We start from the raw sequence: 56,289 nt of genomic DNA, 5'->3' as shown, positions 1-56,289 counted from the left end.
GCTGACCTATCTCGGCCTGATCATGGCCATGCTGGTGACGCTGGCGCGCCTGCATCGCCGGCAGACCGCCGAGGCCGAGGCCAAGCTGGAGGCGCAGGCGGATGGCGTGGGCGCGGCCACACCGGTGCGCCGCAGCAGCTGGCTGGTATTGGCACGCGTGGCGGGCAACGTCGCGGTAGTAGCGGCCATCATCGCCACCCTGCTGGGCTACCTGAACTTCGCCAAGTTCGTGAACCAGCAGCTGATCGGCGGCAGCATCGTGGTGCTGGCGGCGACCCTGCTGTTCAAATTCGTCGATGACCTGAGCACGTGGATGCTCAACGCCGACAGCAAAGTGGGCCAGACCATCCTGCTCAGTACCGGCCTGAGCGTGTCGCGGCTGGAGCAGGCCGGCGTGCTGCTCTCTGCAGCCCTGCGCACCATCGTCGTGCTGATCACATTGCTGGCGCTGGTGGCACCGTTTGGCAACATCGGCGCGGTGGTGGAACGCTTCTCTTCGCTGCTCACCACGGGCATTCCGTTGGGTGGAACCACCCTGAAGCCGATGCAGATTGTGCTGGCGGTTGTGGTGCTGCTGGCCGGCCTGGCGATCACCCAGCTGGTGCAGCGCTGGCTGACCGATACCTACCTGCCCAAGACCGAACTGGACCTGGGGGCGCGCAACTCGGTCAGTACCGTCGCCCGCTACGTCGGCATCATCCTCGCCGTGATCTGGGCGTTGACGGCGATGGGGCTGGAGCTGACCAAGCTGGCGCTGCTCGTCAGTGCGTTGTCAGTGGGTATTGGTTTCGGCTTGCAGGTGATCACACAGAACTTCGTCTCCGGCCTGATCCTGCTGGCCGAGCGTCCGGTGAAGATCGGCGACTGGGTGAAGCTGGGCGACCAAGAGGGCGACATCCGCCGCATCAGCCTGCGCTCGACCGAGATCCAGGTGGGCGACAAGTCCACCCTGATCGTGCCCAACTCCGAGCTGGTCACCAAGACCGTGCGCAACATGACGATGGGCAACAACCAGGGCCGCATCCAGATCCAGTTCGCGGTGCCGCCCAGCACCGATGTCGGCAGCCTGCGTCAGGCGCTGCTGGATGCGTACACCGCGCACACCAACGTGCTGAAGCAGCCGGCCCCGACGGTCTACATCGACAGCATTGCCGGTGGCCAGATCACCATCAACAGCTTCGCGTACGTGGCCAGCCCGCGGCAGGTGTATGCGACCCGCAGCGATCTGTACTTCAGCCTGCTGCACATCCTGGCCGAGCGGAACATCCCGCTGTCGACCCCGACCGACATCCACATCACCCGCGATCCGCAGGAGTAGGGGTTTCTTTGCAGGGCTGCGCCCTGCACCCGCTACGAGCCGGAGCGAAGGCAACAGCAACAGCGTGCATTCCGTGGGATGGCGGGGCGATGTCGGAGTGCGGGGGCGCCGTAAATCCGTCCATGGAGGCTTGGCAGCCGCATCCATGCGGCTGACACCCCGCACTCCGACACCGCCCCACCTCTGACAGATTCCTGCGGCTGTCGGTAGGTGTCGACCTTGGTCGACACGTCTGTCGGATATCGAAATCAATCTGGGGTCAGATCCGTTTTCCTCCGGAAAACGGATCTGACCCCATCGGCATGTCCAACAGACCGCAGCTAACTGTCGAAGGCGGGGTGGGTCCGGTTGCGGGGGCGTGAGCCGCATGGGTCGGGCGCATGCGCCCGACGGGTTGGGCAGGACGCCCAACCCCGGTCTTGCCGTGTGCGCAGGACAGCGCACACGAGCAAGCGGCGACCGAGCTTACATGGGTGAGGGCGCTTTGCTTGCGAAGCATTGCTTCGCAAGCGCCCGAACGCGCAGCCGCCAGCGGCTGGGCCGGGCCCCGGAGGGGGACTTGCAGCGTCCCCCGCAACCGGATCCACCTCGCCATCCCACGGAATGCACGCTGTTGCTGTTGCTCCTGAGGTTGCCGGCCAGCGGCCGGCACTACCACGGGTGCAGGGCGCAGCCCTGCAAAGAACCCTATCCTCGTGGTCGGCTGCGCGAGGGCACCAGTGCGAATGTGTCCACCGCCAGCTTCTCGGCGTGGTTCAACCACGCGCGGATCTCCAGATCATCCACTTCGTGGTCCAGCCCGAACGACACGTTGATCTTGCCGTTGGCATCGGGCTGCACCCACTGTTGCGCCAGCACCACCTTGCGCTGCGAGGACACCGCCTCGATCCAGAAGCCGCGATCCGGGCGCGTGCTCGCCACCAACTGCAGCATGTACTGGCCGGCGCGGGTACGGCGGCCCTTCTGGGTGATCATGTGTGCCTGACGCACGCTCGGGCGCGGGCCCCGGAAGGCGTCCAGCGGTGCATCCACCGCGATGCCGCCGCGCAGGTCATTGTCGCGGTAGAGCTTGATGCCGTTGTCGCGGTTGACCAGCAGGGCGCACCAGTCGCCGTCGGCCGAGCCGTCCTCGAACGCGGTGCAGCGGTCGACGTAGGCCAAGGTGTTGTCCGGATTCGCGTCGTCGAACTGGCGCGAGGTGTTTTCCAGGTACACCGACTTCAGGCCCCAGTCCTTGTCGTACTCCAGCAGCACCGGCGGCTGCACGTGCTGCAGGCCGACCACTACCTGGTCATCGCCATCGATCTTCAGTTCGCGGGTCGGTTCGCCCAGCCACAGTGAACGCGCGAAGGCCAGATACTGCGGATAGTCACGGCCACCATCGCGCTGGGTGGCCACGCTGGCGCTGGGTGCGCGCTGGGCATCGATCAGCGAACGGCCGAAGCCCATCGTCTTCAGGTTCGGGTCCAGCAGGCTGAGCAGGGTCGCACCCGAATCCAGCGTGGTGCCGGCGTCGGCGCTGAGCTGCTGCGGGGCAATACCATCACCCAGGAACAGCAGCAGGTTCTCGCGCTTCTGCCGGGTCAGGATATGGGTCAGATCGTTGGGCATCGCCAGGTGGTCGGAAGCGATGACGATCAGCGTGTCCTTGCCGTACGGGCTGGCCTGGATGCGTTCGACCAGCTGCGAGATCAGGCGGTCGCTGCACTTGAGCGCGTTGAGCATGTTGATGTTGCCGTACTGGTTCTGGTAGCGCTCGCCCTTGCACGACACCGGCAGGTGGCCCGCCGGATGGTGGGTATCCATGGTCAGCGTGGTCAGCATGAACGGTGAGCCGGCGCGCGAGAGCTGTTCAAAGCGCTGGTAGGCGGTGTCCAGCAGCACGTCGTCGTGCACGCCCCAGGCCGAGTAGTGGATGCGACCGATCTTCTTCTGCTGCTTGAACCACGCCAGGTCGTGCACTTCGTCGAAGCCGTGGCTGGCCAGGAACTGGCCCTTGCCGGCGAACTGGCCGTTGGCGCCACCCAGGTAATGGTTGGTGTAGCCCTGCTGCTTCAGGTAATCGCCCAGGCACACGGCCTTGGGCAGGAAGCTGCCCATGCGGTCCATGCTGTTCTCATCGCCCTGCGAGGTGGTCAGCGGCACGCCGCACATCGACGACACCAGGCCGGCGATGGTCCAGCCGCTGCCCTCGGCCGAGGCCAGGTTGCGCACGTCCAGTGACTCGGACGCCAGGCGGTTGAGGTTGGGCATCAGGCCGGGAAACACGGCCTCGTCCAGGTAGGTACGTTCCAGGCTCTCGCCGTAGATCCAGACGATGTTGCGCGGGCGCTGCAGCGGCTGCGTCGGCACCTGGTACTCGGGGGCGATGCGGGCGAAGTCGACCGGACGCAGCTGCTGGTACAGGCGTTGGCCGTCGCGGGCCAGCGGACTGATCATGATCGTGGCCACCCACACGGCCGCGAAACCGGCGAACAATGCGCCACCATGGCCGGGCCGGCGCCAGCGCTTCACCCGCGTGGCGAACAGCGGCAGCAGCGAGACCAGCGCCAGCACGATGAAGCCGGCGATATAGCCCTTGAAGTCGGAGACACCGGCGCCTTCCATGTCGGCGCCGAGGTGGTACAGGGTGGCGGCATTGAGCCCATCACCGGACAGCTTGTCGATCAGCCACCACGCGCTGAGCATGAGCAGCAGCAGCGAGAACGCACCAGCCTTCCACCACACCCACTTGTCGGACGCGAGGAACAACCAGCACAGCAGCAACAACGACAGCAGCAGTATCCAGAGCATAGGCAGCTTCGGCAGTGACGGGGTGGTGGTGATGGACGTCGTACCGACGCGTGTCCATCCGACCGACGCTGCCACAAGCACATGCATATGACAGGCCGATGACCCGATAGTGCATGCACGAACCTGACTGAAATGTTTGTTGAAATAACACGCGCGCAATTGCGCTCAGAAGGTAAAACGAGCGTGAAGGGCTTCGTTGGATTACATTAAAAACCGCATGAATACGGCGGTTTTCGCTGATGCGCTAGCGATGACCACGTTCTTCGCGCGCCCGCGCACGACGGTCGAACAGCAATGCACTGGTCACGATGCCAAGGCCGAGCACCACGCCGATGAACAGCAGAATCAGCGCAATGAGCGGGTAGCCGAACAGGTGCCAGCCGGTGTCGATCTTCATCATCATCGCCGCAGCCATGATCAATGCGGCACTGATGATGCCAGCAGCCACGCGGTTGGCGATCTTCTGCAGGTTCTCCATCAACCGCGATTCTTCCAGGCCGGTCACCTTCATCTGCAGGCGGTTCTCGGCCAGCAGCGCCATGATGTCCGACAGCTTGCGTGGCCCATCGCGCAGCAGCTGCTGCAGCTCCATCGCCTCGCTGGCGAGGTTGGCGGCAGACAGCGATTTCTTCAGGCGCGCACGCATCACGTGCTGCAGCTGGCGCTCAACGATGCGGCGGGTTTCCAGCTCGGGTGCCAGCAGCCGGCACACGGTTTCCAGATTGAGCAGCGCCTTGCCCAGCAGGCTCAGTTCCGGCGGCGTGCGCAGGCCGCAGGCGGTGGCGATGCGCACCATGTCCAGCACCACGCGGCCTTCGGAGAAGCTGCCACTGGCGGCGTAGGCGCGATCAGCTGGCCGGTCTCGCGCAGGTAGCGTTCTTCGTCGAACGCCTCCAGCCGCGTGCTGATGCTGATCAGGTCGTCGGCCACTTCTTCGCCGCGGCCATCGACCGCGGCGAACAGGATCTTCAGCAGGCGCTCGCGCAGGCGCGGCGGCATGTGCGCGACCATGCCCAGGTCGAAGATCGCCAGCCGGCCATCGGGCATCACCCGCAGGTTGCCGGGATGAGGGTCGGCGTGGATCTCGCCATGCACGAAGATCTGGTCCAGGTAGCCGCGGATCAGTGCCGCCGCCAGCGGGTCCATCGACTGCTCGGTGCGGCGCACATCGGGAATCGCATCCACGCGCACGCCGGTGGCCAGTTCCATGGTCAGCACGCGCTGGCTGCTGTAATCCCACAGCGGCTGTGGAATCCACAGGCGCCGGAATGGCTTCAGGTGCCGGCCGAAACGGGCCAGGTTCTCGGCCTCGGCGTGGTAGTCCAGCTCCTGCATCAGGGTCTTGGCGAACTCGTTGAGCCAGTCGCGCAGGCGCACGCGACGGCCCACCTGGGTCAGGTGGTCGGCGGCCAGCGCGAAGCTGCGCAGTGCCTCCAGGTCCGAGCGCAGTTGTGCAGCCACTTCAGGTTTCTGCACCTTCACCGCCACCTGGCGGCCATCGTGCAGCACCGCGCGATGCACCTGCGCGATCGAGGCACAGCCCAATGGCTCGGGATCGAACGCGGCGAACAGCTTGTTCACCGGCGCGCCCAGCTCCTGTTCGACGATGGCATGGATGCGCTCGACCGGAATCTCGGCCACCTTTTCCTGCATGCGCTCCAGCGCCGTGGCGAACTCCACCGGCACCATGTCCGGGCGGGTGGACAGCATCTGGCCCAGCTTGACGAAGGTCGGCCCCAAGGCCTCCAGGTCGCTGACGAACTGTTCCGGGTTGCCATCGGCGGGGACGTCGGCCTGGTTGCTGGCGGCATCCAGGTTCATGCCCGAGAACACGCCCGAATGGCGGTAGCGCATCAGCAGGCGCAGGATCTGGCTGCGCCGGTTCATGCCTTTGACCAGCGGGGGATTGCCATTGGCGGTGGGCGGATTGCTCAAGCGGAACTCCCATGCGACGAATACAGGTAGTGCCGGCCGCTGGCCGGCAATGTCCGGATTCCGCAGTGTCGCCGGGGGGCGGTAGGCATGCGGTGAACCCGATCTCTTCCGCAGCCCACGCCGGATCGGTCAGAATCCGCCCATTCCCTCTTTTGGATCCGCCATGGCCGGTGCCAGCCTGTTCGCCCTGCTCGACGATATCGCCTCCCTGCTGGACGACGTCTCGGTCCTGACCAAGGTTGCGGCGAAGAAGACCGCCGGTGTGCTCGGCGACGACCTGGCGCTGAACGCGCAGCAGGTCACCGGGGTCAACGCCAACCGCGAACTGCCGGTGGTGTGGGCGGTGGCCAAGGGCTCGCTGGTCAACAAGGTGATCCTGGTACCGGCGGCGCTGGCGATCAGTGCACTGGAGGCGTGGCTGCACAGCCGTGGCTGGAACGTGCCGCTGATCGTGCCATTGATGATGATCGGCGGTGCCTTCCTCTGCTTCGAGGGCGTGGAGAAGCTGGCGCATCGCTTCCTGCATTCGGCTGACGACGATGCCGAGCATCAGGCCGAGCGGCGCAAGGCGCTGGCCGATACCCAGGTGGACATGGTGGCGTGGGAGAAGGACAAGGTAAAAGGCGCGATCCGTACCGACTTCATCCTCTCGGCCGAGATCATCGTGCTGACCCTGGGCGTGGTCGCCACCGCACCGTTCACCAACCAGATCCTGACGCTGAGCGTGGTTGCGCTGGCCATGACCGTGTTCGTCTACGGACTGGTGGCGGGCATCGTCAAGCTCGATGACGTTGGGCTGTACCTGTCGCGCAAGGGCGGTGCCATCGCCGCCTTCGGTCGCGGCCTGGTGGCGTCGGCACCGTGGCTGATGAAGTTCCTGTCGGTGGCCGGCACCATCGCCATGTTCCTGGTGGGTGGCGGCATCCTGGTGCACAACGTGCCGGCGCTGCACCACGCGGTGCAGGCGCTGGGCGGCGAAGGGCAGTGGGGCTGGCTGATCAGCGCTGCGGCCAACATGGTGGTGGGCATCATCGCCGGCGCCATCGTGCTGGCGGCGGTGACCGGGTTCCAGAAGCTGCGCGGGAAGTAGGCGCCGGCCCATTGCCCGGTAGAGGCCGACCTCGGTCGGCGCATTGTTTCCGCGTGTGCCAACCAAGGTTGGCACCTACCGAAGCGCTGTCCTTGGCGTTGGTAGAGGCCGACCTTGGTCGGCGCTTTGTTTCCGCGTGTGCCAACCAAGGTTGGCACCTACCAAAGCGCTGTCCCTTGCGTTGGTAGAGGCCGACCTTGGTCGGCGCTTTGCCCCGGCGTGTGCCAACCAAGGTTGGCACCTACCAAAGCGCTGTCCTTTGCGTTGGTAGAGGCCGACCTTGGTCGGCGCTTTGTTCCGGCGTGTGCCAACCAAGGTTGGCACCTACCAAAGCGCTGTCCCTTGCGTTGGTAGAGGCCGACCTTGGTCGGCGCTTTGTTCCGGCGTGAGCCAACCAAGGTTGGCACCTACCGAAGCGATGTCCTTGGCGTTGGTAGAGGCCGACCTTGGTCGGCGCATTGTTCCGGCGTGAGCCAACCAAGGTTGGCACCTACCGAAGCGCTGTCCTTGGCGTTGGTAGAGGCCGACTTTGGTCGGCGCTTTGTTCCGGCGTGTGCCAACCAAGGTTGGCACCTACCAAAGCGCTGTCCCTTGCGTTGGTAGAGGCCGACCTTGGTCGGCGCTTTGTTTCTGCTCGTGCCAACCAAGGTTGGCACCTACTGAAGCGGTTTGCGGTGGGCCGGACGATCAACCCGCCTGCACCCGGTTCTTGCCCTGCCGCTTGGCCGCATACAGCGCGTCATCGGCGCGCCGCAGCAGGGTCTCGGTATCGTCGCCGGGCTGCCATTGCGCCAGCCCGGCACTGAAATGCACCGGCACGCGCTGGTCCTGCACGGTCAGCACGCGGTGCGCCAGTGAACGCTGCAGGCGTTGCACGGTGGCCATGCTGTCGGCACCCTGGGTCTCCGGCAGCACCAGCACGAACTCGTCGCCACCCAGCCGCGCGATGCCATCGGTGGCGCGCAGCAGCAGCTTGCACACGGACACCAGGTGCTGCAGCAGCGCATCGCCACCGGCATGGCCATGTGCATCGTTGGTCTGGTGGAAATCATCCAGGTCGATCACCGCCACGCCCAGCGGCGAGTTGTTGCGCGCAGCACGCGCCAGTTCACGCTGCAGCAGTTCGTCCAGGCCGCGGCGGTTCAGCGCCTGGGTCAGCGGATCGATACGCGCCAGGTCACCGGCGGCACGCAGTTCCTGCTCCAGCTCGGCAATGCGCTGTTCGGCGCGTTCCACTTCCTGCCGCGCATTGGCCAGGTGATCGAGCGCCTGCGCGGCCTGCTGCTGCACCTTGCCGGTGTCGCGCATCACGTCCTGCAGCAACTGGTTGAGGTCGGCGATGCTACGCGCCTCGCGCAGCTGCAGTGCGTAGCTGCCGATGCGGTCGTGGTATTCGCCGGTGCTGGTGGCCATGCCATCCATGCGCTCGATGAACTCGCCCATCAACCCGCGCATCGCCGCCTTCGAATCGTCGATGCCCTGGCGCAGCAGCCCCTGCTTGTAGATCACTTCGCGCAGTTCGGCGCGGGTGCGCTCGACCGCCTCAGCTTCCAACGGCCCGTCCAGCAGCTGGCGTACTGCGGCGATCTGGCCCTGCAGCCAGCTGCGGTCATCCAGCAGCTCGCTCACGTTCTCCAGCAGCAGCGCGAACAGCTCAAGCAGCAGCGCCTGCTGCTCCTGCCAGCTCTCGGCACGCACGCCGACCTGGTGGCCGAGCTCGCGCACGCCCTGTTCGATCGGTTCCAGCGCCGTGCCCGGTTGCCACTGGCGCAGCTGCATGGCCAGCGTCTGCGCCTGCTCGCGCAGGTCCGGATCGTGCTGCAGCAGGGCCACCACCGCGCCGCCCAGCAGCAGGCGCAGCTGCTCGGACAGGCGTAGGCTTTCCGGCTGTCCGTCCGGCGAATGCTGTTCGATGGTGCGGATGTACTTGTCGATCAGCTGCCGCATCGCGCGCCCGTAGCGCGGCCAATCGGCACTGGCCTGCGCCGACTGCAGGCGGTCGCCCATGTCACCCAGTTCGCCGGGCAGGGTGGCCATGCCGTTGGCGAAGGCGGCCAGCAGCGGTTCCGGCGCGTCGGCGCCGGCGAACAGCTGCTGCAGTGCCACGCCACCACCGCCCTGCAGCACCACGCGGTCGCCCAGCCCATCGTCCACCACCGCGCGCACGCGTGCCGGCGGCCCAAGGGCGGTACCGGGGGCAGGGCGGTGGTCGGGCTGGTCCGTCATGGAGCAAATCCTGGGGCTGGTAGGGACTGGTTCCAGCATATCGGCGCGGCCGCCGACGGCTTGAACGGCTAGGATGGGCGACAGGATGCCGCAGTGGAGGTGGTGATGCGCGTGATGTTGCTGGGGGCGACCGGGCTGGTCGGTGGGCTGACCCTGTCCAGGCTGCTGGACGACCCGCGCTGCATCGCCGTGATCGCGCCGACCCGCCGCCCGTTGACTGTGGCCCACGCCAAGCTGGAGAACCCGGTGCTGGCCTTCAATGCGCTGCCTGCCGCCGCCGAGTGGGCGCGCGTGGACGCGGTCATCTGCGCGCTGGGCAGCACCATTGCCCAGGCCGGCAGCCGCGAGGCTTTCCACCGCATCGATCATGACTACCCGCTGGCGTTCGCCCGGCTGGCGCAGGCGCAAGGTGCGCAGACCTATGTGCTGAATTCCGCAGCCGGTGCCAACCCACAGTCGTCGATCTTCTACAGCCGGGTGAAGGGTGAGCTGGAGCGTGACCTGCGCGCTGGGCTTCAACTCGTTGACCCTGGTCCGCCCCGGGCTGATCGGCGGCGAGCGCACCGAGGTGCGACGTGGCGAGCGCCTGGCCCTGACGGTGCTCGGCGCGCTGGGGCCGGTGTTGCCACGGGCGTGGCGGATCAACCCGGCCAGCGAAATCGCCAAGGCACTGGTCGAGGCTGCGCTGGCCCCGCAACCGGGTGAGCATGTGGTGGCATCGAGCGCGCTGGTCGGCTGATGTCGCGTGCGCTGCGCCTGACCCAGCTTCAACAGCTGCTGCGCCGCCATCGACGCCCGGTGTCCGGGCAGGTGCTGGCCGAAGCGCTCGGCATCAGCTTGCGCACGCTGTACCGCGATATCGAGACGCTACGCGAACAGGGGGCTGACCTGCGGGGTGAGGCTGGCGTCGGCCACCAGCTGGCACCGAGCGATACCCTGCCGCCGATGACCCTGCCACCCGCGGAGATCGATGCATTGGTGCTGGGCCTGCGCTGGGTTGCGGCGCGCACCGAGCCAGCGTTGGCCGAGGCCGCACGTGACGCTTTGGCGCGTATCGCGCATGTGCTGCCTGCCGCGCGCCGCGAAGCGCTGCGTGACAGTGGCCTACGCGTGGGCCCTTCGCGCGCTGCGGCCAAGGTGCCGGCGGCACGCCTGCAGGCCGTGCGTGAGGCTGTGGGGTCACAGCGGCGCCTGAAGTTCGGCTACGAGGACGCGCAGGGCCAGCGCAGCGAGCGCATTGTCTGGCCGTTCGCGCTGGGCTACTTCGATGAAGTGCCGATGCTGGCGGCGTGGTGCGAAGGACGCGAGGACTTCCGCCATTTCCGGCTGGACCGCATCCGCCAGATGCGCGTGCTGGAGGATCGCTACCTCGTGCCGCGCGCCAGCCTGCTGCGGCGCTGGCAGAAGGCACAGGGCATCGCACCGGACTGGCTGGACCGTTCGTAGGGTCGAGCTTGCTCGACCGCTTCCGTGCATCGCTTCCGGCTCCTGGGGACGGCGGCCTTCGCTCTTCGCTCCTGGTAGAGGTCGAGCTTGCTCGACCGCCTTTGATCTTCGCGAACAGCAGTCGAGCAAGGCCGACATCTACCAGGGCGGGGGCAACAGCAGTCGAGCAAGCTCGACATCTACCAGGGCAAGGGCAACAGCAGTCGAGCAAGCTCGACATCTACCAGGGCAGAGGCAACAGCAGTCGAGCAAGCTCGACCTCTACCAGGGCAAGGGCAACAGCGGTCGAGCACGCTCGACGCTACTGACAGAATCTGTCAGCAGGGCCGTACCACCATGATTGCTCCCAACAACGGAGCTTCCCCATGTTCACGCCCAGCACCCTGCTGCAGTACGTGCGCGACGTCGCCACCAGCGCCACGTTCTACAGCGGCATTCTCGGCAAGCCACCGGTCGAGCAGTCGCCCGGTTTCGCCCTGTTCCTGCTCGGCGATGGCGCCGCACTGGGCCTGTGGCAACGCGATGACGTGCAGCCACCGGTATCCGCACAGGCCGGTGCCGCCGAACTGGCGATGGTGGTCGCCAACCCGGAGGCCGTGCAGCAGATGCACGATGCGTGGCACGCACTCGGCGTGCAGATCCTGCAGGCGCCGGTGACCTTGGAATTCGGCCACACTTTTGTCGGGGCAGACCCGGATGGCCACCGTCTGCGTGTGTACAGCCGTGCCGAAGGCATGGTCGCACGCGATTGATCGTCCGCATTGTGTAGATCCACGCCATGCGTGGATGCGGACACAAAAAAACGCCGGGCAGTGCCCGGCGTTTCTCCACTTCATGTGCCAACCAAGGTTGGCACCCACCAGTCAGTTTCACGTGCCAACCAAGGTTGGCACCCGCCGATAAGGTGGCCGATCAGCTGGCCAGCGCCAGGTCGTCCATCATTGCGCGCAGGAAGCGGGCGGCTTCGCCACCGGTGGCCGCGCGGTGGTCGAAGGTGACCGACAACGGGATCACCTTGTGCGCTTCCACGCCGCCCATCACCGGGGTCATCTGGTGGCGGGCACGGCCGGCACCGACGATGGCCACGCACGGCGGCACCACGACCGGGGTCGCGTAGCGGCCGGCGAACATGCCGAAATTGGACAACGAGATGGTGTAGCCGCTCAGTTCCGAGGCGGCGATCGAACGCGATTCGACCTGCTCGCGCAGGCGGTTGACGCCTTCGCGGATGCCGCGTGCATCGAGCATGTCGGCGTTGCGCAGGGCCGGTACGAACAGGCCGTCGTCGGTGTCCACGGCGATGCCGATGTCCACCTGCGCGTGCAGGGTGCGGGTCAGCGCTTCACCGTCGAACCAGGCGTTCATCGCCGGCACCTTCTGTGCGGCGACCACGATCGAACGCACCAGGCGCGCGGTGACGTCGTTGCCCGGCAGCCAGGCGTGGATGTCGGCGTCGTCGTTCAGCGTGGTCGGCACGACCTTGCTGTGCGCATCGGCCATCACGCGCGCCATGTTGCGGCGAACGCCCTTCAGCGGTTCCGGCTGACCCTTGGCGACCACGCCCGGCGGCTGGGTGCGCATCGGCTTGCCGGCGGCGGACAGCGGGGTGCGGGCTTCGCTCTGCACCGGGGCAGACACCTGCGCCGGGGCCGGCGCGGCATAGGCGGCAGCAGCGGCCGGGGCCGGAGCGGCGCCGATCTTGGCGGTGCCGTTGGCGGCGGCCTGCTTGACGTCGGCCATGGTCACCGCGCCATCGGTGCCGGTAGCGGCCACGCGGCTCAGATCGACGCCCAGCTTGCGCGCCATCGCACGCACGGCCGGCACGGCCTTGACGCCACCGACGGCGAGCGCCTGCTCGGCGTGCACGGCGTTGGAACTCTGCATCGCGCCGACCACGGTGCCGGCGTCATCACGCTCGGCGGCGGCGGGCTTGGCGGCTTCGGTGGCCACCGGTGCGGCAGCGGCCGGCAGCGGCGGCGGGGTCGGTGCCGCGGCCGGTGCTGCATGGCCGTGGCTGTGGCCGGTGTCCTGGCCATCGGCGCGCTGCGGCAGGTTCGGGTCCAGTTCGAAGCTGGCCAGCACCGAGCCGGTCGGGATGATGTCGCCGGCTGCGCCGGACAGCTTCAGCACCTTGCCGGAGAACGGCGACGGCACTTCGACGACGGCCTTGGCGGTCTCCATCGAGACCAGCGGCTCGTCCAGCTTGATCACATCGCCTTCCTTGACGAACCACTCGACGATGGTCGCGTCCGGCAGGCCTTCGCCCAGGTCGGGCAGGTTGAAGTTCTTGGTCTGGCTCATTTGCAGTTCTCTTCCAGCAGTTCCAGTTCGCGGGCCGGCAGCCAACCCGTCGCGCCATTGGCGCGCTCGGACCACCACCACCCGCCGTGTTCGTGATGAAGCTTCACCATCTCGCCGCTTTCCACATCCAGCTCGCGGGCGTCGTAGTCGCACAGCGCTTCGGCGCGACCCTCGTCCAGCAGCTGCAACCAGGCGATGGGCGCCCATCCAGCGCGCCCATCGTTGGTGCGTACCCAGGCAAACGCCGGCCATTCCTCGTCACGGACACCTACTTCGACGATCTGGCCGGTGTGGAACCGGAGCGGGTTGGGATACTGGCTGCGGTAAGCCCCCAGAAGGCGGGCCCGCATGTCAGCCGGCCGCCACCGCGCGCTTGGCCGCAGCCACGATCCGCTCAACGCTCGGCAGGTACTTCATTTCCAGGCGGAACAGCGGAATGTGGGTGTCGTAGCCAGTGACGCGCTCGATCGGGGCCAGCAGGTCGTAGATTGATTCCTCGGCCAGGCGCGCGGCGATCTCGGCGCCGAAGCCCGCGGTCTTCGGCGCCTCCTGCACGATCACGCAGCGGCCGGTCTTGGCCACCGATTCGGCGATGGTGGCGAAGTCCAGCGGGCGCAGCGTGGCCACGTCGATGACTTCGGCACTGATGCCTTCGCCGGCCAGCTTGTCGGCCGCTTCCAGCGCTTCCTTCACCTGCGCGCCCCAGGTCACCAGGGTCACGTCGGTGCCGTCGCGCAGCACGAAGCAGACGTCCAGCGGCAAGGCTTCGCCGTCGTTGACGACCACTTCCTTGTACTGGCGGTAGATGCGCTTGGGCTCCATGTAGATCACCGGATCCGGCTCGCGGATCGCGGCCAGCAGCAGGCCGTAGGCGCGCTGCGGCGACGACGGCAGCACCACGCGCAGGCCCGGCACGTTGGTGAAGATCGCCTCGTTGGCTTCGCTGTGATGTTCCGGCGCGCGGATGCCACCGCCCCACGGCACGCGCAGCACCATCGGGCAGTGCAGGCGGCCACGCGTGCGGTAACGCAGGCGGGCGGCGTGGCAGACGATATGGTCGACCATCGGGTACATGAAACCGTCGAACTGGGCCTCGGCCACGGGCTTCATGCCCTGTGCCGCCAGACCGATGGTCAGGCCGGCGATGGTGGTTTCATCCAGCGGGGTGTCGAGGATGCGTTCGGAGCCGAAGCGCTGCTGCAGGCCGGCGGTGGCGCGGAACACGCCGCCGTTGACGCCCACATCCTCGCCCAGCACCAGCACCGACGGGTCGTGCTCCAGCTCCCAGGCCAGTGCCTGGGTGATGGCTTCGATCAGGGTGATGGGGGTGGTGGTCATGCTCTCTTCTCCGCGCGCGACGGCGGCGCTGTCGGCGGCGTTGGTGTGCGCGCCGGGCGCGCCGTTCTTGATCTCATCCATGGCGCTTCTCCAGGGCGATCGCCTGGGCACGCTGGGTCAGCAGGTCCGGCGGCGGATCGGCATACAGGAAGTCGAACATCGCCTCGACCGGCTGCACCGGCGTGTTGAGGTACAGGTTCACTTCCTCGTCCACGCGCGTGCCGCACTCGGCGACCCAGGCGGTTTCCTCTTCTTCGCTCCACACACCGGCGTTGATCAGGTACTTGCGCAGGCGCAGCATCGGCTCGCGCTGCCAGGCATCCTTCACTTCGGCGTCGTCACGGTAGCGGCGGCGCGTCATCGGCGGTGGTGTGGTCGGACAGGCGGTAGGTCATCAGTTCCAGCACGGTGCCGCCGTCGCCGGCCAGCGCACGTTCGCGCGCCTGCTCCATGGCCGCCAGCACCGCGATCAGGTCGTTGCCGTCCACCTGCAGGCAGTGCAGGCCGCCGGCCAGGCCCTTCTGCGCCAGCGTTTCGGCACCGGTCTGGGCCGAACGCGGAACCGAGATGGCCCAACCGTTGTTGACGATGCACAGGATCAGCGGGAGCTTGTAGGCGCCGGCCGAATTCAGTGCTGCGTAGAAGTCGGTCTTGGAGCTGCCGCCGTCGCCGCACACGGCCACCGCGATCTGCGGTTCCTTGTTGAGCTTGAACTTCAGCGCCGCCCCTGCGGCATGCAGGCACTGGGTGGAGATCGGCACGCAGAACGGGAAGTCCTTGGCCGCGTTGCCGCCGTAATCGTTGCCGCGTTCGTCGCCGCCCCAGTACATCAGCACGTCGTGCGGGCGCACGCCACGCATGAACATCGCGCCATACTCGCGGTACGAAGGCGCGAACACGTCGTCCTTCTGCATCGCAGCGCCGATACCCACGTGCGCGGCTTCGTGGCCCAGGCAGGCGGCATAGGTGCCGAGCTTGCCGGTGCGCTGCAGCGCGATGGATTTGCTGTCGAACGTACGTACGAACAGCATCTGCTTGAACAGCGGTACCAGGACCTTGGGGTCGCGCAGCGACGCGGGCAGGTCATCGCGGACGAGCTTGCCGTCCGTATCCAGGTACTGCAGGTATTCGATCTTGAATTCAGCGGCAACCGTCATTGCGTACTGCACCTTCGACAGAGAAGTTACAAATGATATGAATGGCCATGTTAAGGAACGCGTACGGAATAGCCTTCCTGCGCCGCAACACGGCAATTCCCCGTTTTACCCCTGCCGGCGGGTGGGGGGCCAATAACAACAACGTATTCAGTCGTTGCTGCAAAGCATCAGAATACGCCTCTGGCTGACCGCCAGTACAACGGCGCGGACGGTTCCACGCGCAGCCCCGGCATCAGCCGATGCTCCACGACCAACCGCACGCCCCGGTATGGACCCGGCGGCTGCCAGCGCGGCGGCAACGCGCTACCCTTGCCGCCCCCGATCTGGTCCCGCCCATGTCCGTCGACAACAACCAACGCGATCTCGAAGCCGGCATCCACACCGACCTGCAGGGACGCCTGACCTATGGCGGCTACCTGCGGCTGGACCAGCTGCTCAGCGCGCAGCAGCCGCTGTCCAACCCGCCGCACCACGACGAGATGCTCTTCATCATCCAGCACCAGACCTCGGAGCTGTGGCTGAAGCTGCTGGGCCATGAGCTGCGTGCCGCAATCGGCTTCCTGCAGCGCGATGAAGTCTGGCAGTGCCGCAAGGTGCTGGCGCGCAGCAAGCAGGTGCTGCGCCAGCTGACCGAGCAGTGGTCGGTGCTGGAAACGCTGACCCCGTCCGAGTACATGGGCTTCCGCGACGTGCTGGGCCCGTCGTCGGGCTTCCAGTCGCTGCAGTACCGCTACATCGAGTTCCTGCTGGGCAACAAGAATGCGCAGATGCTGCAGGTGTTCGAGCACGACCCGGCCGGGCAGGCGCAGCTGCGCACCGTGCTGGAAGCGCCCAGCCTGTACGAGGAATTCCTGAAATACCTGGCCCGCTTCGGCCACGCCGTCCCGGCGGTGTACGAGGCCCACGACTGGACCCAGCCGCATGTGGCCGACGACGCACTGCAGCCGGTGTTCGAGCGCATCTACCAGGACACCGACCGCTACTGGCGCGAGTATTCGCTGTGCGAGGACCTGGTCGACCTGGAGACCGCGTTCCAGCTGTGGCGATTCCGACACATGCGCACGGTGATGCGCGTGATCGGCTTCAAGCGCGGCACCGGCGGCTCGTCCGGCGTCGGCTTCCTGGCCAAGGCGCTGGAGCTGACCTTCTTCCCTGAACTGTTCCAGGTGCGGACCAGCCTGCAGGCCGGGCCCCCGGCAGAACAGGGCTGATCCGTATTCAGCTTGGATCCCGGCCGGCGGCTGGATCGTTTCAGATGCAAGTTCAGGGAGCAGGCTGGCACCTGCCTCAAACGGCGTGTATTTGACGTGAACGCCAGAAGTCGGTGATCCTCGCGCGTTGCTCCAACTGCACAGCGGACGTGCTCGTCATCCACCGAACCAGGAAATCCGCATGAGCGTAAACGCCACTGCGAACACCCCAGAGCCGGCGCTGCCGGACTTCAAGACCACGCTGGGCCACCCGCGCCCGTTGTGGATGCTGTTCATGACCGAGTTCTGGGAGCGCTTTGCGTTCTACGGCATCCGCTGGGCCTTGGTGCTGTACATCGTCGCCCAGTTCTACAACGGCAGCGCTGCCGGTGAAGGCGACGCCAGCCGCATCTACGGCGCCTACCTGGCCCTGGTGTATGCCGCAGCGATCTTCGGTGGCTACGTGGCCGACCGGGTACTGGGTTACCAGCGATCGATCCTGACCGGCGCGATCATCATGGCCGCCGGCCTGTTCATGATCTCTCTGCCGCAGGAGCACATCTTCAAGCTCGGCCTGGCCACGATCATCGTCGGCAACGGCCTGTTCAAGCCCAACATCTCGACCATGGTCGGCAAGCTGTACGGCCTGAAGGATGAGCGCCGCGACTCGGGCTTCACCATCTTCTACATGGGCATCAACATCGGCGCGATGATCGCCCCGGTGCTGACCGAGTACCTGGCCCGCAAGGTCTTCGGTACCGACGCGATGCCGTCCTACAAGGTCGTGTTCATCGCCTCGGGCGTGGGCATGCTGATCTCGCTGGTGTGGTTCTACATCGGTCGCGCCGGCCTGAAGGGCATCGGTGCACCGCCGGCCGGCGCTGAAGGCTTCGGCCGCATCATCATGGTGCTGGCCGGTGCCGTGGTCGCCATCCCGGTCGCCTACTTCCTGCTGGCCACCGGCGCCACCGCACTGGCCTGGATCCTGGGCGCGATGTTCACCGCGCTGGCCATCCTGCTGCTGGTCGAGGGCATCCGCGAGGGCAAGGTGCAGCGCGACCGCGTGATCGCGATGCTGATCATCTTCGCCTTCAATGTGATGTTCTGGATGTTCTTCGAGCAGGCCGGCAGCTCGTTCACCTTCCTGGCTGAGAACATCGTCAACCGCCAGTTCGGTGACTGGACCTTCCCGACCGCGTGGTTCCAGTCGGTCAACTCGGTGGCCATCATCACCCTGGCACCGATCATCGCCTGGATCTGGGTGGCCATGGGCCGCGCCAATCCGTCCATCCCGCGCAAGTTCGGCCTGGGCCTGCTGTTCAACGGCGCCGCGTTCGCGCTGTTGATGTTCGCCCTGTCGCAGATGGTCGTGGACGGCAAGATCCCGTTCTGGACCCTGTTCATGGTCTACGTCATCCAGTCGGTGGGTGAGCTGTGCCTGTCGCCGATCGGCCTGTCGATGGTGACCAAGCTGGCCCCGGTGCGCCTGGTCGGCTTCGGCATGGGTGGCTGGTTCCTGTCCACCGGCATCGGCAACAACCTGTCGGGCATCTTCGCCGGCGTGGTCAGTGGTGAAGGCGGCATGACGGTCGAGTCGGCCCTGAAGGGGTATACCTTCGGGTTCTGGGCCCTGATCGGCTCCGGCGTGGTGCTGTTCCTGATCGCCCCGCTGATCAACAAGCTGATGCACGGCGTCAAATGATGATGAGAGGGTAGAAGGCATGCGTAGCAAGCTCGGTACTGCGGTAGTGGTGGTCTGTGCGGCGCTGATCGGCGCCTGTTCCCAACCGCAACCGCCTGCCACCGCCGAGCCCACGCAGCCCCTGGATACCCGACCCACCGAGCCACCGGTCGCTGACCCCAGCGAACCGGTGGCCTCGGGCAACACCCCGGTGGCGGCAGACATCGCCGCCATCGCCGGCCTCGGCGCTCAGTTCGACCCGGCCCGCAACCCCGCCGATGATCTGGCCACCGCCAAGGTGGAAGCCCAGCGGGGCAAGAAGCGCATCCTGCTGGAGGTCGGCAACGCCGCCTGCGAGCGCTGCCGCGCGCTGGACGAGGTGGTGGAAGGCAACGGCGACCTGCGTCGCTTCCGCGATGCCCACTATGTGTGGGTGAAGGTCAACGCCAGCGACGAGCAGCCCAACACCGCCTTCTTCGCCCAGTTCCCGATGATGGAACGCGACTACCCGTACCTGCTGGTACTCGATGCCGATGGCGGACTGCTGGTGTCGCAGGCGACCGGCGAGCTGCGCAAGGGCGAAGCCTTCCAGCCGGCACGGGTGAGCGCGTTCCTGAAACAATGGGCACCTGACAAACCGGAATAGGGGTAGTGCCGGCCGCTGGCCGGCAGGGGTGGTGGTGGTGGGTGCCGACCGCTGACCGCCAACCCCGGTGGATGCCGACCGCTGACGGCCATCTCCGGTGGGTGCCGACCGTTGGTCGGCACAGAAGTGCATCCACGCATGGCGTGGATCTACTGTGGTTGCGGTCACATTCCCGGAATCGGCATCTCAATATCGCAACGCGCTCGCCGTTACCGGCAAGGACCTCAGTCGACATCCCGTCGATGCAACCTTCCGGAACGCCCATGCACAGCGACCACGCCGAACGACTGCCCGAACCTGCCAGCGACCTGGCCGAGGCTGGGGCAGGCGAGGGCGTGACCCTGCCGCCGCAGGATGCGTTGCTGGATGACGCCGGTACCGGCGAGGACACCGTTGAACTGGCACCGCCGCGTCACCGCCTGCCGCAGATCGCGCTGCCCGACAACGTGGTGCTGAAGGGGGCGGTGCAGAAACTGGTCGAGCAGAAGTCACGGCTCGATGCATTGGCCGCCGACGGCCAGCTGGCCGGGCTGCTGCCGCCGGAATGGCAGGGCCATGGCGTGCGTGCGATCGAACTGTCCACGTTCATCCAGGGCGTGCTGCCGTTCCTGCAGCCGGGCGAACGCGGCGAAACCGCGCCCGCGCGCCTGCCGGTGCGCCATGTGCTGGGGGACGACAGCCGCTGGGGCCTGGAGGATGTCGCCGAACCGAAGTCGCTGGCCTGGTACCTGGCCAGCGACGAACGCGCCACCGCTGGCAGCAAGGACGTGGCCGAGGCCTATCTGGTGGGTGCGCTGGGACTGGCGTGGATGCAGGAAGGGCGCAGCCGCCCCGGCTTCCTGCGCGCGATGGGGCAGGACAGCCTGGCCGCGCGGGTGACCATGCTCGGCTACCCGCCGGCCAACGAACTGGCGCTGTACAGCGTCACCGCGCATGGGCAGCAACAGATCTGGTGCGTGCATGGCCGCCGTCGCATGCGCCCGCTGGTGGCGCCGTGGCTGAGCGTGCCGGTGCTGACCGCGTATGGCGTGCCGGCGCCGGTCGCGTGGCCGTCCAGTTTCCCGCCGGTGGAGGCCGTGGCCGAGCTGCTGGCGACCGCACGGCAGGGGCGCGCTGCCGGAAGTGGACCTGGCCAAGGCGGTGGCGAAGATCGCCGAGGACGCTGCCTCTGAAGCCTGGCAACCGGTCAGCCTGCTGCAGCTCAATACCTGGTCACCGCGTTGGCATTTCTTCCTGGGCACCTTCGTCGGCCTGCCGTCGCTGCTGCTCGTGGCGGCGGCGCTGGCGCTGCCGGGGGCGGTCGAAGCAGCCACGGTTGCGGCTTCCCTCGGCTTCGCCGGTGGTGCCATCGCGGCGCTCGCGGTGCCGTGGATCCATGCACGGCGCAAGCATCTGAGCTGAAGCATGAGCGCCATCCACGCGCGGCGTGGATCTACGGGGGGCCGGGCGCCGCGGTCTGCAGCTGCTGCCGCGCCCGCTCCATGGCAGTCTGCAATCTTTGCTTGAGGACCTCACGGGAGGGCAGCGTGGTCAGGTACTCCGCAACATGGATGCCTGAGCGGTCCAGCTCCAGCAATTCAATCTGGCCCGCCTTCTTCCCTGTGCAGAGGATGATGCCCAACGGCGCCTGCTCGCCGTCCTCACGTTCGTAGCGGTCCAGCCAGCGCAGGTAGAGTTCCATCTGCCCTTTATAGGCGGGCTTGAACTCGCCGATCTTCAGCTCGATGGCGATCAGCCTGCGCAGACGCCGGTTGTAGAACAGCAGGTCCAGGTGGAAGTCATCGCCGTCGATCTGGATGCGCTTCTGGCGGGCGACGAAACTGAAGCCCGTGCCAAGTTCGAGCAGGAAGCTCTGCATCTCGCGAAGGATCGCGCTTTCAAGGTCCTGCTCGTCCCAGCTGTCCTTCAGGCCAAGAAAGTCCAGTACGTAGGGATCACGCAGTAGCAGCCCTGGAGACAGCTGCTGGTTGCCACGCAGTGCCGCCAACTCATCGGCGATGGTCTGCTCGGGTTGACTGGAAAGCGCCGTGCGCTCGTACAACATCGAATCGATGCGCTGGCGCAGCATGCGCACACTCCAGCCCTCGGTGGCGGCCATCTGCGCATAGAAGTCACGCTTGAGCGGATCCGCCAGGGGGATCAGTGCGATGAAGTGGGTCCAGCTCAATTGTCGTATCAGCGATACGACAATCTGCTCGTCCGCAAATGCGGTGGAGAACTGCACCATCCGGCGCAGGCTCTTTTCACCGAAGGATGTGCCGAACTCGGCAGACAGCGCCTTGGCGATCCGGGTGAAGAGAACCTCGCCGTAACGCGCACGCTGCCCCGCCATCTGGTCAACATGGATGCGACGACCGATTCGCCAGTACAGCAGCGTCAACTCGGCGTTGATGGACCTGTGCATCCTGCTGCGCGCTGCGCAGATCAGCTCTCTGAGATCGGCCAGCAATTCCTGGCCATGCGGCGACGTTGAACGCGAGTCATCCATGAGGGAGCCCGTTCGATGTGGATGGCCGGGCTGATACCCGTTGAACGTTTACCGTCCGGCCGCACACGTGAGCAGTCCAATAGGAGAATTCACTGGATCAGCCCGTTTCGATACACCAGCCTGGCGGAAACGGGCCGTATCGGGCCAATGCGGAAATGCTGCTGGGCGAGGGCGACACTTCAGGACGGGATCTGCGGAAGGTGAATGCGTCCGATGGCATCGTTCGCGGTCGGTCCGCAGTCCGCCAAGAAGCGGGTCCCGTCAGATCAAAGGGGGCGGACGACAATCGCCCAGCCACTGTTCCGCTACCGGCCGGGGTCGGCACCCGCGACTTGGGGCCCAAAACGACTTAATCCCCTCCGTCCCCTTTTTCTTTCAGACGCCTTCGCCCATCCGTTCCAGGCCTTCGCCGGCCAGGCGCAGGATCAGCTTCTCCAGCACCTGCTCTTCCTCTTCGCTCAGCACCGACATCAGCTTGCGGGTGATTTCGATCACCATCGGCGCGATGGTCTCGTAGACCTCGAAGCCGGCCGCCGACAGCGCCAGCACCGAGCGGCGGCGGTCGTCGCCGTGGGTCTCGCGCTTGATGAAGCCACGCTCCAGCAGGCGGGCCACGGCGCGGCTGACCGCCACCTTGTCCATTGCCGTGCGGTCGGAGACCTCGCTGGCCGAGGAGCCCGGGTACAGCGCCAGGATGGTGATCACCCGCCACTCGGGGATCGCCAGACCGTAACGATCGCCGTATAGCTTGGCGATATTGCCGCTGACCCGGTTGGACAGCACGCTCAGCCGGTACGGCAGGAACTGTTCCAGGTCGAGCAGGACGTGCGAGGAACGCAGGCGGGTCGAAACGGGATCGGCGGGGCTCATGTTGCGGTGCACCTTGCTGGTGGTTTCAAGTGTAACTATAAGGGGTAGGTCCAGACCCTGCATTCTCGCCGGGTCCCTACCTGCCCGCACCTGGTTTGTACCGATGCGGTACCGATTCGGAGCCACGCCATGAATACCGCAGTCCCGACCGCCTCGCACCCCAACCCCGGCATGCAGGTCACCACCTTCGAGAACCCGATGGGCATCGACGGCTTCGAGTTCGTCGAATTCGCCGCCCCGGCCGGCCGTGGCCAGGAGCTGCACGAGTACTTCCGGAAGATGGGCTTCAGCGCGGTGCTCAAGCACAAGCAGCGTCCGATTACCGTCTATCGCCAGGGCGACGTCAACTTCCTGGTCAATGAAGACCCGGATTCGTTCGCCTCGGACTTCGCCGAAAAGCACGGCCCGTGCGCCTGCGGCTTCGCCATCCGCTTCAAGAAGCCGGGCCAGGAGGTCTACCAGACCGCGCTGGGCAACGGCGCCGAAGCCATCGCCTTCAAGCCGGACAGCAAGGCGGTCAGCGCGCCGGTCATCAAGGGCATCGGCGACTGCATGCTGTACCTGGTCGATCGCTACGGCAGCGCCGGCAGCATCTATGACGGCGACTACGAGCCGATCGCCGGTGCCGACCTGCACCCGGTGGGCTTCGGCCTGACCTTCATCGACCACCTGACCCACAACCTGTACTTCGGCAACATGCAGCAGTGGTCGGACTACTACGAGCGCCTGTTCAACTTCCGCGAGATCCGCTACTTCGACATCAAGGGCCTGAAGACCGGCCTGGTGTCCAAGGCGATGACCGCGCCGGATGGCATCGTGCGCATCCCGCTGAACGAATCGTCCGACCCGAAGAGCCAGATCAACGAGTACCTGGACGCGTACAAGGGCGAGGGCATCCAGCACATCGCCTGCTTCACCGAGAACATCTACGAGACCGTCGAAGCGATGCGCGCGCAGGGCGTGGACTTCCTCGATACGCCGGAGACCTACTTCGACGTGATCGACCAGCGCGTGCCGAACCACGGTGAAGACGTGCCGCGCCTGGCGAAGAACAAGATCCTGATCGATGCCGATCCGGAAACCCACCAGCGCAAGCTGCTGCAGATCTTCACCCAGAACTGCATCGGCCCGATCTTCTTCGAGATCATCCAGCGCAAGGGCAACGAAGGTTTCGGCGAAGGCAACTTCACCGCACTGTTCGAGAGCATCGAGCGCGACCAGATCCGCCGCGGCGTGCTGTAAGGTCAGCAGGCAATGTCGGCGTCCCGCCGGCAGTGCCTGTCCGAATGGTCGTGCCGGCCGCTGGCCGGCAATCTCTGGAGTTCCCATGTCCCCCGCCATCACCGCCCGCGGCTACCAGTCCGGCTTCGGCAACGAATTCGCCACCGAGGCCGTCGCCGGCGCGCTGCCGGTCGGGCAGAACTCGCCACAGAAGGTGGCCCACGGCCTGTACGCCGAACAGTTGACCGGCACCGCCTTCACCGCGCCGCGTGGCAGCAACCGCCGCAGCTGGCTGTACCGGATCCGCCCGGCGGTGACCCATGGCGAGTTCACCCCGTTCGCGCAGTCGCAGCTGCAGTGTGATTTCGGCGCACAGCCGGCTTCACCGAACCAGCTGCGCTGGAGCCCGCTGCCGCTGCCGGAGCTGCCGACCGATTTTGTCGAAGGCCTGTACACGATGGGTGGCAACGGCTCGCCCGATGCGCATGCCGGCGTGGGCATCCACCTATACGCTGCCAACCGCGACATGGTCGGCCGCTACTTCTACGATGCCGATGGCGAGCTGCTGATCGTGCCGCAGCTGGGCGGCCTGCGCCTGCTGACCGAGCTGGGCGTGATCGAGATCGAGCCGCAGCAGATCGCGGTGATCCCGCGCGGCGTGCGCTTCCGCGTTGAACTGCCCGATGGCCCGAGCCGTGGCTACATCTGCGAGAACTACGGTGCGCTGCTGAAGCTGCCCGACCTCGGCCCGATCGGATCCAACGGCCTGGCCAATCCGCGCGACTTCGAAACCCCGCACGCGGCGTTCGAGGATGTGGATGGCGATTTCGAGCTGATCGCGAAGTTCGAGGGTCGCCTTTGGCGTGCATCGATCGATCATTCGCCGCTGGACGTGGTGGCCTGGCACGGCAACTACGCGCCGTACCGCTACGATCTGCGTCGCTTCAACACCATCGGTTCGATCAGCTACGACCACCCGGATCCGTCGATCTTCCTGTTGCTGCATTCGCCCAGCGACACCCCGGGCACCAGCAACATGGACTTTGCGATCTTCCCGCCGCGCTGGCTGGTGGCGCAGAACACGTTCCGCCCGCCGTGGTTCCACCGCAACATCGCCAGCGAGTTCATGGGTCTGGTGCATGGCGCCTACGACGCCAAGGCCGAAGGCTTCGTCCCGGGTGGCGCCTCGCTGCACAACTGCATGAGCGGCCACGGTCCGGATGCACCGACCTTCGACAAGGCCTCCAGTGCCGATCTGTCCAAGGCCGATGTGATCAAGGACACGATGGCCTTCATGTTCGAGACCCGCGCAGTGATCCGCCCGACCGCACAGGCGCTGGCCGCTGGCCACCGCCAGGGCGATTACCAGCAGTGCTGGAACGGCCTGCGCAATAACTTCCGGTCGTCCCGCTAGCTTGGTGGGTGCCGACCTTGGTCGGCACGGATCCTGATCGCATCCACGCCATGCGTGGATGTTCTCCGCCGGAACCTGCGCTTACGCCACCTCCGCGAACGCGTCGCAATGCTCCAGCGGCAGCGCTTCCAACAGGCGCTGGCGTACGCGCTGGCAATAGCCGTCCGAGGTCAGCCCGGGCAGCATCTGCATCGCCGACTGCAGCCGCTGCAGCACCTCGTCTTCCGCACGCGCCTGCTGCAGGTCGCGGAACAGTGCAGCCGCCTGCGGGTGGCGCTGCATCTCCAGGATGCCCAGCACATAGATGCGCGCGGCCACCAGCGAGCGGCGGCGTTCGACCGCGGGTGCAGCAAGTGCTGCAGGTGCGGCTGCCGGCGGTGTGGGCACCGGCGCTACCGCGGTTGCGGGCGACGGTGCTGGGACGCCAGTGCTCAGGTACCCCGCCTGCACAAGCTGGATGACCATCGCAGGTGCGTCCTGGCCGAGCAGGCCGGTCAGGTCGGCAATGGTGCGCTGGCCGTCGCAAAGGATCAGCAGCCGGCGCTGGCGCATGTCCAGCGGCGCGCGGTGGGCCTGCAGCGCGGTTCGGGCGAGATCGGTCTTGCGCGGTTGCATGGAAGGGACGGCCAGATCGGTGCTCGCCGAGCCTGAACGAAGGCGATGAAACCGCGATGACAATGCAGCGCCTGCACACAGGATGGGCTAGCGTGCAGCCACCTTCGTGCCAGGGAACCGCACCGATGAAGCACCTTCCGCTTGCTGGTCTGTTGCTCCTTTCGCTCACCGCCTGCGGCGGCCAGGACAAACAGGGGGCGGCCGGCAGCGGCAGCGATACCCCGGCCGAAACCGCCTCGGCGACGGGGCCCGCGCAGTCGACGGATCCTGATCTGGCAGCCCGTCCAGCCAATGACCGCCGCGAGGACAGTCCCGCGCACCTGGAGGGCTTCGCCGGCGCGAAGCTGGGCGCCGGCATCGCTGAGGTCCGCAGTGGCTTCGGCGCGCCGTTGCAGGGGCTGGGCACCGATGCCAGTGGCAAACCGCTGCCGGCCGACGACAGCAACGATGGCTGCTATTTCCTGCGACCGCAGAATGCCGAAGACCCGCGCCTGATGATCGAGGGCCGCAAGCTGGTGCGCTACGACGTGCGCAGCGCCGACATCATCGCACCGGGCGGCGGCAAGGTCGGCATGACCCTGGGCGAGTTGCAGGTGCTGTACCCCGAGCGCGGCGACGTCGGCCCCGACAAGTACGACGAGAAGGCCCAGCACCTGCGCGTGCGTCCGGCGCAGGAGGGTGGGGCGGTGATCGACTTCGCGCTCGGTGCGGACGGTCGGGTCGGCGCGTGGCGGGTCGGGCAGACCCCGCAGGTCGATTATGTGGAAGGCTGTGGCTGATCCTTGATCTACGGCCCAGCCATGCGCGCGGGGCCAGCGTAGAATCGCGCCACGACCGCTGGGGGAGTGCTCGATGATCGCCATTGCCATTGCCTGGTTCCTGCTCGGCCTGCTGCTGCTGGCGCTGGGCGGGGACTCCATCGTCAAGGCCGTGTCCGGCCTGGCGCAACGCTTCGGGGCCAGTCCGTTCACGGCTGGCCTGTTGCTGCTCGGCGTGACCACTTCGCTGCCGGAACTGGCGGTCAACGCGCGCGCTGGCGGTCGGTCAGCCGGAGCTGGCGCTGGGCAACGCGGTGGGCAGCAGCATCGTCAACCTGGGCCTGACCCTGGCCGTGGCGGCCATGGCTGCGCCACTGCTGCTGCGCGCGCCTGCAGACGGTGCTGTGGTGGTCGCTGCTGGTGGCCGGCGTGCTGCTGATCCTGTTCGGGCTGGATGGTGGCCTGGCACGCTGGGAGGGCGGCGTACTGCTGGCCGGCTTCATCGTGGTGCAGGTGCTGCTGCTGCGCCGTGGTCGCAGCGAGAGTGCGGAGGTGCAGGCAGCCATCGCCGAGTCCGCACTGAGCCGCACCAGCCTGCCGTTGAATGTACTGCGGGTGCTCATCGCCGCGCTGGCCCTGTACTGGGGCGCACGCCTGGTGGTCGGTGCGGCAGCGGACTTCGGTACTGCACTGGGTTGGACGCCGCTGCTGGTCGGTCTGCTGCCGGTCGCGATCGGTACCGCGCTGCCGGAGGTGGCAACCGCGATTGCTGCCGCACGCCGTGGTCATGGCGACATGGTGCTGGGCCACGTGCTGGGTTCCAGCGTGGTCAACCTGTTGCTGGTGATTGGTGCGATGGCCGTACTGCAGCCGCTGGCGCTGCCGGCCTCGTTCGTGCGCCTGGAACTGCCGGCGCTGCTGGCCTTCGCACTGGTGCTGTACCCCATGCTGCGCGGCGACCTGAAGATCAGCCGCGGCGAAGGCGCGATCCTGCTGGTCGCGTTCGCGGGCTGGTTCGTGCTGGAGCTGCTGCTGGTGGGTGCCCCGGCGTTGTAAATCCACGCCACGCGTGGATGCGGTTGGTTCCGTGCCGACCAAGGTCGGCACCTACCGGTCACCTCGCCGATGATGGGGTAGCTGCCAACCTCGGTTGGCACTCGGGGAAACAGAGCGCCGACCAAGGTCGGCCTCTACCCGGCATTGTGGTCGGTAGATCCACGCCATGCGTGGATGCGGTTGGTTCCGTGCTGACCAACGGTCGGCACCCACCGGTCCACCCACCGATGATGCGGTAGCTGCCAACCTTGATTGGCACTCGGGGAGCAAAGCGCCGACCAAGGTCGGCCTCTACCGGGCATTGTGGTCGGTAGATCCACGCCACGCGTGGATGCGGTTGGTTCTGTGCCGACCATCGGTCGGCACCCACCACCGGTCACCCGGTGGGTGCCAACCTTGGTTGGCACTCGGGGAACAAAGCGCCGACCAAGGTCGGCCTCTACCGGGCATTGCGGTCGGTAGATCCACGCCATGCGTGGATGCGGTTGGTTCTGTGCCGACCATCGGTCGGCACCCACCACCGGTCACCCGGTGGGTGCCAACCTTGGTTGGCACTCGGGGAACAAAGCGCCGACCAAGGTCGGCCTCTACCGGGCATTGTGGTCGGTAGATCCACGCCACGCGTGGATGCGGTTGGTTCCGTGCCGACCAACGGTCGGCACCCACCACCAATCACCCGGTAGCTGCCAACCTTGGTTGGCACTCGCAGCAACAAAGCGCCGACCAAGGTCGGCCTCTACCGGATTCACCGGTTCTGCGTGGTTTCTTCTTCCCGCACCGGTTCCGGCGGCGGCAGCTGCTCTTCAGCAGCCGGTTCGTTGCCCGGCAGGCTGGGGCGGGTTTCCATCAGCAGCGACAGCGCGGCCTTGGCCATCATGTGCGCGCTGATCGGTGCGGTGATGAACAGGAACACGGTGATCAGCAGCTCGCGCGGCTGCGGGTCCTGGCCGAGGAAGATGTGGTAGCACACCGAGCACACCAGCACGCAGCCCACGCCCAGCGTGCTGGCCTTGGTCGGTGCGTGCAGGCGCTTGAAGAAGGTCGACAGCTTCACCAGGCCCAGTGCGCCGACCAGGATGAAGAAGCAGCCGAACAGCAGCAGGATCGACAGGCCGATCTGGATCGCGGTGATCATTCGACGATGTCCCGGCGCAGCACGAACTTGCTCAGCACCACGGTGCTGCCGAAGCCGAGCATGGCGATGATCAGCGCCGCCTCGAAGTAGATCGGCGAATTGAGGTACATGCCGAACAGCATCAGCTCGGCGATCGCGGTCACCGACAGGGTGTCCAGCGCAAGGATGCGGTCGGGCACGGTCGGCCCGCGCAGCAGGCGCCAGGTGGCCAGCAGCATGGCCAGGCCGACCACGTGCATGCACACCACCAGGGTGGTCTGGATGACTTCAAAACCGGTCATGGGAAGATCTCCATCAACGGCGCCTCGTAACGGCGCTTGATCGTATCGATCAGGTCCTGTGGGTCCTCCAGGTGCAGCACGTGCACCAGCAGGAACTTGCGGTCGTCACTGAGCGCGGCCGAGACCGTGCCCGGGGTCAGCGTGATCATGCTGGTCAGCGCGGCGATGCCGTGGATGTTGGCGATGTCCAGCGGCAGCCAGATGAAGCCCGGATGGATGTTCTTCTCCGGGCCCAGCACCTGCACGGCAACGCGGATGTTGGACATCAGGATGTCCCACAGGGTCACGCACAGCAGCCTGGGCAGTGGCCGCAGGGTACCGATGCGGGCGAACTCGCGGTCCAGGCGCGCGGCGAACAGCGGCACCACCACGCCCAGCACCAGCCCCAGCACGAACTGGCCGAGGGTGAAGCTGTCGGACATCAGCAGCCAGAACGCCACCACCATGATGCTGAGCATCGGCGAGGGAATGATGCGGCGGAACAGGGAACGCTGGGCGGTCATGGCTGGCGGATCTCCGGCGTGGTCGCGCGCAACTGCTGCACGTACTCGCTGGGGTGCAGCAGCTGTGCGGCGGTGGCGTCGGTGTAGCGCATCAGCGGTGCAGCGGCCAGGGTCATGCCGATGCCGTAGGCCAGCAGGATGCAGGCCGCGTACAGCTCGACCCGGCGCAGGCGTGCCTTGCGCGGCTTCGGTGCATCGGCCTCGACCGGCGGCACGCGCCAGAACAGGCGGATGCCACCGCGGGTCAGGCCCATGATCACCAGCAGGCTGCTGACAAGAACGGCAGTCCAGACCGGGCCGGTGTACTGCGCCGGCATGCCGGCCAGCAGCGCGGCCTTGGCCAGGAAGCCGGACAGCGGCGGCAGGCCAGCCACCGACACCGCGCCGATCAGGAACAGCACCGCCGGCGTTTCCTTGCCCGGCATCGGCGCGACCACTTCCTTGCGGTCGCTGGCGCCACCGCGGCGGCGGCGGATCAGGTCGGCAATCAGGAACAGTGCGGCGGCGACGAAGCTGCTGTGTGGCAGGTAGTACAGGCCGGCCGACAGCACCTGCGGCGTGCCTACCGAGAAGGCGATGAACAGCGTGGCTGCCGAGACGATCACCAGGTACGAGATCAGCACGCGCAGGCGGGTCGCGGCCAGCGCACCGAGGCCGCCCAGCACCAGCGTTGCCACGCCGGCCCACAGCAGCCAGTCGCGGCCATAGCCGGCCATCGCACCGGCATCGTCGCCGAACCACAGCATCTGGATGCGCAGCACCGAGTACAGGCCGACCTTGGTCATGATCGCGAACAGGGCGGCCACGGCGGCCGGTGCGCGCGAATAGGCTTCCGGCAGCCACAGGTACAGCGGCATCAGTGCAGCCTTGGCGCAGAACACCAGCAGTAACAGGCCCATCGTGGCCTTTACCAGGGTCAGCTGCGCCGGCGGCACCTCGGCAATGCGCTGCGACAGCTCGGCCATGTTCAGCGAGCCCAGCGAGGCGTACAGCAGGCCCAGTGCGATCAGGAACAGGGTCGAGGCGGTGACGTTGAACACTACGTAGTGCAGGCCGATGCGCATGCGCAGGCCGCGGCCGCCACTGAGCAGCAGGCCGTAGGAGGCGATCAGCATCACCTCGAAGAACACGAACAGGTTGAAGATGTCGCCGGTCAGGAATGCGCCATTCAGGCCGACCAGCTGGAACTGGAACAGTGCATGGAAGTGCGGTGCGCGACGGTCCCAGCCCGAGCAGGCATGCAGCAGGCAGGGAATGGCCAGCAGCAGGGTGGTCAGCAGCATCCACGCCGACAGCCGGTCGGCGACCAGCGCGATGCCCAGCCGCGACGGCCAGTCGCCGAGCAGGTAGACGTTGATCTCACCACTGGCGGTGGCGGCAAACAGCAGGCCCACCGCCAGCACCAGCGCCGACAGCGCAGTCCAGGCCACCGCGCGCTGCACCTTGGGGCCATAGCGGCGGTGTTCGACGAACAGCGACAGTGCAGCACCCAGCAGCGGAATCAGGATGGGCAGGATCACCAGGTGATTCATGCGCGGTCCTCGCCCTGGCGCGGCAGCACGCGCTCATCCTGCAGGTCGTCATCCGGCTCGTGGGCGTCCACATGATCGCTGTGGTTGTCGCTGCGGCTGCGCATGGCCAGCACGATGCTGACCGCGGTCATCGCGAAGGCGATCACGATCGCGGTCAGCACCAGCGCCTGTGGCAGCGGATCGGTGTAGTTGCCGAGGTGACTGTCCACGCCTTCCTGCAGCACCGGTGCCTTGCCCAGCACCACGCGGCCACCGGCGAAGATCAGCAGGTTGGTGGCGTAGGACAGGAAGGTCATGCCGAGGATCACATCGAAGCTGCGCGCACGCAGCAGCAGGTAGATGCCGATGGCGGTCAGTACGCCGATCGCGGTAGCCAGGGCCAGTTCCATCAGTGCATCTCCCCGGTGCGTGCCGAACGGCGTTGCAGGTCGATCTCACCCTTGCGGGCAGTGCGGGTACGCGACGGCTTGATCGTGCCCATCATCGACAGCATCAGCATGGCGCCACCGAACACCACCAGATAGACGCCGATGTCGAAGCCGATCGCGCTGGCCAGCGGCACGTCGCCGATCAGCGGCAGGTGCAGGTCGAGGTGGCCGCTGGTCAGGAACGGCACGCCGAACAGCATCGACGCGCTGCCGCTGAGCAGGGCGATCAACAGGCCCATGCCGATGCAGCGGATGTAGTCGAAGCCGAAGCGCGACTCCACCGACGCGGTGCCCTGGATCACGTACTGGATCAGCAGCGGCACCGCCAGCACCAGGCCGGCGATGAAGCCACCGCCCGGCGCGTTGTGGCCGCGCAGGAACAGGAAGATCGATACGGTAAGCGTCAGCGGGAACATGATCTGCGCCAGGTCGGCCGGCACCGGCAGCTTGATCGGCGGGCCGGGCATGATCTGCTCCGGCGCCATCCGCGTGCGCCGCAGCAGCGCGTGCACCACCAGCGCGGCGATGCCGAACACGGTGATCTCGCCGAAGGTATCGAAGCCGCGGAAGTCGACCAGGATCACGTTGACCACGTTCTGGCCATAGGCCTCGGGCAGGGCACGGGCGAGCAGCTCGCCGGCCATGGTGTTCGGCGGCAGGGTCATGGCGGAATAAGCCAGCGCGCCCAGGCCGGCGCCGGCGATGATCGCGATCACCGCATCGCGGCGCTTGCGCCAGCGCGGCCGCTCCGGCCCGGACTGCGCGGGCAGGTAGTTCATGCCCAGCAGCATCAGCACCAGGGTCACCATCTCCACCAGCAGCTGGGTCAGCGCCAGGTCCGGTGCGGACAGGAACACGAAGGTCAGCGCCACCATCAGGCCGACGCCGCCGACCAGCAGCACCGCCAGCAGGCGCTGCTTGTAGACACGGAGGGTGGCAACGGCGCAGGCCATCATCACCAGCCACAGCACCCAGCCCAGCAGCGGGATCGGCTGCGGCGCGGTCCAGTTCGGCGAGGCCGGGTTGGCCACGAACGGCGCGGCGGCGACCACGATCGCCACCAGCACCAGGCCCAGCAGCATGCGCTGCAGGCTGCCATTGGCGATGCCGTTGGTCAGGCGCATGGCCAGCGCGGAAACCGCATCCAGCTGCGCATGGAATACGTTGCGACCGGTGCTGACGTTGGTTACGCCGTGCAGGTTGATCAGCTTGCGCAGCCCGAAGTACAGCACCACGCCCCCGACCACGCCGATAGCGCTCATCGCCAGCGGCAGGTTGAAGCCGTGCCATACCGCCAGGCTGTACTCGGGCATCGCCGGGCCGAGGATCGACGCCGCGGCGGCATGCAGCACCGGTGCCACGGTCAGTGCCGGAGCCACGCCCACCGCGATGCAGATCACCACCAGCAACTCCACCGGCACCTTCATCCAGCGCGGCGGCTCATGCGGCACGCGGTCGAGGTCGTGCGGGCCGGGGCCGAAGAAGGTGTCGTGCACGAAGCGCAGGCTGTAGGCCACGCCGAACACACCGGCCAGCAGCGCCGCGACCGATACGGCCGTTCGCATGATGCCCGGCCCGCCTGCGGTAATCGCCTCGGCGAACAGCATTTCCTTGGACAGGAAGCCGTTGAGCAACGGAATGCCGGCCATTGCCAGCGAGGCGATGATCGCCAGCGCGCTGGTGAACGGCATCAGTCTGCGCAGCCCGCCCAGCTTGCGCATGTCACGGGTGCCGGTCTCGTGGTCGATGATGCCGGCGGCCATGAACAGCGAGGCCTTGAAGGTGGCGTGGTTGAGGATGTGGAACACGCCGGCCACCACCGCCATCGGCGTGGACAGGCCGAACAGCAGGGTGATCAGGCCCAGATGGGAAATGGTCGAGTACGCCAGCAGGCCTTTCAGGTCGTGCTGGAAGATCGCGTTCCAGGCGCCGATCAGCAGGGTCAGCGCGCCGATGCCGCTGACCGTGTAGAAGAACAGGTCGCTGCCGGCCAGTGCCGGGTGCAGCCGTGCCAGCAGGAACACACCGGCCTTCACCATGGTGGCCGAGTGCAGGTAGGCAGAGACCGGGGTCGGCGCCGCCATCGCGTGCGGCAGCCAGAAGTGGAACGGGAACTGCGCGCTCTTGGTGAAGATGCCGGCCAGCACCAGGAACAGTGCGTACGGGTACAGCGCGCTGGCGCGGATCTGCTCGCCGGCGGCCAGCACCACATCCAGGTCGAAGCTGCCGACGATGCGGCCGATCAGCAGCACGCCACCGAGCAGGGCCAGGCCACCGCCGCCGGTGATCACCAGCGCCATGCGTGCGCCTTCGCGGGCGTCCTGGCGGTGCGACCAGAAGCCGATCAGCAGGAACGAGCTGATGCTGGTCATTTCCCAGAAGATCATCAGCAACAGCAGGTTGCCCGACAGCACCATGCCCAGCATGGCGCCCATGAACAGCAGCAGGTAGCAGTAGAAGCGGTGGGCGTTGTCCTGCTGGCTCAGGTAGTAGCGCGCATACAGCACCACCAGCGCGCCGATGCCGAGCACCAGCCCGGCGAACATCCAGGCCAGCCCGTCCAGGCGCAGGGTGAAGTCCAGGCCGATCTGCGGCAGCCACGGCACCAGGGTGCGGACCACCTGGCCATCGAGCACCGACGGGGTCAGCCAGCCGAGGATGGCCAGTCCGCCCAACGGCGCCAGCGCCGCCAGCCAGGCAGCAGTCGAGCGCGAACTACGGGGGAAGGCCGCAACAGCCGCTGCCATCAGGAACGGCAGGGCCAGCAGCAGGGGCAGGCTGGGGAGCATGCAGGGAATCCATGATTCACGAGCAGGTCAGGGAGGATAACAGGCTGCGAAATGTCGCCGAAACCCATCGAACAGCGATCAATTGCATGTAACGTCCGCTGATTCATTTTTTCTGCAGCGCAGCATCACGTTGCTGCGGTCCCTCCCCGGTTGCCCTCGGGGGACACCCTACGCCCACGCAGGGAGACCGCAGGCCCTGTCGCACAGGGGCTGCCGTCGACGGGCGGGAGGTGGGGAACGGATCACCGGTGCAGGCTGGCAGGGCCGTCGTGGAGTGCGGGTGACGGAATCTGCCCGTTCAGGAAACGAGGGCGCGGTCGGCCACGGGCAGGTCAGTAGCGCCAGTCGAGCTTGCGGTAGAACTTGGCCATCACCCAGGCCGGGCCGATCAGCAGGTAGGTCAGGTCGGTCAGGAAGCTGGGCTTGCGTCCCTCGAACTTGTGACCGATGAACTGCGCGATCCAGGCCACCACGAATACGCCCACCGCCAGCCAGAACAGGTTGTGCAGGCCGATCTCGGCCTCCAGCAGCCTGCACAGGCAGCCGAACACGAAGAACTGGATGAGCATGCCGATGCCCAGCGGGCGCGACAGCTTGTTGTAGAAGCACCAGGCGCTGAACATCGCGAACGCCGACCAGATGCCGTACTGGAACCAGGTGATCAGCGGCGGCAGGCACCACAGCAGGGCCACCACCGACCACAGGATCGCCGGCACCGCCACCACGTGGATGCGCTGGTTGATCACATTGCGGTGGTCGTCGGAGTAGCTGGCGAAATAGCGGTCGATCGGCCGCGCAAGCTCGGTGGATGTCTGCATGCTGCGATGCTTCCTCGGACAACGGTAGTGCCGGCCGCTGGCCGGCAATCCAGAGCATAGCCGAGTTCGCGAGGTTGCCGGCCAGCGGCCGGCACTACCCCAGGCAACCGGCAGTAGAGCCAGGCCATGCCTGGCTGCAGGCTTGCGAGGTTGCCGGCCAGCGGCCGGCACTACCCCAGGCAACCGTCAGTAGAGCCAGGCCATGCCTGGCTGCAGGTTCGCGAGGTTGCCGGCCAGCGGCCGGCAGTACCCCAGGCAACCGTCAGTAGAGCCAGGCCATGCCTGGCTGCAGGTTCGCGAGGTTGCCGGCCAGCGGCCGGCAGTACCCCAGGCAACCGGCAGTAGAGCCAGGCCATGCCTGGCTGCAGGTTCGCGAGGTTGCCGGCCAGCGGCCGGCAGTACCGCATTCAGAACGCCCCCAGCCAGACCGGCGGGGGGCGCAGGGCATCAGTCGACGCTGATCCCGGCCAGGCGCTGCAGCGCCTCGGCGTACTTGGCGCGGGTGCGCTCGATGATCTCGGCCGGGATGGTCGGGCCCGGGGCGGTCTTGCCCCAGTCCAGCGTCTCCAGGTAATCGCGCACGAACTGCTTGTCGTAGCTCGGCGGGCTGGTGCCCACTTCGTACTCGTCGGCCGGCCAGTAACGCGAGGAATCCGGCGTCAGCATCTCGTCCATGATGTACAGGCGACCATCGGCGTCGGTACCGAACTCGAACTTGGTATCGGCCAGGATGATGCCGCGCTCGCGGGCGTAGTCGGCGGCGAACTTGTAGATGCGCAGGGTGGCGTCGCGCACGCGCTCGGCCATCTCGGCACCGACCTGCTTCACCATCGCATCGAAATCGATGTTCTCGTCATGGTCGCCCACGGCGGCCTTGGTCGAGGGGGTGAAGATCGGCTCGGGCAGCTGCTCGGCCTGGCGCAGGCCGTCGGGCAGGTCGATGCCGCTGACCTTGCCGGTGCGCTGGTAGTCCTTCCAGCCGCTGCCGATCAGGTAGCCGCGGGCGATCGCTTCCACCGGCACCGGCTTCAGCTTGCGGGTGACCACCGCGCGCTTGGCGTACAGGGCCGGGTCCACGCCTTCGGGCAGCACGCTGGCCACGTCGATGCCGGTCAGGTGGTTGGGCATCAGGTGCGCGGTCTTGGCGAACCAGAAGTTGGAGACCTGGCAGAGCATCTCGCCCTTGCCCGGGATCGGGTCGGGCAGGACCACGTCGAACGCCGACAGGCGATCGGTGGCCACCATCAGCAGGTACTCGCCCGGCGGGGTTCCGGCTGGCAGCCGCTCGCGCGGGATATCGAACACATCACGCACCTTGCCGCGATGGCGCAAGGGCAGGCCGGGGAGATCGGATTGCAACAGCGTGGTTGGCACGGGCACTCCTGGGGCGTTGTCGATACGGCTGCCCAGCGGACCCGGCGGGCCCGCTGACCAGCGGGCGGCCTAGTGTAAAGCCGTCCGGGCCCGCTGTGACGTAAAATGAGCGTCCATTTCGTCGGTCGACCCCGGAGCGCCATGCGCTGGTACGGAAAACTGCTCGGATTCATTGCCGGCGCCCTGCTGTTCCGGCCCAATCCGCTGTTCGGCGCGGTGGTCGGCCTGTTGATCGGCCACGCCTTCGATTCGGACTGGTTCCGCCTGAACAAGGAGAACCCGTACCGGGAGCTGGGGCTGACCTCCGAGGCCACCGATGCCGAGGTCGAGCGCGCCTACCGCAAGCTGATTTCCCAGTACCACCCCGACAAGCTCGGCGGCGCCGCCCCCGAGCTGCAGCAGCAGGCCGAGCAGAAGTCGCGGCGGATCAATGCCGCCTACGACCGCATCAAGACCCTGCGCAAGCGCTGACCCTCTTTCCTACCGTTGCAAGGCCCGGCCATGTCCAACTGCCTCATCGCCCCCTCCATCCTGTCCGCCAACTTCGCCCGCCTCGGCGAGGAAGTCGACAACGTCCTCGCCGCCGGCGCGGACTGGGTCCACTTCGACGTGATGGACAACCACTACGTGCCGAACCTGACCATCGGCCCGATGGTCTGCCAGGCGCTGCGCAAGCACGGCGTGACCGCGCCGATCGACGTGCACCTGATGGTCGAGCCGGTGGACCGCATCATCCCGGACTTCGCCGAAGCCGGTGCCACCTACATCAGCTTCCACCCGGAAGCGAGCCGCCACGTGCACCGCACCATCCAGCTGATCCGCTCGCTGGGCTGCAAGCCGGGCATCGTGCTCAATCCGGCCACCCCGGTGGACATCCTCGACTGGGTGCTGGACGACCTGGACCTGGTGCTGCTGATGTCGGTCAACCCGGGCTTCGGCGGCCAGGCCTTCATTCCCTCGGCGCTGGACAAGCTGCGCGTGGTGCGCAAGATGATCGATGCCAGCGGCAAGGACATCCGCCTGGAGATCGACGGCGGCGTGAAGGCCGACAACATCGGCGAGATCGCCGCTGCCGGCGCCGACACCTTCGTTGCCGGTTCGGCCATCTTCAACGCCAAGACCAGTTACCAGGACGTGATCGCGCAGATGCGCGCGAATGTCGCTGCGGCACGCTGACAAAAAAGGGACGGAGGGGATTAAGCTCGCCTGATTCCCTCCGTCTCCCTTTTCCGCCCATGGCTCTGTTGAACATCCGTCCGGCCACTGTGGCCGATGCCGGCCTGATCCTGCATTTCATCCGCGAACTGGCCATCTACGAGAAGGCCGAGCATTCGGTGCAGACCGATGAGATCGGCATCGCCGAGAGCTTGTTCGGTGCCGATGCCACGGCCCGCGCGCTGATCTGCGAAGCCGACGGCGAGCCCATTGGTTACGCCGTGTATTTCTACAACTACTCCACCTGGTTGGGCCGCAAGGGCATCTACCTGGAAGACCTGTATGTCAGCCAGGAAAAGCGCGGCGCAGGCGCCGGCAAGGCGCTGCTGAAGTACATCGCACGCCAGGCCGTGGCCGAGGGTTGCGGTCGTTTCGAATGGTCGGTGCTGGACTGGAATACCCCGGCCATCGAGTTCTACACCGCCGCTGGCGCCACGCCGCAGGACGAGTGGACCGTGTACCGGCTGCAGGGCCAGGCATTGCACGATTTCGCCAACGGCTGAGGCGAAGTGCATCCACGCATGGCGTGGATCTACCCACCGGGTGGGTGCGAACCGCAACCCGGTGGGTGCGAACCTTGGTTCGCACTCCCTACGCACCAAAAAAAAGCCACGCCAATCACTGGCGTGGCCTCGCTGCATGCGTGGGAGGCTGATCCTGCCTCCATCCGTCGTCCCTGCTATGGCCTTCCATTCTCCAGCAGCTGAATGACACCTGCGTGACATTCACTGCGGACAAACGGCGCATTGCTAGCCTGTGCCACCCCCGTCCTGGAAGCACCGCATGACCACCCCGCGCTGGCGCCTGATCCTCAACGGAAAATCCGCAGGCAATGACGCGCTGCGCGACGCGGTCGGTCATTGGCGTGGGCAGGGCGTGCAGCTGGACGTGCGGGTGACCTGGGAAGACGGTGACGCCGAACGCTACGTGGCCGAGGCGATCGATCATGGCGTGGACGTGATCGTCGCTGCCGGTGGTGATGGCACGCTCAGTGCCGTGGCCGAGACGCTGGCGCATCGTGAGGAAGCGGCAGATGCGCTGCCCTCGCTTGCGCTGATTCCGATGGGGACCGCCAACGATTTCGCCACCTCGGCCGGCATTCCGACCGCGCCGAAGGAGGCCTTTGCCTTGATCGCGCAGGCGGTGCCGCACGCCATCGATCTGCTGCGCGTGGACGCCGATGGCACGCCCTGGTGGTGCGCCAATCTCGCCAGCGGGGGCTTCGGCACGCAGGTGACGGTGGAGACCGATGCCGGCTTGAAGAAGATGCTGGGCGGGCTGGCGTATGTGATCACCGGCATCGCCAAGCTGGGGCGGATCGAGCCGATCCATGCGCGCCTGTCGGGTCCGGATTTCGCATGGGAGGGCGACTTCATCGCGCTCGGCATCGGCAATGGCCGCCAGGCCGGTGGTGGCCAGCAGTTGTGCCCGCAGGCACTGATCGATGATGGGCAGCTGGACGTGACGGTGCTTCCGGAGCTGGAGGGTGAAGTCACCGCCACGCTCGGCCAGATGCTGAAGTCGGGCACCCAGGCCGCACTGGAACAGCTGGCAACGCGCGCGCCTGCCGTGGCTGCAGGTGGAATCCGAGCGCCCGTTGACGCTCAACCTGGACGGCGAACCGGTACAGGCCCGCCAGTTCCGCATCGCGTGCGTGCCGGGCAGGGTGCGGATGCACCTGCCCGTGGGCTGTGCCCTGTTGTCCGAGCCGCGCTGAGCCGGACCTGAAGTCCTACAACGGGGGGATGTCCTGCTCCTTCGCCGGGAACCCGAATGCTTCACGCTTCTCGCGGATGTACTGCGGCAGCGGCGGCCGGGCAATGCCGTGATCGATCAGCCACTGCTGGCACTTCTTCTGCCAGGGCAGCAGGTCCGGTGTGGTGATTTCCCAGTAGATGGCTTCGACCATGGCCATCCGATCGGGCGCGCCCGGTTGCGCCGATGACGGCGATGCAATCGTGGGGTCCGCACCATGCTCAAGCAGCCAGTAGGCCTGCTCGAAGCCGCCACGGCCGGTGTACCAGCTGAGAACGGTATCGGCCTGGCCGATGTTGGATTCGTTGACGTGCGCGCCTCGCTCCACCAGCAGCTGGATGTTCTTCCACAGGTTGCCGGAAATGAAAGCCTGGAACAGCAGCGTTTCGGTATTGGAGGTGCGCGTGTCCGGGTCGCCGCCATGATCCAGCAGCAGGGCCAGGTAGCGCGGATCGTCCATCTTCGCGGCATAGACCATGGCGTTGTTGTGGCGGAACGTCTCGCCGTCCAGCGTTTCAATACGCCGTGCATTCGGGTCGGCGCCGTTGTCGAGCATCGCGCGCAGGCCTTCCAGGTTCTGTGCGCGCAACGGCCACGCGATGAGCGGAATGCCATCCTGCTTCGAGAACTCCTTGTCGGGGTTCACGCCTTCGGTCTTGATCAGGCGCGTGATCGTCGCTGCATCACCCTGTTCGGCGGCGATGGCCAGTTCAAGTGCCTTGCCCTCGAAATAGCGCTCCGCGCCATGTGAAGACGTGCGCGCGCAGGCGCTCAGCAGCATCAGCAGCATCAGCGCCAGGCAGGAAAATGGCGTAAAGGAACTGTGAGGGTGACGGTGCATGTGATCCCTTGACATGGACGCGTTCGGGGGATGATAGCGTTGGCCGTGGTTATTCCAGCAGGTCCTGGATGACCGTGTCTTCACTGATGAGCAATGGAGTCTGCCATGAGCGGTCACGATCCCGAGCAGCAGGAACGCCTGTTGCAGGCCCGCGCCAAGAGCGTCCAGGCGCAGCAGCACCTGGTCGAGCAACTGCAGGGAGGTGGACATGCCACCGAGGCGGCGCGCTTGCGCGAGACCTATCACGCCCGCGAGCTGGGTTCGCTTGCTGATGATGTGTATGCCTCGGCAAAGGGCAAAGGTGAGCCGCCGGTCGGGTGGACGCGAGCCAGTGACGTGACCGACCCGGACACGCTCAAAGCGGCGGGCATCAGCCTGGGAGCGGCCGACCTGAAGAAGCTGATGCGGCCGAACGACTCGGGTTTTCGCGCAGAGATCTACATTCCGGACAAAAGGGTGTTCGGTGATGACGCCAAGCCGGTGCTGGTGTTCAAGGGATCAACGGGCGAAATCATCGATCCCCGGGCGAAAGGCGGGCGGCGTGAGTCCGGAGGCGAGGATTTCCTCAACAATGGACGCCAGGGCGTAGGCATGCAGAGCGACTACTACGATCGTGCCATGGCACTGGCGAGTCGCTTGAAGACCTCTGGTACCCAGTTTGAACTCGCCGGTCATTCGCTTGGCGGCGGCATGGCCTCTGCCGCTTCGGCGGTTACCGGTGTACGTGCGACCACCTTCAATTCCGCCGGGCTGCATCCGGCCACCGCCGATCGCTACGCAAAATCCCACGGATTGCCGGTGTTCAACACGCGCGACACGGTGCACACCTACCAGACGTCGGGTGAAGTGCTCAACGATGTGCAGAATGGATTGAAGCGGCTCAACGAGCATCACCGGCAGGGCTTTGGCCTGTTGGCCAGCGAGACCAGCCAGCTGCTGCGTCAGCCCGGCGTGCAGCAGATGGTTACCTGCAAGCTGCAGGAGATGATGCCGGCGGGTGCGCAGACGGCCACGGCCCAGCTGGTTGAGCAGCTGGCGTCGAAATCCGGGGCAGAGGCATTGCGCAATGTTCCGGTGGCCGCGGGCAGGATGGAACTGTTGCTGGACGCCAAGACCGAAGTGAACGGAAAGGTGGTGGACCGCCGCCATCGAGAAGCGCCAAGCCAGCTTGCCGAATACGGTGGCCCGCTGGCCGAGGTGCTGATCGCAGGTGCGCGCGGCATGCGTGCCGGACGGGTTGCCGGTGAACATGTCGAGCAGGTCGGCGCGCTGGCGGGCCGGGGCATGAGCTTGTCCGGCGTGGCCGTCGAGCGTGCGTCGACCCTGCAGGGAAATGCGATCGGCACCGTGGTCGACTACGGTGGCAAGAGCATGCGGGTGGGCATCGAAGGCGGTGCGACGGTCATTGCCAAGGGTCGCGAGCTGCAGGGTCTGGTCGAATCGGTCAGCCACCGCGTGCAGGCCAAGGGCAGTTACGGCTGGAACATCGGGGCCAGCGTGCTGGGTGCGCTCGGTGCTGACGACATGGCCAGACAGATGCGTGAGCACGGTGATGCGGCGCGCAATCAACACGAAACCAAGGCCCGTGAAGCCACCCGTGAAGCGACGGCGGATGCCGGCCGCATCCGTGCCGGCGGCCATCATCTGGGCGGCCAGCTGCAGCAGGGCGTGCATGGCGTGGCCAATGGGCTGCGCAACGGCTATGCCGTGTACGGCGCGACTTTCCACATGGGCATGAACTGGAGCAGCCATCAGATCACCGGGCTGAGCTCGCAGGCGCCGGCCGTGCTGGCCGGCACCGTCGGGCTGGGCGCGATGGCCAACAAGGGCATTGCCACGCACCTGCCCACGCCGGCACTGCCGCAGAACCTGGTCAACCTGGCCAAGACGTCGTGGGTGATCGGGCGCGGCAGTGCGACCATGGGGGAGTCGGTGGACCGGCATGGCATGAGCGAGACGATGAACCCCAGTCTCGACGCGGCAATCGCGAGCCAGGAGGCGGCCGCGCGCAAGCTGCTTGGACGGCCGCATGCGCAGCTGCAGGAGGGGGGCGCGAAGATGCCCGCGCTGAACGATCCGGGGCACATCGATTTCCATCTGTTCAAGGGCGCGCAGACCGGCGTGCACGGCCTCGATGTGGCACATGGCCGCATCCCGAACCTGCAGAGCGATCAGCTGGCCGGGGCGTTGGCTGTGCAGGCCAAGCGCGAAGGGTTGCAGGCCATCTCCCATGTGCTGCTCAGTGACGACCGCACGCGGGCATTCGCGGTCGACACCCCGGATCTGCAGGCGGCCCACCGCCGACATGCACATGTGGACGTGGCGGCCGGCATGGCTCAGCCGCTGGTCGTGAGCACGGCGCAGGTTGACGCCCTGAACACCGGTCGCGAACAGGCGACGGCACCCGGACTGGCCCAGCAACAGGGGCTGGAGGCCCAGGAGAACGCCCGGCGGATGGGCTAATGGCCGAATGAACCGCGACGCCGCGACGGGGTTCCCCTCCCGCCCCGGCTGCGATACAGTCAAGGGGTGTCCAGCCTGACGACCCCGCATACCCTTTCTTCCGCACGCCGTTGGTGGCGATGGTGGCCCGTTGCCGTCGTCCGCCCCCATAACGCTGTGTCCCGGAAGGAAAGTCGTCTTGAACTCGCACGCTCAGTTTCAGCTGCAGGCCGCTGAAGGCCACACCCATATTCCCGTCGTCCGTGAAGTGCTGTCCGACCTGGACACGCCGCTTTCGGTCTATCTGAAGCTCGCCGACGGCCCCAATACCTACCTGTTTGAATCCGTCGAAGGCGGCGAGCGCTTTGGTCGTTACTCGATCATCGGCCTGCCGGCGCGCCGCGTGTATGCCTTCCATGGCCACACGCTGACCGTGCGCGAAGACGGCCAGGTGGTGGACACCCGCGAGGTGGCCGACCCGTTCGCCGAAGTCGAGGCGCTGCGCAGCGCCCACTCGGTGCCCAAGCTTGAAGGCCTGCCGGGCTTCACCGGCGGCCTGGTCGGCTGGTTCGGTTTCGAGTGCATCGGCTACATCGAACCGCGCCTGGCTCCGCCGGCCGGCCGCGACGAGCTGGGCACGCCGGACATCCTGCTGCTGGACTCCAACGAGCTGGCGGTGTTCGACAACCTCAAGGGCCGGCTGTACCTGATCGTGCATGCCGACCCGCGTGTCGAGGGTGCCTTCGAGCAGGCCCAGGCGCGCCTGGATGCACTGACCGCCAAGCTGCGCGCGCCGGGTGCTGGTTATCCCGCACCGCTCAACAGCGATGTGCTGGACGAGTCCGATTTCGTCTCCGGTTTCACCCGCGAAGGCTTCGTCGATGCGGTCCAGCGCAGCAAGGAATACATCCGTGCCGGCGACATCTTCCAGGTGGTGCTGAGCCAGCGCCTGAGCGTGCCGTTCAAAGCGCGCCCGGTGGATGTGTACCGTGCGCTGCGTGCACTGAACCCGTCGCCCTACATGTATTTCCTTGATGTCGGCGACCTGCAGGTGGTCGGTTCCTCGCCGGAAATCCTGGTGCGTTTGCAGGATGGCGAAGTGACGGTGCGTCCGATCGCTGGCACCCGGCCGCGCGGTGCCACTGTCGAACAGGACCTGGCGCTGGAAGCCGAGCTGCTGGCCGATCCGAAGGAGCGCGCCGAGCACCTGATGCTGATCGACCTGGGCCGCAACGATGCCGGCCGCGTCTCGAAGGCAGGTACCGTGGAGGTGGGCGAGCAGTTCGTGATCGAGCGCTACAGCCACGTCATGCACATCGTCAGCGAAGTGACCGGGCAGCTGCAGCCGGGCCTGAGCTATGCCGACGTGCTGCGTGCCACCTTCCCGGCCGGCACGGTCAGCGGTGCGCCGAAGATCCGCGCGCTGGAAGTGATCCGCGAGCTGGAACCGATCAAGCGTAATGTCTACGCCGGCAGCATCGGCTACATCGGCTGGCACGGCGATGCCGATACCGCGATCGCGATCCGCACCGCGGTGATCAAGGATGGCCGCCTGTACGTGCAGGCCGGCGCCGGCATCGTCTACGACTCGGACCCGGACAAGGAATGGGACGAGACGATGAACAAGGGCCGCGCGCTGTTCCGCGCCGTCGCCCAGGCCGCCAAGGGCCTGTAAGCCTGCCTCGCCACGGCCGCTGCGCCGTGGTCGTTCCGCCGTTCCCGTTCAAGACAAGGAGTACCGCATGAAGCTGCTGAGCGCATTGCTGTGGTCGTCACTGCTGGCCACGATGGCCCCGTCTGCGTGGGCGCAGGCCAATACCATTCCCTCGCAGCCGCACCTGCTGGTGAAGGGCGAGGCGCGCCGCGAGGTGATGCCGGACCGGTTCGGCCTGCAGTTGAACATCGAAGAGACCGACATGGATGCCGACGCCGCGCGCCGCCGCGTGCAGGACAATGTCGCCCGAGTGCTGGCGCTGTTCAAACAGTACAAGGCGGTGGAAGGCAGCGTAGGTGCGGACAACCTGCGGATCGGCCCGGCAACCCGCTATGAGCAGAACCGGCAGGTCTTCGTCGACACCCGCGTGTCGCGCCAGCTGCGTGCCAGCTTCGCCAGCGTGAAGGCGATGCAGGACGTACTGGGTGCACTGAAGGCCAACGAGAACCTGCAGGTCAGCAGCGTGGCCCCGACCTACTCGGGCGAAGTGGCGCTGCGGCGCGAACTCAAGGGTGAGGCCGCCGCGTCGACGCGCCAATCCGCTCAGGGCCTTGCCACCGCCTACGGCACGAAGTTGCGCGGGTTGTACAGCATTTCCGATGTGGCACCGAACTTCGCCTATGGCGTGCAGGCGGGCAACTGGCCCAGAAGCGACGACATGGTGACACCGCCATCGCCGCCGTCACCTGCGGCGCAGATGGACATGATCGAGACCACTGGCTCACGCCTGCGCGAATCCATCGAAGCCGGCCCCATCACCTACACCGAAAACGTATACGCCATTTTCCTGATAAGCGACGGAACCTGACCATGTTGTGGATGATCGACAACTACGACAGCTTCACCTACAACCTCGTGCAGTACCTGCAGACGCTGGGCGCCGAGGTCAAGGTGGTGCGCAACGATGCGATGAGCGTGGACGAGATCGCCGCGCAGAAACCAGAGCGCATCGTCATCTCGCCCGGCCCGTGCACGCCCAACGAAGCGGGCGTGTCGCTGGAACTCATCCAGCGCCTGGGCCCGACCACGCCGATCCTCGGCGTGTGCCTGGGCCACCAGGGCATCGGCCAGGTCTACGGCGGCACGGTCATCCGCGCCGGCAACATCATGCACGGCAAGACCTCGCCCATCCGCCATGAAGGCAAGGGCGTGTTCGCCGGCCTGCCGGACCGTTACCAGGCCACCCGCTACCACTCGCTGGTGGTGGACAAGCACAGCCTGCCCGAGGTGCTGGAAGTGACCGCCTGGACCGAGAACGACGACGGCTCGATCGAAGAGATCATGGGCCTGCGCCACCGCCAGTTCCCGGTGGAGGGCGTTCAGTTCCACCCCGAATCCATCCTCACCGAACATGGCCACGCCCTGCTGCGCAATTTCCTGCAGCGTCAGGCCGCCTGATCCCAGGAGCATTCCCATGAGCTTCTCCCCCCAGGAAGCCCTGCAACGCACCATCGAGCACCGCGAAATCTTCTTCGACGAAATGGTCGACCTGATGCGGCAGATCATGCGCGGCGATGTCTCGCCGATGATGACTGCCGCCATCCTCACCGGCCTGCGCGTGAAGAAGGAAACCATCGACGAGATCGCCGCTGCGGCCACGGTCATGCGTGAATTCGCGCTGGCGGTGCCGGTGGCCGATACCACCCACCTGGTCGACATCGTCGGCACCGGCGGCGATGGCTCGCACACCTTCAACATCTCTACCTGCGCGATGTTCGTCGCCGCTGCGGCCGGTGCGCGCGTGGCCAAACATGGCAACCGCAGCGTGTCGTCCAAGTCCGGCAGCGCCGATGCAGTCGAAGCACTGGGTGCGGCCATCGAGCTGCAGCCGGCGCAGGTCGCCGCGGCCATCGAACAGACCGGCATCGGTTTCATGTTCGCGCCGATCCATCACCCGTCGATGAAGGTCGTCGCGCCGGTCCGCCGCGAGATGGGTGTGCGTACCATCTTCAACATCCTTGGCCCGCTGACCAACCCGGCCAGCGCACCGTCGGTGCTGATGGGCGTGTTTCACCCGGATTTAGTGGGTATCCAGGCACGCGTGCTGCGCGAGCTGGGCACCGAGCGCGCCATGGTGGTCTGGGGCCGCGACAACATGGACGAGATCTCGCTGGGCGCCGGTACCCTGGTGGGCGAGCTGCGCGACGGCAAGGTACGCGAGTACGAGATCCACCCGGAAGACTTCGGCATCGCCATGTCGGCCAGCCGCAACCTGCGAGTGGATGGCCCGGAGCAGTCCATTGCCATGCTGCGCGCGGTGCTGGACAACCAGCCCGGTCCGGCGCTGGACATCGTGGCCCTGAACGCCGGCGCCGCGCTGTACGTGGCCGGCGTGGCCAGCGACATCGGCGATGGCCTGGCCCGTGCCCGTGCCGCCATCGCCAACGGCAGCGCCCGCCAGCGCCTGCAGCAGTATGTAGAGACCACCCGCGCGCTGGTTGCCTGAGCGCGCGGTTCAGCCTGACCCTCTTGATGGCCGATAATGGCCGTCCTCACCGCCCCCGCACCGAATCGAAGACGATGAGCGACATCCTGCAGACGATCCTGGCCCGCAAGGCCGAAGAAGTGGCCCAGCGCCGTGCCCAGCGTCCCCTCGAGGACCTGCAGGCCGCCGTGGCCAGCGCCCCGCCGGTACGTGGCTTCGTGCGCGCTGCAGGCGGCAGTGGCCAACGGCGATCCGGCGGTGATCGCCGAGGTGAAGAAGGCCAGCCCCTCCAAGGGTGTGATCCGCCCGGATTTCCGCCCGGCCGACATCGCCGTCAGCTATGAGTTCGGCGGCGCCAGCTGCCTGTCGGTGCTGACCGATGTGGACTTCTTCCAGGGTGCCGATGCCTACCTGCAGCAGGCCCGTGAGGCCTGCACGCTGCCGGTGCTGCGCAAGGACTTCGTGATCGACGCCTACCAAGTGTACGAGGCGCGCGTGCTGGGTGCCGACTGCATCCTGCTGATCGTCGCCGCGCTGGACGACACGCAGTTGGCCACGCTGTCCGAACTGGCGATGTCGCTGGGCATGGACGTACTGGTGGAAGTGCACGACATCGACGAGCTGGAGCGTGCGCTGCAGGTGCCGGCACCGATGATCGGCATCAACAACCGCAACCTGCGCACCTTCGAGGTGTCGCTGCAGACTACGCTGGACATGCAGAAGGCGGTGCCGCGCGATCGCCTGCTGGTCACCGAGAGCGGCATCCTCGGTCCGCAGGACGTGGCGCTGATGCGCGATGCCGGCATCCACTCGTTCCTGGTGGGCGAAGCCTTCATGCGCGTGGAAGAGCCGGGCGAGGGCCTGCGTCAGCTATTCTTCGCGGCATGAAAACGCATTATCCGACGCCGCGCGACGATGCGCCGCTGGTGGTCTTCGATTTCGACCACACCCTCTACGATGGCGATTCGGGTACTCACCTGTTCGCTTCGCTGATCAAGCGCAACCCGCTGCGCATGCTGGCGGCGCTGCTGGTCACGCCGATCGCCGGGCCGATGGTGGCGCTGCTGCCGACCCGCCGTACCGGCATTTCGGTCTATGTGTGGATCGGCAGCTTCGGCCTGCACCGTGCGCGCGATTTCAACAAGGTGATCGACGCCTATGTGCTGCGCAACGAGGCGCAGATGCGCGCCAAGCTGCTGCCACAGGCGCTGGAGGTGTTCGCCGCGCACCGGGCCAAGGGTGACCGCGTGGTGGTTGCCACGGGCGCGCCACCAGAGCTGGCACGCGCGATCCTGGCCTTCGTCGCCCACCAGGACGTACCGGTGATCGGCACCGAGGTCGGCCCACGGCTGGGTGGCGTCGGCCCGACCCGCCACTGCCACAACGAAGAGAAGATGCGCATGCTGCGCGAGCGCGGCTACGGCGACATCGATATCGCCTACTCCGACAGCACCGCCGACCTGCCGTTGCTGCTGGCCGCCAAGGCGCCGGTGGTGGTGAACCCGAAGCCGGGCAGGGTGGACTTCTTCCGCCGCGTGCTGCCGGCCGGCACGCGCATCCTCAACTGGGGCTGTGTGGACCGCGGCGGCGACAAGGCGTAACGCGCGGAATCCGCCGGGGATGGGATGACGGAGTGCCGGGCTGCGACCCGGTAGTGCCGGCCGCTGGCCGGCAACTTCATGATTGCGGAAGGGCTTGCGGGGTTGCCGGCCAGCGGCCGGCACTACCGAATCCCGTGCAGCGAGCGCTCAGCGCGCCAGATACCCGGTCAGCGCATGCCCGATCTGGAACAGGCTGATGCCCAGCACCAGCACGCCCACGGCCACCAGCACCCAGCGCTCCTTCAGGCGCTTCACCAGCAGTGCGGCCACCGGCGCGGCCATCATGCCGCCGATCAGCAGGCCGGCCACGATCTGCAGGTGATGCAGCCCCATCGACAGCAGGAACGTTGCTGAAACTGTCAGAGTGACCACAAACTCGGCCGCGTTCACCGTGCCGATGGTGGTGCGTGCCTGGCCGCCGCGGGCCAGCAGGGTGGAGGTGGCCACCGGCCCCCAGCCGCCCCCGCCGCTGGCATCCAGGAAGCCGGCCACGAAGCCCAGCACGGGCACCCGCTTGACCTCGCCCTTGGGCATCAGGCGGCCGGCGGCACGTGCCAGGATGATGATGGCCAGTACCAGCAGGTACAGGTAGATGAGCGGGCGGATCACCTCGCCGGGCAGCTGGGTCAGGCCGTAGGCACCCACGGCGCCGCCCACGGCGCCGGGCAGCGCTAGGCGCAGGAACAGGCGCTTATCGACATTGCCGGCGACCAGATGCGACACGCCGGAGGCGCCAGTAGTGAACACCTCGGCGGTGTGGATGGCTGCACTGGCCTGCGCGGGCGGAATGCCCATGGCCAGCATCACCGACGACGACACCAGGCCGAACGCCATGCCCAGCGCGCCGTCCACCAGCTGGGCGCCCAGGCCAATGAGGATGAACCACCAGAATGCGCTGCTCAGTTCCATGCACCGAGCCTAGCGCGTGAAAGAGTGCGGACCAAGGTCCGCACCCACCGGGTGCTCAACGATCAACGGGTGCCGTACAGCACCACGGTCTTGCCGCGGGCGTGCAACAGGCCATCGGTCTGCAGCTTCTTCAGCACGCGGCCGGCCATTTCGCGCGAGCAGCCGACCAGGCGGGCCAGTTCCTGGCGCGAGACGCGCAGCTGGCTGCCCTGCGGATGGCTCATCGCCTCCGGCTCCTGCGCCAGGTCGTGCAGGGTGCGCACGATCCGGTCGGTAACGTCCAGGAATGCCAGGCGGCTGGCCTTGCGGCTGGTGTCGAGCAGGCGCTTGGAGATCTGCTGGCCCAGCGCGTACAGCAGGCGCGGGGCATCGGCCGACAGCGGGCCGAGGAACAGCTGGTGCAGGCGCTCGTAGCTGATTTCGGCCAGCTCGCAGGCGGTACGGGTCCTCAGGATCACCTCGCGGCGGTCCGATTCAACGAACAGGCCCATCTCGCCGACGAACTCGCCGGCACCGAAGTAGCCCAGCACCAGCTCGCGATCGTCATCTTCCTCGGCCATGATCGAAACCGAGCCGCTGATGACGTAATACAGGGTTCCCGCCGGGTCACCGGGTCGGAAGACGTCGGTACGGGTGGGGTATCGCCGCCTGTGGCTGTGCGCCAGGAAACGATCGATTGTGGCGATATCCAGGGCCAGTGGACTGCTAGCTAGGCGCACGGTTGACACGATAGGAGCGCTCCCTCTGCGCATGAACGGATTCACGGGGTCGATAGCGGAGCTTAACCAGCGCAATTGTTAAGGGCAAACAGTGTGCCAGATGTGAGCGCTCTTCACGTTCCCCCCGGGGACAGTTTGCCCCATAATTCCCCCTTTCCCTTCTTACACAGGAATCGACCGCCGTGGTCAAGCCGTTGCCTCGCCTGAGGCTGCAGGGTTTCAACAACCTCACCAAGGCGCTGAGCTTCAACATCTATGACGTGTGTTACGCGCGCACCGAAGAGGAGCGTCAGCGTTACATTGAATACATCGATGAAGAGTACAACGCCGACAGGCTGACTCAAATCTTGACCGATGTCGCCGAGATCATCGGCGCCAACATCCTGAACGTGGCCCGCCAGGACTACGATCCGCAGGGTGCCTCGGTGACCATCCTGATCTCCGAAGAACCGGTGATCGACAAGAAGCAGGCCGGCAAGGAGCTGATCTCCGACGCCGTGGTCGCGCACATGGACAAGTCGCACATCACCGTGCACACCTATCCGGAAACGCACCCGCAGGAAGGTATCGCCACCTTCCGCGCCGACATCGACGTGGCCACCTGCGGCGTCATTTCGCCGTTGAAGGCGTTGAACTACCTGATCGAAAGCCTCGAGTCGGACATCGTGATCATGGACTACCGCGTCCGTGGCTTCACCCGCGATGTGAAGGGCAAGAAGCACTACATCGATCACAAGATCAACTCGATCCAGAACTTCCTGGCCAAGAACATCAAGTCGCGTTACGAGATGTTCGACGTCAACGTCTATCAGGAAAACATCTTCCACACGAAGATGCACCTGAAGGACTTCGACCTGGACCAGTACCTGTTCGAGGAAAAGGCCAAGAACCTGTCGTTCAAGGAACGCATGAAGATCGAAGCGCTGCTCAAGCGCGAGATCGAAGAGCTGTTCCACGGCCGGAACCTGTCCGAGTAAGCCCCATGTGCGATGCCCGCAGGCATCGCCGCCCAGGCGGGACGACCCGCCCCGTGGAACCAGTGCCCCGCACGCGTTACAGTTCCACGGTGATGTACCGACCCACGGCCCGGTGTGAAAACACCGGGCCGTTTCGTTTTTCTCAAAAAAGGTAAGGAGCCCCCACCCATGCCCTGGATCTACCTGCTGCTGGCCGGCCTGTTCGAGATCGGTTTCGCCCTCGGAATGAAGTACTCCGAAGGCTTCAGCAAACCCCTTCCCACCGCTGCCACGGTCGTGTCCGCGCTGATCAGCCTGTACCTGATGAGCCAGGCGATGAAGAGCATCCCGGTCGGTACCGCCTACGCGATCTGGACCGGTATCGGCGCCATGGGCGTGGCGGTGCTGGGCATCTACCTGTTCAACGACAGCGCATCGCCCGCACGCCTGGCCTGCGTGGGCCTGATCGTGGCCGGCGTGATCGGCCTGAAGCTGGTCTCGCCCAATTAACTGGTAGTGCCGGCCGCTGGCCGGCAACCTCCGGATCTTCTGCGGCGTCTGCGTGGTTGCCGGCCAGCGGCCGGCACTACCTGGCGGTCACAGCCGGTAGGCGATGGTCTTCATGACCTTGGAAGCCAGCGCCATCGCGCCCGGGATCGGGAACGGCAGGCGGCGTGCGCCGGCCTGCTCGGCGTGGTCCGCATGGCGGGCCTCGTCTTCTTTCATCACGGCGATGACCGCGCGGCTGCGCAGGTCGCCGGCCGGCAGGTCGACCAGGTGCTCGTCCAGATGGGCTTCCACCTGGCGCTCGGTCTCGACCACGAAGCCCAGGTTCCAGCCGTCGCCGCGCAGCCCGGCCAGGGTGCCGATGGTGTAGCTGCCGGCGTACCAGAGCGGGTTGAACAGGCTCGGACGGCTGTCCAGTTCGCCCAGGCGGGTGGCGCACCAGGCCAGGTGGTCGGTTTCTTCCTGGGCCGCTTCCAGCAGGTGTTCACGCGTGGCCGGGTCGCGGGCCACGGCCGCCTGGCCGAAGTACAGGCCCTGTGCGCAGACCTCGCCAACGTGGTTGATCCGCATCAGGCCGGCCGCGTGGCGGCGTTCGGTGCTGTCCATGCCCGGCTCGTCGGTGTCCGCAGCCGGATAGGGGCGGGCCGCCGGCGGGTTGCCGAACACCGTGTCCAGGGCGCGCTGCGCCTCGGTCAGCAGGTGGTCCAGCGGGGTGATCTGGCGGAGCACGGTCATGGCGGTACACGGTGGGGCGGAAGACCCCGCGATTCTCGCCCGACCCCGTCCCCCTGCCAACCCGGTCAAGGGACGGCTTGCAACGGGGGGCTGACCTGCGTACAATCCCGCCTCTTACGCTTCACCTTTTCACAACGCGTGGCAGAGTTCCGGCGAGCCTTTCGCCGCAATGAGCCCGACCTAACCTAGAGTTCTTCATGAGCACTTTCACTGCCAAGAACGAGACCGTCCAGCGCGACTGGTACCTCGTCGACGCCGAGGGCAAGACCCTGGGCCGTCTCGCCACCGAGCTGGCCCGCCGTCTGCGTGGCAAGCACAAGCCGGTCTACACCCCGCACGTTGATACCGGCGACTACCTGGTCGTCATCAATGCAGAAAAGATTGCCGTCACCGGCAAGAAGCTGCAGGACAAGATGTATCACCGTTTCACCGGTTACATCGGCAACCTGAAGACCGAATCCCTGGCACAGGCGCTGGAGCGCCACCCGGAGCGCGTGATCGAGATCGCCGTGAAGGGCATGCTGCCGAAGGGCCCGCTGGGTCGCCAGATGTACCGCAAGCTCAAGGTCTACGCCGGCACTGAGCATCCGCACGCCGCACAGCAGCCGCAGGTTCTGGATATCTAATCATGGCTATCACTCAAAACTACGGCACTGGCCGCCGCAAGTCCTCCACCGCTCGCGTGTTCCTGCGCAAGGGTTCGGGCAACATCACCGTCAATGGCCGTCCGCTGGACGAGTTCTTCGGTCGTGAGACCGCGCGCATGATCGTGCGCCAGCCGCTCGAGCTGACCAAGAACACCGAAAGCTTCGACATCCTGGTCACCGCCGCTGGCGGCGGCACCACCGGCCAGGCCGGTGCGATCCGTCTGGGCATCGCCCGTGCTCTGGTCGAGTACGACGAAACCCTGAAGTCCGAGCTGCGCAAGGCTGGCTTCATGACCCGTGACGCCCGTGAAGTCGAGCGTAAGAAGGTCGGTCTGCACAAGGCCCGCCGCGCCACCCAGTTCTCCAAGCGCTGATCTACCGCGCCTGGTTGGGCTCCTTCGGGGGGCCGCTGGTTGGACAAGCAAAAGCCCGGCTTCGGCCGGGCTTTTGTCGTTCTGGGGTCGTGGATTTCCTGGTTGCCGGCCAGCGGCCGGCACTACCCGGGGGTTGCATGTCAGCAGGGCGGGGTTCTGCAGAAAGGGATTCCACCCCGGACGCCTCTCTGGAGAATAGCCCCCTTGTTGTTCAAGGGGGTGCGCCGACAGGCGCGGGGATAAGGTGGAATGCGCGACCAAATTAAAAGCAAAAGGCCAGATCTTTCGATCTGGCCTTTTGCTTTTAATTTGGCTGCCCCGGATGGATTCGAACCACCGAATGCCTGAGTCAGAGTCAGGTGCCTTACCGCTTGGCGACGGGGCAAAACGTGCAACTATTTTCTCACTTTTCACACTGAAAAACAACTTGATTTTCAGTGTGGTGGCTATGGGTGGACTCGAACCACCGACCCCAGCATTATGAGTGCTGTGCTCTAACCGGCTGAGCTACATAGCCTTGGTGAGCCCGCTATTCTGCGGATGTGTATCGCCCCTGTCAACACTTTTGTATCGTGCTTGTGGGCCGACAGGCGGCATGGGATAGTCCCGACCAGTAGATTTTTTAGGAGTCCGCATCGTGATCGATCCGGACGGCTATCGACCGAACGTCGGCATTGTGCTGATGCGGCAGGACGGCCAGGTGTTCTGGGCACGACGTGTGCGCCGGGACGGCTGGCAGTTCCCGCAGGGTGGCATGAATACCGACGAGACGCCTGTCGAGGCCATGTATCGTGAACTGCAGGAAGAGACCGGCCTGCTGCCTGAGCACGTGGAAGTGCTCGGGGCAACGCCCGGCTGGCTGCGCTACAAGCTGCCGGCGCGGGCCATCCGCCGCAACGAGCGGCAGGTCTGCATCGGCCAGAAGCAGGTCTGGTTCCTGCTGCGCCTGACCGGAGACGAGTCCCACGTGAAGCTGGACCACACCGACTCCCCCGAGTTTGACCACTGGCGCTGGGTGGACTTCTGGTACCCGGTGGAGCACGTGGTGATGTTCAAGCGTGGCGTCTATGCGCGCGCCTTGCGACATCTGGCGCCGTTGGCGCGCGGGGTGGCCGGGCAGGGCGTGACCGCCATGCCCAAGAGCGCTGCGGAAGCCTGGATGCCGGGCCATACCGCCGGGCATGACCGCCCACGCAAGCGCCCACGGACCCGCGGCTACTGGCCGAAGAAGGCCACCGGCGATGGTCCGGCCACGTGACCGGCTGAACCGTATCGAGAATGGTTCAGGTCTCTGATTGACAACCATTCTCGTTTCCATTGGAATAGCCAACAGGCCACTCTTGGCCTGTCAGCCCGGTTCACGCCTGTGTACGTCTGCATCTGCAACGGAGTCACCGACCACCAGATCCGCGAAGCCGCCAGCCATGGCGTCAGCACGGTGGCCGAACTGACCATGCGTACCGGTTGCGGTGCCACCTGCGGTTCCTGCCTGGACATGGCCGGCGATCTGCTGGCCAAGGCGCGTGCCACCCATGATCTGCCGCTGCCGGTCCTCGGTCTGGCCCAGGTCGCCTGATCGTCTCTTGCGCGGCGCGTTGACGCCGCGCTTTCGCATCCTTCACGTGCGGCCGCACAGGCCAATGCGCACGATTCGCGTTCCTTCACGGCCGCGCGCAAGGCGTTAAAGTGCCTGCGTTTTCAGCGTGCAGGAGCACCCCCATGAAGGGCGACACCAAGGTCATCGAATTCCTCAACAAGGTCCTCTACAACGAGCTGACCGCGATCAACCAGTACTTCCTGCACGCCAAGATGCTGAAGAACTGGGGCATCAAGGAGCTGGCCGAACACGAGTACAAGGAATCGATCGACGAGATGAAGCATGCCGACATGCTTGCCGACCGCATCCTGTTCCTCGAAGGCCTGCCGAATTTCCAGGCGCTGGGCAAGCTGCGCATCGGCGAGAACCCGACCGAGATCCTGCAGTGCGACCTGTCGCTGGAGCGCGACGGCGTAGTGACCCTGCGCGAGGCCGTGGCCTACTCCGATTCGGTGGGCGACTACGTCAGCCGCCAGCTGTTCGTGAAGATCCTCGACTCGGAAGAAGAGCACATCGACTGGCTGGAAACCCAGCTCGACCTGATCGAGCGTATCGGCGAGCCGAAGTACCTGCTCAGCAAGCTGGAAGAGTGACGTAGCGTCGAGCTTGCTCGACTGTGATCAGCATGGCGATGGTCGAGCAAGCTCGACGCTACCGATGCTGTGCCAGGTAGCCCGTCAGCGCCACGCGCGCCCGGGCGAATTCGGCAACCAGCAGCGCCACCGCCACTGCGGGGCGCTGCAGGCTGCCACTACGGGCTTCGTGCTCGATCCGCTGCGCGATTGCCGACAGCGACAACGCCCCCACGTTCGCACTCGATGATTTAAGGCTGTGGGCGATTGCCTGCAGTCGCGGCTCGTCGCTGCTCTGCGCGGCCTGCTGCAGCTGCTGCACCATCGCCGGTGCATCCTCCAGGAACACCGAGACGATCTGGAGGGCGGTATCGCCGATCACCGCGTGCAGTTCGTCCAGCACATCACGGTCCAGCACCGGTTGCGTCACCGCTTGGCTTTTCGTCTCTTGTAGAGCCGGGCCATGCTCGGCTGGCGGGATTCCACTGGCCCCGGATGCTTCGCCGTCGAGCAAGCTCGACGCTACGACATCGCGTGATCGCTGCCCCCAGCGCTTCAACAGCGCATGCAAGGTGGCGCGTGCGATCGGCTTGGACAGGTAATCGTCCATGCCGGCCTGCAGGCAGCGTTCGCGGTCACCGGCCATGGCGTTGGCCGTCATCGCGATGATCGGCAACCGCGAGCGCCCGGTTTCCGTTTCTTCCGCACGCCAGCGGCGCGTGGCGGCGTAGCCGTCCAGCACCGGCATCTGGCAATCCATCAGCACCACGTCCACGCCGCCTTCGCGAAGGGCGGCCAGTGCCTGCTTGCCGTCGGCGGCGTTGCGCACCTCGCACTGGAACACGCGCAGCAGATGCTCGGCCACCATCCGGTTGAC

The 56,289-nt window shown here is 66.3% G+C and carries 46 protein-coding genes, 2 tRNA genes and 8 pseudogenes (2 of these 56 running past the window's edge); 31 read left to right on the top strand and 25 right to left on the bottom strand.

The window, feature by feature from the left end; genetic code table 11:
- Nucleotides 1-1,318, top strand: a pseudogene (locus ACZK2V_RS21565) (DUF3772 domain-containing protein); it begins 1,110 nt to the left of the window's first position.
- A 687-nt stretch (nt 1,319-2,005) separates the two neighbouring features.
- Here ACZK2V_RS21565 and ACZK2V_RS21560 read toward each other — a convergent pair.
- Together ACZK2V_RS21560 and ACZK2V_RS21555 are read right to left on the bottom strand one after the other, a co-directional pair.
- Nucleotides 2,006-4,111 carry a phosphoglycerol transferase I gene (locus tag ACZK2V_RS21560; protein WP_486322786.1) on the bottom strand — a complete coding sequence of 702 codons (2,106 nt, stop codon included), beginning with the start codon at nt 4,109-4,111 and terminating at the stop codon, nt 2,006-2,008.
- 244 nt (nt 4,112-4,355) lie between these two features.
- Nucleotides 4,356-6,001 (bottom strand): annotated as a pseudogene (locus tag ACZK2V_RS21555) (ABC1 kinase family protein); the annotation flags it as partial.
- Nucleotides 6,002-6,209: 208 nt separating this feature from the next.
- On the opposite strand from ACZK2V_RS21555, the gene ACZK2V_RS21550 reads away from it, so the two are divergent.
- Nucleotides 6,210-7,136 carry a DUF808 domain-containing protein gene (locus tag ACZK2V_RS21550; protein ID WP_180845053.1) on the top strand — a complete coding sequence of 309 codons (927 nt, stop codon included), beginning with the start codon at nt 6,210-6,212 and terminating at the stop codon, nt 7,134-7,136.
- 687 nt (nt 7,137-7,823) lie between these two features.
- Here ACZK2V_RS21550 and ACZK2V_RS21545 read toward each other — a convergent pair.
- Complete coding sequence (locus ACZK2V_RS21545) at nt 7,824-9,362, bottom strand: GGDEF domain-containing protein (protein WP_486322785.1); 1,539 nt, start codon at nt 9,360-9,362, stop codon at nt 7,824-7,826.
- Between the two features lie 105 nt (nt 9,363-9,467).
- Here ACZK2V_RS21545 and ACZK2V_RS21540 point away from each other — a divergent pair.
- From ACZK2V_RS21540 to ACZK2V_RS21530, 3 genes and pseudogenes are all read left to right on the top strand, one after another.
- Nucleotides 9,468-10,101, top strand: a pseudogene (locus ACZK2V_RS21540) (Rossmann-fold NAD(P)-binding domain-containing protein).
- A complete protein-coding gene (locus ACZK2V_RS21535) occupies nt 10,101-10,808 on the top strand; it encodes a helix-turn-helix transcriptional regulator (protein ID WP_486322784.1) in 708 nt (235 codons plus the stop codon). Before ACZK2V_RS21540 ends, ACZK2V_RS21535 begins: the two are co-directional and overlap by 1 nt.
- Before the next feature lie 365 nt (nt 10,809-11,173).
- Nucleotides 11,174-11,560, top strand: coding sequence for a VOC family protein (locus ACZK2V_RS21530; protein WP_107432650.1), 387 nt, complete (start codon nt 11,174-11,176; stop codon nt 11,558-11,560).
- Between the two features lie 160 nt (nt 11,561-11,720).
- Here the strand turns inward: ACZK2V_RS21530 and ACZK2V_RS21525 are convergent, their stop codons facing one another.
- From ACZK2V_RS21525 to pdhA, 4 genes and pseudogenes are all read right to left on the bottom strand, one after another.
- Entirely contained in the window at nt 11,721-13,109 is a 1,389-nt protein-coding gene (locus ACZK2V_RS21525; protein ID WP_458075375.1) for a dihydrolipoamide acetyltransferase family protein, read from the bottom strand.
- Nucleotides 13,106-13,459 (bottom strand): SH3 domain-containing protein, encoded by a 354-nt coding sequence (locus ACZK2V_RS21520; RefSeq protein ID WP_005411349.1) that lies wholly within the window; start codon nt 13,457-13,459, stop codon nt 13,106-13,108. Before ACZK2V_RS21520 ends, ACZK2V_RS21525 begins: the two co-directional genes overlap by 4 nt.
- 1 nt (nt 13,460) lies before the next feature.
- Nucleotides 13,461-14,528, bottom strand: a complete 1,068-nt coding sequence (locus tag ACZK2V_RS21515) for an alpha-ketoacid dehydrogenase subunit beta (RefSeq protein ID WP_486322783.1) — start codon at nt 14,526-14,528, stop codon at nt 13,461-13,463.
- Nucleotides 14,521-15,604 (bottom strand): annotated as a pseudogene (gene pdhA / locus ACZK2V_RS21510) (pyruvate dehydrogenase (acetyl-transferring) E1 component subunit alpha). The gene ACZK2V_RS21515 and the pseudogene pdhA overlap by 8 nt, the downstream one beginning before the upstream one ends.
- A gap of 335 nt (nt 15,605-15,939) precedes the next feature.
- Between pdhA and ACZK2V_RS21505 the strand changes: the two are divergent.
- The 4 genes and pseudogenes from ACZK2V_RS21505 (at nt 15,940) to ACZK2V_RS21490 (ending at nt 20,522) form a co-directional block, all read left to right on the top strand.
- Complete coding sequence (locus ACZK2V_RS21505; protein WP_071227676.1) at nt 15,940-16,815, top strand: tryptophan 2,3-dioxygenase; 876 nt, start codon at nt 15,940-15,942, stop codon at nt 16,813-16,815.
- A 181-nt stretch (nt 16,816-16,996) separates the two neighbouring features.
- Nucleotides 16,997-18,496 (top strand): peptide MFS transporter, encoded by a 1,500-nt coding sequence (locus ACZK2V_RS21500; protein ID WP_049401684.1) that lies wholly within the window; start codon nt 16,997-16,999, stop codon nt 18,494-18,496.
- A 19-nt stretch (nt 18,497-18,515) separates the two neighbouring features.
- A complete protein-coding gene (locus ACZK2V_RS21495; RefSeq protein WP_329810361.1) occupies nt 18,516-19,121 on the top strand; it encodes a thioredoxin family protein in 606 nt (201 codons plus the stop codon).
- Nucleotides 19,122-19,384: 263 nt separating this feature from the next.
- Nucleotides 19,385-20,522 (top strand): annotated as a pseudogene (locus ACZK2V_RS21490) (hypothetical protein).
- Nucleotides 20,523-20,553: 31 nt separating this feature from the next.
- On the opposite strand, the gene ACZK2V_RS21485 reads toward ACZK2V_RS21490, so the two are convergent.
- Both ACZK2V_RS21485 and ACZK2V_RS21480 read right to left on the bottom strand, forming a co-directional pair.
- Nucleotides 20,554-21,609, bottom strand: coding sequence for a PDDEXK nuclease domain-containing protein (locus ACZK2V_RS21485; RefSeq protein ID WP_486322782.1), 1,056 nt, complete (start codon nt 21,607-21,609; stop codon nt 20,554-20,556).
- 375 nt (nt 21,610-21,984) lie between these two features.
- Nucleotides 21,985-22,542 (bottom strand): MarR family winged helix-turn-helix transcriptional regulator, encoded by a 558-nt coding sequence (locus tag ACZK2V_RS21480; protein ID WP_005411341.1) that lies wholly within the window; start codon nt 22,540-22,542, stop codon nt 21,985-21,987.
- Nucleotides 22,543-22,608: 66 nt separating this feature from the next.
- Here ACZK2V_RS21480 and hppD point away from each other — a divergent pair, with 66 nt between their 5' ends.
- Nucleotides 22,609-23,721 carry a 4-hydroxyphenylpyruvate dioxygenase gene (hppD, locus tag ACZK2V_RS21475; protein ID WP_177179486.1) on the top strand — a complete coding sequence of 371 codons (1,113 nt, stop codon included), beginning with the start codon at nt 22,609-22,611 and terminating at the stop codon, nt 23,719-23,721.
- A gap of 85 nt (nt 23,722-23,806) precedes the next feature.
- Nucleotides 23,807-25,114 carry a homogentisate 1,2-dioxygenase gene (gene hmgA, locus ACZK2V_RS21470; RefSeq protein ID WP_486322781.1) on the top strand — a complete coding sequence of 436 codons (1,308 nt, stop codon included), beginning with the start codon at nt 23,807-23,809 and terminating at the stop codon, nt 25,112-25,114.
- A gap of 81 nt (nt 25,115-25,195) precedes the next feature.
- On the opposite strand, the gene ACZK2V_RS21465 is transcribed toward hmgA, so the two are convergent.
- The gene (locus ACZK2V_RS21465; RefSeq protein ID WP_049422941.1) at nt 25,196-25,729 is read right to left on the bottom strand and encodes a hypothetical protein; all 534 of its coding nucleotides are present in this window, start codon (nt 25,727-25,729) and stop codon (nt 25,196-25,198) included.
- Nucleotides 25,730-25,854: 125 nt separating this feature from the next.
- Between ACZK2V_RS21465 and ACZK2V_RS21460 the strand changes: the two genes are divergently transcribed.
- Nucleotides 25,855-26,508, top strand: coding sequence for a hypothetical protein (locus tag ACZK2V_RS21460; RefSeq protein WP_032127152.1), 654 nt, complete (start codon nt 25,855-25,857; stop codon nt 26,506-26,508).
- Nucleotides 26,509-26,581: 73 nt separating this feature from the next.
- Nucleotides 26,582-27,543: pseudogene (locus tag ACZK2V_RS21455) on the top strand (sodium:calcium antiporter).
- 745 nt (nt 27,544-28,288) lie between these two features.
- Here ACZK2V_RS21455 and ACZK2V_RS21450 read toward each other — a convergent pair.
- From ACZK2V_RS21450 to ACZK2V_RS21415, 8 genes are all read right to left on the bottom strand, one after another.
- Nucleotides 28,289-28,678 carry a Na+/H+ antiporter subunit G gene (locus ACZK2V_RS21450; protein ID WP_049401677.1) on the bottom strand — a complete coding sequence of 130 codons (390 nt, stop codon included), beginning with the start codon at nt 28,676-28,678 and terminating at the stop codon, nt 28,289-28,291.
- Nucleotides 28,675-28,959, bottom strand: coding sequence for a K+/H+ antiporter subunit F (locus ACZK2V_RS21445; RefSeq protein ID WP_005411334.1), 285 nt, complete (start codon nt 28,957-28,959; stop codon nt 28,675-28,677). Before ACZK2V_RS21445 ends, ACZK2V_RS21450 begins: the two co-directional genes overlap by 4 nt.
- Nucleotides 28,956-29,462, bottom strand: coding sequence for a Na+/H+ antiporter subunit E (locus tag ACZK2V_RS21440; RefSeq protein ID WP_071227672.1), 507 nt, complete (start codon nt 29,460-29,462; stop codon nt 28,956-28,958). The genes ACZK2V_RS21445 and ACZK2V_RS21440 overlap by 4 nt, the downstream gene beginning before the upstream one ends.
- Nucleotides 29,459-30,994 carry a monovalent cation/H+ antiporter subunit D gene (locus ACZK2V_RS21435; RefSeq protein ID WP_486322780.1) on the bottom strand — a complete coding sequence of 512 codons (1,536 nt, stop codon included), beginning with the start codon at nt 30,992-30,994 and terminating at the stop codon, nt 29,459-29,461. Before ACZK2V_RS21435 ends, ACZK2V_RS21440 begins: the two co-directional genes overlap by 4 nt.
- Nucleotides 30,991-31,383 carry a Na+/H+ antiporter subunit C gene (locus tag ACZK2V_RS21430; RefSeq protein WP_071227670.1) on the bottom strand — a complete coding sequence of 131 codons (393 nt, stop codon included), beginning with the start codon at nt 31,381-31,383 and terminating at the stop codon, nt 30,991-30,993. The genes ACZK2V_RS21435 and ACZK2V_RS21430 overlap by 4 nt, the downstream gene beginning before the upstream one ends.
- On the bottom strand, nt 31,383-34,211 hold the full coding sequence (locus ACZK2V_RS21425; protein ID WP_486322779.1) for a monovalent cation/H+ antiporter subunit A: 2,829 nt from the start codon (nt 34,209-34,211) through the stop codon (nt 31,383-31,385). The genes ACZK2V_RS21430 and ACZK2V_RS21425 overlap by 1 nt, the downstream gene beginning before the upstream one ends.
- A 332-nt stretch (nt 34,212-34,543) precedes the next feature.
- Nucleotides 34,544-35,029 (bottom strand): Mpo1 family 2-hydroxy fatty acid dioxygenase, encoded by a 486-nt coding sequence (locus ACZK2V_RS21420; protein ID WP_005411329.1) that lies wholly within the window; start codon nt 35,027-35,029, stop codon nt 34,544-34,546.
- 447 nt (nt 35,030-35,476) lie between these two features.
- Nucleotides 35,477-36,403: a phosphoribosylaminoimidazolesuccinocarboxamide synthase gene (locus ACZK2V_RS21415; RefSeq protein ID WP_162622101.1), complete on the bottom strand. Its 927-nt coding sequence runs from the start codon at nt 36,401-36,403 to the stop codon at nt 35,477-35,479.
- 141 nt (nt 36,404-36,544) lie between these two features.
- On the opposite strand from ACZK2V_RS21415, the gene ACZK2V_RS21410 reads away from it, so the two are divergent.
- The 4 genes and pseudogenes from ACZK2V_RS21410 to yegS all read left to right on the top strand — a co-directional run bounded on the left by ACZK2V_RS21410 (nt 36,545) and on the right by yegS (nt 39,335).
- The gene (locus ACZK2V_RS21410; protein WP_005411327.1) at nt 36,545-36,874 is read left to right on the top strand and encodes a J domain-containing protein; all 330 of its coding nucleotides are present in this window, start codon (nt 36,545-36,547) and stop codon (nt 36,872-36,874) included.
- Nucleotides 36,875-36,904: 30 nt separating this feature from the next.
- Nucleotides 36,905-37,579: a ribulose-phosphate 3-epimerase gene (gene rpe, locus ACZK2V_RS21405; protein WP_032127160.1), complete on the top strand. Its 675-nt coding sequence runs from the start codon at nt 36,905-36,907 to the stop codon at nt 37,577-37,579.
- Between the two features lie 59 nt (nt 37,580-37,638).
- The gene (locus ACZK2V_RS21400) at nt 37,639-38,121 is read left to right on the top strand and encodes a GNAT family N-acetyltransferase (protein ID WP_032127161.1); all 483 of its coding nucleotides are present in this window, start codon (nt 37,639-37,641) and stop codon (nt 38,119-38,121) included.
- Between the two features lie 280 nt (nt 38,122-38,401).
- Nucleotides 38,402-39,335, top strand: a pseudogene (gene yegS / locus ACZK2V_RS21395) (lipid kinase YegS).
- A gap of 15 nt (nt 39,336-39,350) precedes the next feature.
- On the opposite strand, the gene ACZK2V_RS21390 reads toward yegS, so the two are convergent.
- A complete protein-coding gene (locus ACZK2V_RS21390; protein WP_486322778.1) occupies nt 39,351-40,394 on the bottom strand; it encodes an ankyrin repeat domain-containing protein in 1,044 nt (347 codons plus the stop codon).
- Here ACZK2V_RS21390 and ACZK2V_RS21385 point away from each other — a divergent pair.
- From ACZK2V_RS21385 to ACZK2V_RS21355, 7 genes and pseudogenes are all read left to right on the top strand, one after another.
- Entirely contained in the window at nt 40,320-42,677 is a 2,358-nt protein-coding gene (locus ACZK2V_RS21385) for a Tle-like phospholipase domain-containing protein (protein WP_486322777.1), read from the top strand. The genes ACZK2V_RS21390 and ACZK2V_RS21385 overlap by 75 nt on opposite strands.
- A 178-nt stretch (nt 42,678-42,855) precedes the next feature.
- A complete protein-coding gene (gene trpE / locus ACZK2V_RS21380) occupies nt 42,856-44,331 on the top strand; it encodes an anthranilate synthase component I (RefSeq protein ID WP_049424043.1) in 1,476 nt (491 codons plus the stop codon).
- A 67-nt stretch (nt 44,332-44,398) separates the two neighbouring features.
- Nucleotides 44,399-45,178 carry an SIMPL domain-containing protein gene (locus tag ACZK2V_RS21375; protein WP_486322776.1) on the top strand — a complete coding sequence of 260 codons (780 nt, stop codon included), beginning with the start codon at nt 44,399-44,401 and terminating at the stop codon, nt 45,176-45,178.
- A 2-nt stretch (nt 45,179-45,180) separates the two neighbouring features.
- Nucleotides 45,181-45,768 (top strand): anthranilate synthase component II, encoded by a 588-nt coding sequence (locus ACZK2V_RS21370; protein ID WP_486322775.1) that lies wholly within the window; start codon nt 45,181-45,183, stop codon nt 45,766-45,768.
- Nucleotides 45,769-45,784: 16 nt separating this feature from the next.
- A complete protein-coding gene (trpD, locus tag ACZK2V_RS21365; protein WP_049401667.1) occupies nt 45,785-46,816 on the top strand; it encodes an anthranilate phosphoribosyltransferase in 1,032 nt (343 codons plus the stop codon).
- Nucleotides 46,817-46,890: 74 nt separating this feature from the next.
- A pseudogene (trpC, locus tag ACZK2V_RS21360) lies at nt 46,891-47,683 on the top strand (indole-3-glycerol phosphate synthase TrpC).
- Complete coding sequence (locus ACZK2V_RS21355) at nt 47,680-48,396, top strand: haloacid dehalogenase-like hydrolase (RefSeq protein ID WP_032127168.1); 717 nt, start codon at nt 47,680-47,682, stop codon at nt 48,394-48,396. The pseudogene trpC and the gene ACZK2V_RS21355 overlap by 4 nt, the downstream one beginning before the upstream one ends.
- Nucleotides 48,397-48,543: 147 nt before the next feature.
- On the opposite strand, the gene ACZK2V_RS21350 is transcribed toward ACZK2V_RS21355, so the two are convergent.
- Entirely contained in the window at nt 48,544-49,305 is a 762-nt protein-coding gene (locus ACZK2V_RS21350) for a sulfite exporter TauE/SafE family protein (protein ID WP_014038735.1), read from the bottom strand.
- 62 nt (nt 49,306-49,367) lie between these two features.
- Nucleotides 49,368-50,057, bottom strand: coding sequence for a cAMP-activated global transcriptional regulator CRP (gene crp / locus ACZK2V_RS21345; protein ID WP_010482649.1), 690 nt, complete (start codon nt 50,055-50,057; stop codon nt 49,368-49,370).
- A gap of 149 nt (nt 50,058-50,206) precedes the next feature.
- On the opposite strand from crp, the gene speD reads away from it, so the two are divergent.
- Together speD and ACZK2V_RS21335 are read left to right on the top strand one after the other, a co-directional pair.
- Nucleotides 50,207-51,001 (top strand): adenosylmethionine decarboxylase, encoded by a 795-nt coding sequence (speD, locus tag ACZK2V_RS21340; protein ID WP_006473908.1) that lies wholly within the window; start codon nt 50,207-50,209, stop codon nt 50,999-51,001.
- 168 nt (nt 51,002-51,169) lie between these two features.
- The gene (locus ACZK2V_RS21335) at nt 51,170-51,490 is read left to right on the top strand and encodes a DMT family transporter (protein ID WP_005411314.1); all 321 of its coding nucleotides are present in this window, start codon (nt 51,170-51,172) and stop codon (nt 51,488-51,490) included.
- Nucleotides 51,491-51,577: 87 nt separating this feature from the next.
- Here the strand turns inward: ACZK2V_RS21335 and coq7 are convergent, their stop codons facing one another.
- Nucleotides 51,578-52,222, bottom strand: a complete 645-nt coding sequence (gene coq7, locus ACZK2V_RS21330) for a 2-polyprenyl-3-methyl-6-methoxy-1,4-benzoquinone monooxygenase (RefSeq protein ID WP_049401665.1) — start codon at nt 52,220-52,222, stop codon at nt 51,578-51,580.
- 197 nt (nt 52,223-52,419) lie between these two features.
- Between coq7 and rplM the strand changes: the two genes are divergently transcribed.
- Entirely contained in the window at nt 52,420-52,848 is a 429-nt protein-coding gene (rplM, locus tag ACZK2V_RS21325) for a 50S ribosomal protein L13 (RefSeq protein ID WP_005414692.1), read from the top strand.
- A gap of 2 nt (nt 52,849-52,850) precedes the next feature.
- Complete coding sequence (gene rpsI, locus ACZK2V_RS21320) at nt 52,851-53,243, top strand: 30S ribosomal protein S9 (protein ID WP_005411311.1); 393 nt, start codon at nt 52,851-52,853, stop codon at nt 53,241-53,243.
- Between the two features lie 310 nt (nt 53,244-53,553).
- Here the strand turns inward: rpsI and ACZK2V_RS21315 are convergent.
- Both ACZK2V_RS21315 and ACZK2V_RS21310 read right to left on the bottom strand, forming a co-directional pair.
- A tRNA-Gln gene (locus ACZK2V_RS21315) sits at nt 53,554-53,628 on the bottom strand.
- Nucleotides 53,629-53,683: 55 nt separating this feature from the next.
- A tRNA-Met gene (locus tag ACZK2V_RS21310) sits at nt 53,684-53,760 on the bottom strand.
- A gap of 120 nt (nt 53,761-53,880) precedes the next feature.
- Between ACZK2V_RS21310 and ACZK2V_RS21305 the strand changes: the two genes are divergently transcribed.
- The 3 genes from ACZK2V_RS21305 to bfr all read left to right on the top strand — a co-directional run bounded on the left by ACZK2V_RS21305 (nt 53,881) and on the right by bfr (nt 55,433).
- Nucleotides 53,881-54,501 carry an RNA pyrophosphohydrolase gene (locus ACZK2V_RS21305; protein WP_032127170.1) on the top strand — a complete coding sequence of 207 codons (621 nt, stop codon included), beginning with the start codon at nt 53,881-53,883 and terminating at the stop codon, nt 54,499-54,501.
- Nucleotides 54,502-54,609: 108 nt separating this feature from the next.
- Nucleotides 54,610-54,819, top strand: coding sequence for a (2Fe-2S)-binding protein (locus ACZK2V_RS21300; RefSeq protein ID WP_005411309.1), 210 nt, complete (start codon nt 54,610-54,612; stop codon nt 54,817-54,819).
- A 143-nt stretch (nt 54,820-54,962) separates the two neighbouring features.
- Complete coding sequence (gene bfr, locus ACZK2V_RS21295) at nt 54,963-55,433, top strand: bacterioferritin (RefSeq protein ID WP_005419804.1); 471 nt, start codon at nt 54,963-54,965, stop codon at nt 55,431-55,433.
- A 58-nt stretch (nt 55,434-55,491) separates the two neighbouring features.
- Here the strand turns inward: bfr and ACZK2V_RS21290 are convergent, their stop codons facing one another.
- Nucleotides 55,492-56,289, bottom strand: partial view of an ATP-binding protein gene (locus tag ACZK2V_RS21290; RefSeq protein ID WP_486322774.1) — the final stretch only. 1,368 nt of this gene lie beyond the right edge of the window; only the last 798 of its 2,166 coding nucleotides appear in the window; its start codon lies off the right edge, out of view; the stop codon is at nt 55,492-55,494.

It is taken from the genome of Stenotrophomonas sp. 93052_Sma (assembly GCF_056481145.1).
This window is presented reverse-complemented; position numbering and strand designations above follow the sequence as displayed.

Bases quoted from the DNA above. Each gene is read 5' to 3' on its own strand.
- ACZK2V_RS21515 (WP_486322783.1), bottom strand. From the start codon at position 14,528: ATGGATGAGATCAAGAACGGCGCGCCCGGCGCGCACACCAACGCCGCC.
- coq7 (WP_049401665.1), bottom strand. From the start codon at position 52,222: ATGACCGTGCTCCGCCAGATCACCCCGCTGGACCACCTGCTGACCGAG.
- ACZK2V_RS21545 (WP_486322785.1), bottom strand. From the start codon at position 9,362: ATGACGGACCAGCCCGACCACCGCCCTGCCCCCGGTACCGCCCTTGGG.
- rpsI (WP_005411311.1), top strand. From the start codon at position 52,851: ATGGCTATCACTCAAAACTACGGCACTGGCCGCCGCAAGTCCTCCACC.
- ACZK2V_RS21550 (WP_180845053.1), top strand. From the start codon at position 6,210: ATGGCCGGTGCCAGCCTGTTCGCCCTGCTCGACGATATCGCCTCCCTG.
- ACZK2V_RS21400 (WP_032127161.1), top strand. From the start codon at position 37,639: ATGGCTCTGTTGAACATCCGTCCGGCCACTGTGGCCGATGCCGGCCTG.
- trpD (WP_049401667.1), top strand. From the start codon at position 45,785: ATGAGCTTCTCCCCCCAGGAAGCCCTGCAACGCACCATCGAGCACCGC.
- ACZK2V_RS21465 (WP_049422941.1), bottom strand. From the start codon at position 25,729: ATGCAACCGCGCAAGACCGATCTCGCCCGAACCGCGCTGCAGGCCCAC.
- bfr (WP_005419804.1), top strand. From the start codon at position 54,963: ATGAAGGGCGACACCAAGGTCATCGAATTCCTCAACAAGGTCCTCTAC.
- hmgA (WP_486322781.1), top strand. From the start codon at position 23,807: ATGTCCCCCGCCATCACCGCCCGCGGCTACCAGTCCGGCTTCGGCAAC.
- ACZK2V_RS21375 (WP_486322776.1), top strand. From the start codon at position 44,399: ATGAAGCTGCTGAGCGCATTGCTGTGGTCGTCACTGCTGGCCACGATG.
- ACZK2V_RS21430 (WP_071227670.1), bottom strand. From the start codon at position 31,383: ATGGAACTGGCCCTGGCTACCGCGATCGGCGTACTGACCGCCATCGGC.
- ACZK2V_RS21525 (WP_458075375.1), bottom strand. From the start codon at position 13,109: ATGAGCCAGACCAAGAACTTCAACCTGCCCGACCTGGGCGAAGGCCTG.
- ACZK2V_RS21435 (WP_486322780.1), bottom strand. From the start codon at position 30,994: ATGAATCACCTGGTGATCCTGCCCATCCTGATTCCGCTGCTGGGTGCT.
- ACZK2V_RS21505 (WP_071227676.1), top strand. From the start codon at position 15,940: ATGTCCGTCGACAACAACCAACGCGATCTCGAAGCCGGCATCCACACC.
- ACZK2V_RS21410 (WP_005411327.1), top strand. From the start codon at position 36,545: ATGCGCTGGTACGGAAAACTGCTCGGATTCATTGCCGGCGCCCTGCTG.
- ACZK2V_RS21385 (WP_486322777.1), top strand. From the start codon at position 40,320: ATGAGCGGTCACGATCCCGAGCAGCAGGAACGCCTGTTGCAGGCCCGC.
- ACZK2V_RS21425 (WP_486322779.1), bottom strand. From the start codon at position 34,211: ATGCTCCCCAGCCTGCCCCTGCTGCTGGCCCTGCCGTTCCTGATGGCA.
- rplM (WP_005414692.1), top strand. From the start codon at position 52,420: ATGAGCACTTTCACTGCCAAGAACGAGACCGTCCAGCGCGACTGGTAC.
- ACZK2V_RS21450 (WP_049401677.1), bottom strand. From the start codon at position 28,678: ATGATCACCGCGATCCAGATCGGCCTGTCGATCCTGCTGCTGTTCGGC.
- ACZK2V_RS21370 (WP_486322775.1), top strand. From the start codon at position 45,181: ATGTTGTGGATGATCGACAACTACGACAGCTTCACCTACAACCTCGTG.
- ACZK2V_RS21530 (WP_107432650.1), top strand. From the start codon at position 11,174: ATGTTCACGCCCAGCACCCTGCTGCAGTACGTGCGCGACGTCGCCACC.
- hppD (WP_177179486.1), top strand. From the start codon at position 22,609: ATGAATACCGCAGTCCCGACCGCCTCGCACCCCAACCCCGGCATGCAG.
- ACZK2V_RS21535 (WP_486322784.1), top strand. From the start codon at position 10,101: ATGTCGCGTGCGCTGCGCCTGACCCAGCTTCAACAGCTGCTGCGCCGC.
- ACZK2V_RS21560 (WP_486322786.1), bottom strand. From the start codon at position 4,111: ATGCTCTGGATACTGCTGCTGTCGTTGTTGCTGCTGTGCTGGTTGTTC.
- ACZK2V_RS21520 (WP_005411349.1), bottom strand. From the start codon at position 13,459: ATGCGGGCCCGCCTTCTGGGGGCTTACCGCAGCCAGTATCCCAACCCG.
- ACZK2V_RS21420 (WP_005411329.1), bottom strand. From the start codon at position 35,029: ATGCAGACATCCACCGAGCTTGCGCGGCCGATCGACCGCTATTTCGCC.
- crp (WP_010482649.1), bottom strand. From the start codon at position 50,057: ATGCGCAGAGGGAGCGCTCCTATCGTGTCAACCGTGCGCCTAGCTAGC.
- ACZK2V_RS21355 (WP_032127168.1), top strand. From the start codon at position 47,680: ATGAAAACGCATTATCCGACGCCGCGCGACGATGCGCCGCTGGTGGTC.
- ACZK2V_RS21500 (WP_049401684.1), top strand. From the start codon at position 16,997: ATGAGCGTAAACGCCACTGCGAACACCCCAGAGCCGGCGCTGCCGGAC.
- ACZK2V_RS21480 (WP_005411341.1), bottom strand. From the start codon at position 22,542: ATGCAGGGTCTGGACCTACCCCTTATAGTTACACTTGAAACCACCAGC.
- ACZK2V_RS21445 (WP_005411334.1), bottom strand. From the start codon at position 28,959: ATGACCGGTTTTGAAGTCATCCAGACCACCCTGGTGGTGTGCATGCAC.
- ACZK2V_RS21350 (WP_014038735.1), bottom strand. From the start codon at position 49,305: ATGGAACTGAGCAGCGCATTCTGGTGGTTCATCCTCATTGGCCTGGGC.
- ACZK2V_RS21495 (WP_329810361.1), top strand. From the start codon at position 18,516: ATGCGTAGCAAGCTCGGTACTGCGGTAGTGGTGGTCTGTGCGGCGCTG.
- rpe (WP_032127160.1), top strand. From the start codon at position 36,905: ATGTCCAACTGCCTCATCGCCCCCTCCATCCTGTCCGCCAACTTCGCC.
- ACZK2V_RS21485 (WP_486322782.1), bottom strand. From the start codon at position 21,609: ATGGATGACTCGCGTTCAACGTCGCCGCATGGCCAGGAATTGCTGGCC.
- ACZK2V_RS21440 (WP_071227672.1), bottom strand. From the start codon at position 29,462: ATGACCGCCCAGCGTTCCCTGTTCCGCCGCATCATTCCCTCGCCGATG.
- ACZK2V_RS21460 (WP_032127152.1), top strand. From the start codon at position 25,855: ATGAAGCACCTTCCGCTTGCTGGTCTGTTGCTCCTTTCGCTCACCGCC.
- ACZK2V_RS21335 (WP_005411314.1), top strand. From the start codon at position 51,170: ATGCCCTGGATCTACCTGCTGCTGGCCGGCCTGTTCGAGATCGGTTTC.